Here is a 57,671-nt window from a genome sequence, read left to right as displayed (position 1 = left end):
GGGTCGGGCGCGGGTTTGCCGACGGCGACCTCGTCGCCGCAGACCGTGGCGGCGAAGCGGTGGCGGCCGATGGTCTCGAGTGCGACCTCGGTCAGTTCCCGGACCGTGTTGGTGACCAGCACCATCGGGATACCGGCGTCGGCGACGAGTTCGAGGGCCTCGCGGGCACCGGGACGCCACGGCAGGTCCTCGGCGAACAGTTCGTTGACCCGGTCGAGAGTCCAGCGGCCATCCGCGTCGGGATCGCGCTCGTCGGCCGACAGCCCGGCGGCGTCGTGCACCTTGGCGAGCGCGTCGGGCAGGGAGTTACCGAGCGTCGATTCGCGGAGTTCGCGGGTCATGACGATCCCGTGCCGGGTGGCCAGATCGGCCATCGCGATGTCCCAGATCGGCTCGGAGTCGAGCAGGGTGCCGTCCATGTCCCAGAGAACAGCGGCGGGCAGTCGGGAGGCAGGATCAGCGGTGTCGGTCACCCCTGCATCATCGCAACCCACCGTTCCGTCGGCTCATCGGCCGGGTAGAACATCTCGATCGTCAACTCCTCGAGCGTGACGTCGCGGGGGGATCCGAAGGTGGTCAGGGTGCTGAAGAAGGACAGGATCTCGTCGCCGAGTTCGAGTTCGAACGGCACCAGCAGCGAACCCACCTCGCGCGACCTGCCCGACACCGGTCCGCCGTTCAAACCGGACACGGTCGGATACGACGACACCTCGCGTTCGAGCTCGGCGAGTCGTCCGTCACCGGTGATGCGCACCATCCGCCGGAGCAGGTCGAGCAGGTAGGACGCCCACTCGTCGAGGTTGTGCGTCATCTTCGCGAAGCCGTCGGGGTGCAGCGACACCCGGAACAGGTTGACCGGTCTGGCCTGGAGCTCGTCCGGGAGCAGGGCCAACAGCCGCATCGCGGTGTCGTTGGCCAGCACGACGTTCCACGCGCGGTCGAGGGCCATCCCGATGTTCGGGTTGTGCGCGTCGAGCAGTCTCTTGACCTCCCCGCGGACGCGGGTCATGGTCGCCGAGTCGAGGGGCTCTTCGCTGTAGCGAGGTGCGTGACCGGCCGCGAGGAGGAGCGAATTGCGATCTCGCAGAGGGATGTCGAGTCGTTCGGCCAGCGCGTGCAGCAGCGCCGGACTCGGGCGTGACTTGCCGGTCTCGACGAAGCTCAGGTGCTTCGGTGAGACCCCGACCTCGTAGGCGAGATCGAGCTGGCTGATGGACCGGCGAGACCGCCACTGCTGCAGCAGGGTTCCCACCTCGACGGTCATGGGGTCATCGTAGACAGCTCTCGATCAGTTCGAGTGAGTACGCGATGGTCTGGGCGAGAACGTCTTCGGGCTCGCCGTCGAACTCCTTGCGGGTCGCCGAGACCTTGCCACGATGGTCGAATCCGAACCAGACGGTTCCCGGTGCGGCCTCGTCGGGTTCGGGTCCCGCCTCGCCGGTGACCGCGACGACGATCTCGGCGTCGAAGAGTCGAGCGGTGGTCGCCGCCATGGCGCGTGCGGCGGTCTCGCTGACGACCGGCCCCTCGGGCACCTCGAGCAGACCGAACTTCACGTCCTCGTGGTAAGCGATGACGCCACCGCGGAACCAGTCACCGGCCTGCGGGGCCTTGCTCAACTCGCTCGCCAGGTTGCCGCCGGTCAGCGACTCCGCCACCGCGACGTGCACTCCCTGCTCCACGATCGCGTCGGCCAGACGCGCACAGGTCTCGGAGAAATCGGTCACGTCGGACATCGGTCACTTGCCTCTCGGTCGGTGTGGGGTTCACAGCAGCATCCGGGACGGTATCCGGAACGGGCCCGCCTCAAACCACTCCCTGGTCAGACCACTACCTGGAAGGTAGTAGTGTCCGCGCCCGAATGCGGCCACTGTTGGATTCATGACCCAGACCAACACAGACCGGCCCACCACCGTCCTGATCTCCCCGGCAATGGCAGTGCCGGCGCGTGTCTACCGACGGTTGGCAGAGGCATTGACGGGATACGGCCACGAGGTGCGTGTCGTTCCACGCCGCGGCGTGGAAGAGGGTTCGACGCCGCCGTCACGTACCGCGGACTGGTCCTACGAGGACGAGGCCGCCGACCTCGCCGATGCGATCGCCGCCGCTCGCGCCGAGATCCCGGGCACGCGGGTCGTGGTGGTCGGGCACAGCCTCGGCGCACAACTGGTCGCGATGGTGGCGCAGACGTCCGATCACACGCCCGACGGCATCGTCGCGATCGGTGCGTCGGTGCCGGCGTTCCGGCACTACGGCGCTCGCGGTGTGGCCCTCGGCGCGATCGGCGCGGCCGTCGCCCCGGTGTCGGGCATCGTCGGTCACTGGCCCCGACAGGGTTTCGGCGGGCCGACGCCCCGCACGCTGATGAGGCAGTGGGCGCGGATGGTCCTGACCGGACGGGCGCCGTTCGCGCTCGACCGGTCCATCACCACGCCGGCCCTGGCGATCCGGCTCGACGGCGACGAGATCGTGACCGACGGTGCGGCAGCGGCATTCGATGCCGCCTTCGCACCCGAGTCGATCACCCATTGGCGCTACGACGACGCGCAATGCCCGGAGGGCGGGAACACCACGCACATCGGTTGGGTGCGCACGCCCGACCCCGTCGCGCAGCGGATCACGGAGTGGTGTGACGTGCACACGACGGTCGAGTCGGCGGTCACCGAGTCCGGGACGCGCTGACCGGAACGGTCACGGGATCCAGGTCCCCGACGTGGCCTCGATCCGCTCACGGGTGCGAGCAGCCGTTCCGCGTGCCCACGCCCCGGTCGAGACGAACGCGAGGACGAGGACCGCAGCGCCGCACAGCGCCATGCTGATCCATACCGGGCGGGCGGCCGAGGCGAGCCCGTCGGCGACCGATCCCTCCATCCCGGCAAAGGCCACCGCGCCGAACACCGCGACCCCGAGCGCGGTGCCGACCTGACGGCCCGTCGAGGCCATCGCCGACGCCAGACCCGCTTGCGTGCGGGGCATCCCGGACACCGCCCCGTTCGTGATGGGCGCGTTGAGGAATCCGAAACCGAGCCCGAAGACGAGGTAGGCGGCGCCGACGTAGACGAGGGAGGTGTCGTTGCCGAGGCCGGTGAGCAACAGGGCGCCCGCCACCATCCCGACTCCCCCGATCACCATCGGCGTCCGGGCTCCCCGGTCGCCCACGAGCCGACCGGCGATGGGCGCGCAGACCACGGACGCGGCCGCCATCGGCAAGGTCATCAGTCCGGCGTTCAGCGGCGACATCCCGCGCACCTCCTGCAGGTACAGGGTGTTGAGGAAGAGGAAGCCACCGGTGGCGGCGAAGGCGATGACGGCACACGCCACCGAGCTCGAGAACGGCGCGCTCCGGAAGAAGCGCGGGTCGAGAAGGGGCTCCTCGCGGCGACTCTCGTAGGTGATCATCGCGATGAGCGCGCACGCCGAGACGGCGAAACACGCCAGCACTCCCGGCGACGTCCAACCCTGCGGACGCCCCTCGATGATCGCGAAGGTGAGGGTCGCGAGGAGGGTCAGGATCAGCACCTGCCCGACCGGATCGGCGCGACGTGCGTGCTCGGCTCTCGACTCCGGGACGAAACGCATCGTCAGCCCGAGGGCGAACAGGCAGACCGGGACGTTGAGCCAGAAGATCGCCTCCCACCCGATGCCGGAGACGAGCGCCCCGCCGACCACCGGTCCGAACGCGAGGCTCATGCCGAACGCCGTGCCCCACAAGCCGATCGCCTGGGCGCGTTCACGTGGGTCCACGAAGACGTTGGTGACGATCGACAGCGCGACCGGGTTGAGCATCGCCCCGCCGACGGCCTGCAGCATGCGTGCGCCGATCAGCGCCTCCGGTGTGGGCGCGAGCGAACACAGCACCGACGCGACACCGAAAGTCAGCAAGCCGACCTGGAAGATCCGCTTGCGGCCGAAGCGATCTCCGAGCGAGCCGCCGAAGATCAGCAGGCTCGCGATCACCAGCGCATACGAGTCGAGGACCCACTGCAGTTGCGCCGGCGTCGCGCCGAGGTCCGAACTGATGGACGGCAGAGCGACGTTCACCGCAGAGACGTCGAGACCGACGATGAACAGGCTCAGGCAGCAGGTGGCGAGGATCACGAGGCGGTCCCGCCGGGTCAGAGTGCCGTCGGCCGACCGTGCGCGCAGCGCCGCGCGTGCGGCGTTCACGACTCGGCCGCCGTGCGGAGAAGGTCGAGCAGTTCGGCGAGCTGCCCGAGCTGTACCTCGTCGAGGGCGGCGAACATCTCCGGTGCGGTGGCGGGGTTCGTGGTCACCTCGTCCACCACCCGGCGTCCCGCGTCGGTGATGGTCACGCGTTTACATCGCCCGTCATCGGCGTCGGCCTCCCTGGTCACGAGTCCACGGTCGACGAGGTCGTTGACGATGCCGCTCATCGCCGAGGCGTCCACGCCCATGCGCTCCGCGAGGTCGCGTTGCGTCATCGGTCGTACCGCCACTCGACGGAGCGCGCGGAACCGGCTGAAGGGGATGTCGATGACCTCGCTGATGCGGGTGCGGGATTCCCTGGCCTGGTCGCGCACGAGGCTGTTCATGGTGAACCACACCTCGGTGGCGGTTTGCGAGCGCGGGCCCGTGCCGGCATCGGTTGTAGACATACAACGATTGTAGATTTACAACTGTTCTCTCGGGCAGTCGCCGTAGGCTGGGTTTCAGCATCGTCGAGCGAAAGCTGAGTCGCCATGTCGAAGGTCCTCGTCATCGGACACCGCAACCCCGACACGGACGCGATCGGTTCCGCGATCGGACTCGCTCGTCTCGAACAGGCCCTCGGCGTCGACGCCGAGGCCGTCGCACTCGGCAAGCCCGGTCGCGAGACGACCTTCGCCCTCGACCACTTCGGGCTGACAGCGCCGCGCGTCATCGAGCATGCGAGTCCCCACGACGTGATGCTCGTGGACCACAACGAACGCCAGCAGAGTGTCGCCGACATCGCCGACGTGACTATCCGCAAGGTGATCGACCACCACCGCATCGCGAACTTCGAGACCGCCGCGCCGCTGTACATGCGAGTCGAGCCGGTGGGCTGCACGTGTTCGATCCTGACGCGCATGTATGCCGAGAGCGAGGTCGAGATCCCCGCCGACACCGCCGGGATCATGTTGTCGGCGATCATCTCCGACACCCTCCTGCTGAACTCACCCACGACCACCGACTCCGACCGCATCGCCGCGGAGGAACTCGCGACCATCGCGGGCGTCGACCTCGAGGACTACGGGAACCAATTACTGCGTGCCGGAACGGAACTCGGTGACCAGCCGGCGTCTTCGATCATCGGCCTCGACGCCAAGACCTTCACGATGGGCTCGGTGAGCGTGCGCGTCGCGCAGCTGACCACCGTCGACGCCGACGCCGTCCTCGCCCGCCGCGACGAGTTATTCGAGGCCATGGCCACGGAGAAGGAGACCGCCGGCCACGACCTGTTCCTCCTGCTGATCACCGATGTGATCGCCTGCGACTCCGACCTTCTGGTGGTCGGCGAACCCGTGGACGCCGTCGAACGCGCACTCGGGGTCACGGTTGCCGACGGGCACGCCTTCGGCAAGGGCATCGTGTCGCGGAAGAAGCAGATCGTGCCGCAGTTGACGGAGCAGCTAGCTGGTTGAGTCCGTCCGAGCGCCAGCCCGGACGGATAGCCGCGATACCATGCCACACCGACAATTTCGGGGATCGATTGGGTTTCGATAGTCGTTGCACAGCAACGGAATTGCGAGTACTATCGAACATATATTCGACCAATGTCTCCGGGGGGTGGCAGTCTTGACCGAGATCTCGCAGTCCGGCGCCCCGGTTTCGCGCGCTTATGAACTCGTGCAGGAATTGCACCGGATCACCGCCGAACTGCAGACCGCCGATCTGACGCAGTGCTCCGATTCCGAACTCGTCGACGTCGCTGCCGAAACCGAACGTGCCATCGCGCGACTGAGTTTCGCCGGTGACCGCCAGATCGTCGAAGCCACCGAACGAGACCTCCCCCACAAGACCGGCCACCGCAGCGTCATCCAGTTCATGACTCACCGTTTGCGCGTCGCCGAACCGATCCGACGCCGCAACCAGATGTCCGCCACCGCAACCTTTCCCAGCCACACCGGCGAGCAGCTGCCGCCGCAGCATCCCGCCCTGGCCGAGGCGTTCGCCGGTGGCCGTGTCGGGCCTGCGCACGTGCGAGCGGTCGTCGAGGTGCTCGAGCAGATCCCGCACGCCGTCGACCACGACATCAAAGTCGCCGCCGAACGACAGATGGCCGAGATCGCCGTCGACCACACCCCAGCCGACATCGCTGCCCTCGGTGCGCGGCTACTGGCTCACCTCGATCCTGACGGCGCACTCGCCGACGACACCGACCGCACACGTCGCCGCAACCTGTCGGTCCACCGCCAGCGTGTCGACGGCACCGCCAAGATGATCGCCAACCTGACCCCCGAACTGCTCGCCCGGGTCACGATGCTGCTCGCCGTGTGGGCCAAACCGGGCATGAACAACCCCGACGACCCCGATTCCCCACACGGGTCGATCGAAGACGCCGACCCCGAGGTTGTGGCTGCTGCGGCCGAACGCGATGATCGCACCCCGGCCCAGCTCAACCACGACGCGTTCAATGCACTGCTCAAAGCCGTCTTCGACGACGGACTCCTGGGTAAGAGTCACCGCGGGTTACCGACCCAGCTGATCATCAAAGCCGACCTCACCGACCTCAGACGCGAAGCCGGGTTTGCCACCACCGCGACCGGCACGCTGATCCCCATCCCCGAGCTCATCAACATGGTCGCCGACGCCCAGCCTTGGTTGGCGGTGTTCAAAGGCGCCACCGCGGTCCCGCTGTACTTCGGCCGCGGCAAACGCCTGGCCACCCGTGAACAGCGACTCGTGTCCTTCGCCCGACCCGACGGCGAAAGCTGCTCCACCCCCGGCTGCGACCTCGCCGCCGCACACGTCGAGATGCATCACGCCCAACTCGATTGGGCAGCAGGTGGCCTCACCGACATCACCGACCTCGCCCCGGCGTGCCCGAAACACAACCGCATGGTCAGTAACCAACCCGGCGGCTACACCACCCGCATGGTGCGCGAAGGACCCGACGAAGGCCGCTGCGCCTGGCGGCTCAACGCCGAACCCGGCGCACCCCCGAATCCTGAACGCATCAACCGGCGCCCCGACATACCCCGCCGATTCGCCGAACACCTCCAACAAGTGCGCACCGAAATCCACGGACCCGACACCGAGTCCGGCAATGAAACACGCCTCCACCTGCGTGAGGTCATCGACCTCCGCAACGCCTCCGACGCCGAAGCCACCCTCGCCTCACTACTCCTCGCCGCGGCATACCCGCGTGCGTGACGAGTCCCGAGGGATAGTCACCAGCCCTTCGTGGCTCGTCGACTTCGATACGCTCCTTCGTCGCCACTCAGCCCAACGGCCACGCTCCTCGCACCTCAGGGAGCGAGGACTGCACTCCCGCGTTGGTACTCGGCCAAGCGGCTTGCGCTCCTCGCACATCAGGGAGCGGAGGCGACGCCCTGACCGTGGCGGCCAGCGCCACCGGCGAAACGGGTGGCTCCCGCGACGGTGTCGGAGGCCAACGACTCCATCCCGTGGCGCAGTTCGTTGCTCATCGCGGCGTCGAGGTCCTGGCCGTGTTGCTCGAGAACAGACATCCGGTCCTGGCGCAGGCAGGTTTGCGGGAACTGCGCGATCTGAGTCGCGAGTTCGACGGCGGCGTCGAGCGCGGTCCCCGACGGCACAACGCGATTCGCGAGTCCGATCTGCAACGCCTCGTCGGCCGCGACCGCACGACCGGTGAGGATCAGGTCCATCGCGCGACTCTCCCCGATCAAACGCGGAAGCCGCACCGTCCCACCGTCGATCAGCGGGACGCCCCACCGCCGGCAGAAGACGCCGAACACGGCATCCTCCTCGACGACGCGCATGTCCGCCCAGAGGGCGAGTTCGAGTCCGCCGGCAACGGCGTGACCGGAGATCGCCGCGATCACCGGCTTGGACAGTCGCATCCGGCTCGGGCCCATCGGGCCGTCACCGTCGGCCTCCACCCGATTCGGGGTGCCGTCGGCGATGGCCTTGAGATCGGCTCCGGCGCAGAACGTCCCACCCTTGCCGTAGAGCACCGCCACCGACGCCGACTCGTCGGCCTCGAACCGACGGAACGCATCGGCCAGGGCGTCGGCGGTCGCGCGGTCGACGGCGTTGCGGCGGTCGGGACGATCGATCCCGATGATCCGGACCGGTCCCTGCGACCGTTCGATCACTCCCGACACGCCCATCGCCCCCGATCAGTCGTCGAACACCTACGTGTTGAAGTACTTGGCTTCCGGATGGTGCAGCACGAACGCATCGGTGGACTGCTCCGGATGGAGCTGCAGCTCCTCCGACAGCTGGACACCGATCCGCTCCGGCTCGAGCAGCTCGATCATCTTCGCGCGGTCCTCGAGATCCGGGCAGGCGCCGTAACCGAAGGAGAAACGCGCACCACGGTATTCGAGGTCGAAGAATCCCTGGGCATGCTCGGGATCCTCGCTGTCCATCGACCGGTCGCCGAACTTCAGCTCGCTGCGCACACGCTGATGCCAGTACTCGGCGAGTGCCTCGGTCAGCTGCACACCGATGCCGTGCACCTCGAGGTAGTCGCGGTAGGCGTCCTCGGCGAACAGCTTGTTCGCGAAGTCGGCGATCGGCTGTCCCATCGTGACGAGCTGGAACGGCATGACGTCGACCCGGCCGGCGGCCTTCGCTGCCTCACGCGACTGGATGAAGTCGGCGATGCACAGGAACCTCGAGCGCTGCTGGCGCGGGAACGAGAAGCTGAACCGCACCGGCGCATCGGGATCCGGCTCGGTGAGCACGTGGACGGTGTCACCCTCGCTGACCGCCGGATAGTAGCCGTAGACCACCGCGGCGTGCTGCAGGATGTTCTCGGTCGCGAGCCGATCGATCCAGTAGCGCAGCCGCGGCCGGCCCTCGGACTCCACGAGCTCCTCGTACGACGGGCCGTCGCCGCCACGGGCGCCACGCAGGCCCCACTGGCCGAGGAACAGCGCACGCTCGTCGAGCAGCTGCAGGTAATCGGCGATCGGCACACCCTTGACGATGCGCGAACCCCAGAACGGTGGGGTCGGGATCTCGTTGTCGGCGGCCACATCCGAACGCGCCGGCACCTCGACGGGCTCCTCGGCGGCCTTGCGCTTCGCGGCGATGCGCTTGGACCGCTCGTGGCGTGCCTTGCGCTCGGCCGTCTTGGCCGCCTCGGCCTTGGCCTCGTCGCTGTCCGGGTCGGGTCCGCCGCCGCGCTTGCGGGCCATGATGTCGTCCATCAGTCGCAGTCCCTCGAAAGCGTCACGCGCATAGTGCACGTGGCCCTCGTAGACCTCCGACAGGTCGTTCTCGACGTACGAACGCGTCAGCGCCGCACCGCCGAGCAGGACCGGGTACTCCTCGGCGAGACCACGCGTGTTGATCTCCTCGAGGTTCTCCTTCATGACGACGGTCGACTTCACGAGCAGACCGGACATGCCGATGACGTCGGCCTTCTTGTCGGCGGCGACGTCGAGGATGGTCGTGATCGGCTGCTTGATGCCGATGTTGACGACCTCGTATCCGTTGTTGGACAGGATGATGTCGACGAGGTTCTTGCCGATGTCGTGCACGTCGCCCTTGACGGTCGCCAGCACGATACGGCCCTTACCGTCCTCGCCGGTCGCCTCCATGTGCGGTTCGAGGTGCGCCACAGCGGCCTTCATGACCTCGGCGGACTGCAGCACGAACGGCAGCTGCATCTGGCCCGAACCGAAGAGCTCGCCGACGGTCTTCATGCCCGACAGCAGGGTGTCGTTGATGATCGACAGCGGCGGGACCTGCGTCATCGCCTCGTCGAGATCGTCGGTCAGACCGTTGCGCTCACCGTCGACGATGCGTCGTTCCAACCGTTCGAACAGTGGCAGCTTGGCCAGTTCCTGGGCGCGCGACTCGCGAGCCGAGGCGGCCGAGACACCCTCGAACAGCTGCATCAACTTCTGCAGCGGGTCGTAACCCTCACTCCGGCGGTCGTAGACCAGGTCCAGCGCGACCTGCCGATGCTCCTCCGGGATGCGCGCCATCGGCAGGATCTTCGACGCGTGCACGATCGCGGTGTCGAGACCGGCCTGTACGCACTCGTGCAGGAACACCGAGTTCAGCACCTGCCGGGCGGCCGGGTTCAGGCCGAACGAGATGTTCGAGATGCCGAGCGTGAAGTGCACATCGGGATGCGACTCGTGCAGCCGGCGGATGGCCTCGATCGTCTCGATGCCGTCGCGGCGGACCTCCTCCTGACCCGTCGAGATCGGGAAGGTCAGGGTGTCGAGGATGATGTCCTCTTCGGCGAGACCCCAGTTGCCGGTGATGTCGTCGATCAGACGCTCGGCGACCCGGACCTTCCAGTCCGCAGTACGCGCCTGCCCCTCCTCGTCGATGGTCAGGGCGACAACGGCCGCACCGTGTTCGACGACGAGACGCATGATCTTGTTGAACCGCGAGTCCGGCCCGTCGCCGTCCTCGTAGTTCACCGAGTTGACCGCGCACCGACCGCCGAGCGCCTCGAGACCCGCGCGGATGACCTCCGGCTCGGTCGAGTCGAGCATGATCGGCAGCGTCGACGACGTCGCGAAGCGGCTCGCGAGCGCAGTCATGTCTGCGGCGCCGTCACGACCGACGTAGTCGACGTTCAGGTCGAGCATGTGCGCACCGTCGCGGGTCTGGTCCTTGGCGATGTCGAGGCACCTCTGGTAGTCCTCGGCGATCATCGCCTCACGGAATGCCTTGGAGCCGTTGGTGTTCGTGCGCTCACCGATGACCAGGAAGCTCGCATCCTGATCGAAGGGCACCGCGGTGTAGAGCGACGACGTCTCCGGCTCGTGCTGGGGCGCGCGCGTCGCGGGGGTGACCTGCGCGACGGCCTCGGCGACCTGGCGGATGTGCTCCGGCGTGGTACCGCAGCAACCGCCGACGAAGGAGAGCCCGAACTCGCCGACGAACTGGGCCATCGACTCGGCCAGTTCCTCCGGCGTCAGCGGGTACTCGGCACCCTTCGCGCCGAGAACGGGCAGACCGGCGTTCGGCATGACCGACACCGGGATGCGCGCATGCTTCGACAGGTAGCGCAGGTGCTCGCTCATCTCCGCCGGGCCGGTGGCGCAGTTCAGGCCGATGAGGTCGACACCCAGCGGCTCGATGGCGGCCAGCGCAGCACCGATCTCCGAACCGAGCAGCATCGTGCCGGTCGTCTCGACCGTGACGTGGCTGATGATCGGGATGCGGCGGCCCACCTGGTCCATGGCGCGCTGTGCCGCGATGACCGCAGCCTTCACCTGCAGCAGGTCCTGCGAGGTCTCGATGAGCACCGCGTCGGCGCCGCCCTCGAGCATGCCGATGACGCATTCCTGGTAGGCGTCGCGGATCGCGGCGAACGTCGTGTGTCCGAGGCTGGGCAGCTTGGTGCCGGGACCCATCGAGCCGAGGACGTACCGGTCGGTGCCGTCGGCGGACGGACCCATCTCATCGGCCACACCGCGTGCGATCGCGGTGCCCTTGTAGGCCAGCTCACGGATGCGGTCGGCGATGTCGTAGTCGCCGAGGTTCGACAGGTTGCAGCCGAAGGTGTTGGTCTCGACGGCGTCGGCGCCGGCCTCGAAGTAGGCACGATGGATGCCCTCGAGGACGTCGGGGCGGGTGTCGTTGAGGATCTCGTTGCAGCCCTCGAGCTGGTTGAAGTCGTCGAGGGTCAGGTCCGCGGCCTGGAGCATCGTGCCCATCGCCCCGTCGCCGATCAGGACGCGTCGCGACATCGACGACATGAAGGTCGTGTCGAAGTCGCTCGGTCGATGGCCGGAGTTTTCGAAGGACATGGTTGACAGCGTAGTTCGCCCTCTCTAGGTGTTCGGTCGTAGGCTGGTTCGGTGAACGCTGAGCAGATGTCGAACCTTCCCCAGCTGCGCAGACCCATTCTGCTCGCGGCCTTCGAGGGATGGAACGACGCCGGGGACGCCGCCAGCAGCGCCGTCGAGCACCTCGCCCTCGAATGGGACGCTCGTCCGCTCGCCGACATCGACTCTGACGAATACTACGACTTCCAGGTCAACCGGCCCACTGTCAAGCAGGTCGACGGCGTCACCCGGCGTATCGAGTGGCCCACGACGTCGATCTCGTACTGCAGTCCGCGCGGCGCCGACCGCGACATCGTGCTGGTCCGCGGCATCGAACCGAACATGCGGTGGCGTGCGTTCTGCGCCGAGATCGTCGAACTGGCCCAGGAGCTCGAGGTCGAGACCACCGTCATGCTCGGCGCACTGCTCGCCGACACCCCGCACACCCGGCCGGTGCCGGTCACCGGGACGGCCTACAGCAGTGAGTCGGCAGCCCGGTACAACCTGGCGGAGAGCCGCTACGAGGGCCCCACGGGCATCACCGGCGTGCTGCAGGACCTCTTCGTGCAGGCGGGCCTGCCCGCGGTGTCCTTCTGGGCCGCGGTGCCGCACTACGTATCGACCCCGCCCAACCCGAAGGCCACCGTCGCGCTGCTGACGCGCGTCGAGGAAGTGCTCGACATCGAGGTCCCGCTCGGCACCCTGCCCGAACAGGCCGAGGAATGGGAACGAGCGGTCACCGAGATGACCGAGGACGACGAGGAGATCGCCGACTACGTCCGCGGGCTCGAGGAGCGCGGCGACGCCGAGTTGGATCCCGACGAGGTGATGGCGAAGATCGACGGCGATGCCCTCGCCGCCGAGTTCGAGCGTTATCTCAAGCGTCGCGGCCAGGGGCCGTTCGGCGGGTGAGCAGCCACCGATCGACGTTGGCGCGACGTGCCGGCGCCGGGATCGCGGCGAGTGTCGCCGCGGTGGGGGCCGGTACGGCGGCGTACGCCGCGCGCAATCTCACCTACGACACCCGCGAGGCTGCCCGGCTCGCGTCAAGCGGGATGCGCCCGCGGGCGGTCACGACCCCCGACGGTGCCGTCATCACCTACGGCGAGGGACCCCGACACGGCCCTCCCCTGCTGCTGATCCCCGGCCAGCAGGTCTCGTGGACGGATTACGCAGCCGTGCTGGGCGCACTCACCCGTGACTGGCACGTCTTCGCCGTCGATGCCTTCGGACACGGGGGTTCGGCCAAGACGCCGTCGCTGTACCCGGCCCTGCCGCAGACCGAGGCCCTCGCCTGGTTCGTCGAGGACGTCGTCGGCGCCCCCGTCGTCGTGGCGGGACATTCCTCCGGCGGCCTCCTGGCCGTGCGGCTGGCCGCCGACTTCGGAGACCGGGTGCGGGCCGTGCTCATCGAGGACGCACCGTTCTTCGGCACGGAACCCGACCGCGCACACGCGACCTACGCCTGGCTCGACACGTTCCGGAACATCCACCGCTACCTCGAGGCCGGCGCATCGGCGGATGCGGACAACTGGACCCGGTTCTGGGTCCGGCACAGTCACCTGCGGACGATGTTCGGCGACCGCGCGTGGGAGGCGCTGGTCCGGGGTCCGCTCGAGCGCCGGCTCGACCGGGATCCGCACGTGATCCCGAAGCTGTGGTGGCTGCCGCCGACCCTCAACCGTGCGATCGCACTCACGGCGTGCCTGCAGGACGGGACCGGCGACTACGACCTGCGCTACGGGGAGATGTTCTACGACGGCTCGTGGCTGGCCGGCTTCGACCAGGCCGAGACCCTCGGCCGGGTCCTCGTACCCACGACGCTGTTGCACACGACGACCCATGAGCAGGACGGCGTCCTGTTGGGCGCGATGACCTCCGACGACGCGGTCCGGGCGCACACGCTCATGCCGGACTGCCTGCTGATCGACCGCATCCCGTCGGGACACGACATCCACCGGCAGCGGCCGCCCCTGTATGTCGACGCCCTGAACGCGCTACGGGATCGGATTCGCGGCTAGCTCAGCCGATCTTCTCGATCGACACGACCGGTGTGGTGATCCGCCACGTGCGGACGTCGGGATCGTCGGCGGCCCGTACCCAGAACTGCGCGGATTCGCCGAGCCTGCAGGACTTGACCCCGAGCAGGGGGATGTCCTCGGAATCACGGCGCAGCCGACTGACGGTCCAGTCCTCGCTGTCCGTGCCGCCGACACCGGGGGCGCGCAGCAGCGTCATCTCCCCGAAGTCGAGCAGGTAGGTGGATGTCCGGGTGACCACGGTGAACACCCCGGAGTCGGTGTCTGGTCTGATCTCTTGCACGCGCGCCACGAGAGCACTGTACCCAGAGCGGTCACTCACCGTTCGTCCCGCACAACCCGGAGGGATCAGTTCTGCCGGGTCGCCGGGATACCGAGCAGCGCGTCCACCGCGGCCGCGAGTGCCGCGGGTGCCTCCGCCGACGAGCCGATCCCGCTGCGGACGTCGGCGCACCAGGCGTCCACTGCGGCAAGTGCTTTCGGGGTGTCGAGATCGTCGGCGAGATGCTGCCGGACGCGCGCGATCACATCTGTCGCGTCGGGACCGGTGGATGCGGCGAAGGCGGTGCGCCAGCGGTCGAGGCGTTCGACGGCGGTGTCGAGCACCGACTGGGTCCACATGCGGTCCCCGCGGTAGTGGTCGGCGAGCAGGGCGAGACGGATCGCGGCCGGGTCGACGCCCTCGCGACGCAGCACCGACACGAACACCAGGTTGCCGCGGCTCTTCGACATCTTCTCGCCGTCGAGGCCGACCATGCCGGTGTGCACGTAGTGTCGGGCGAAGCGCCGCGAATCCGTGAGCGCCTCGCCGTGGGCGGCCGAGAACTCGTGGTGCGGGAAGATCAGGTCGTTGCCGCCGCCCTGGATGTCGAACTCGATGCCGAGCCGGTTCAGTGCGATGGCCGAACACTCGATGTGCCAGCCCGGACGTCCGGGACCGAAGGGCGAGTCCCACGACGGCTCGCCGTCTCGCTTCGCGCGCCACAGCAGGGCGTCGAGGGGGTCACGCTTGCCCGCACGGTCGGGGTCGCCGCCGCGTTCGGCGAAGAACCGGGCCATGGTCTCGCGGTCGTAGCCGGACTCGTAGCCGAACTGCTCGGTGGCGTCGGTCCGGAAGTAGACATCCGGGTACTCGGCGTCGTCGACGGTGTAAGCGGCGCCCGAGGCGAGCAGCTTCTCGACGACCTCGATGACCTCACCGATCGACTCGACGGCACCGATGTAGTCGCGCGGCGGCAGCACGCGCAGGGCCGTCATGTCGTCGCGGAAGAGCTGCGTCTCGCGCGCACCGAGGTCGCGCCAGTCGACCCCGTCGCGGTCGGCGCGCTCGAACAGCGGGTCGTCGACGTCGGTCACGTTCTGCACGTAGTGGACGTCGTGTCCCTGGTCCCGCAGGACGCGGTTGACCTGATCGAAGGTCAGATACGTGGCGGCGTGGCCGAGATGTGTCGCGTCGTACGGGGTGATCCCGCAGACGTACATGGTGGCGGTCTGTCCGGGGGTCACCGGACGGACCGCACGGTCGGCGGTGTCATAGAGGCGAAGGGCAGGTCCCTCGCCGGGTACCTCCGGAAGTTCCACATCGGGCCACGACTGCATGGCGTCCACTGTATTGCCCACGGACCGCGAGGTGTTCACGGCCCGGTCGGAGCGGCGTCGTCCGGCGACGCGGATCACAGTGGGGCGTCAGAAGGGGGGCCACGGGATGGGCCGGTGGCCCGGCGGGAGCGGCATGGTCTCGCTCTCGGCGACCACGATCGCCCGGACCGTGAGTGCGTCGACCTCGTCGGCGGTGATGTGACGCAGCAGTTCGTCCCGCAGCGCACACCCGTCGGTCTCCAACTTCTCGGCCAGTTCGGCGACGTCGGCGACCAGGTGGCCGGGCACCTGCTCCCCCGCCCAACCCCACAGGACGGTGCGGAGTTTGTCTTCGGAGTGCAGGCAGATGCCGTGGTCGATGCCGTAGACCCCGCCGTCGAGGCCCTCGAGCACGTGGCCGCCCTTCCGGTCGGCGTTGTTCAGGACGACGTCGAGCACGGAGAGTCGCTGGAGTCGTGGGTCGTCGGCGTGGACGAGCACGACGGGTTCGCCGTACGGGTCGTAGGCCTGCAGGACGGCGAAGAAGCCGGTCGGCACCCGGTCGACCGGGCACAGGTCGACGAGGTCGACGCGGGGCTGGTTCTCGACGGGCGGGTGTTCGGTGTTGTCGGGCGTCTCGATCCAGCGCTGGACCATCCCCGGGCCGACCGGGCCGTCGCGGTGGATCGTCGTCGGGATGGCACCCCAGCCGAGTGCCTCCGAGATCAGGTACGACGCGACCTCGCGGCCGGCCAGCGTGCCGTCCGGGAAGTCCCACAGGGGGACCTCGCCGCGGACCGGCTTGTACACGCAGCGGACCGTCTGTTCGTCGAGCACTGCGTCGCACACGAGGGTGGCGTTGCTCGCCGACGGAATCCGACCGAGGATCGTCAGCTCACCGTCGCGGAGGATCTCGAGCGTCGACACCTCAGTCGGCACCGGGTCCGAGGGCTCGGGTTGCGGGCTCGCGGCCTCCGATGTCAACGACCGTGCCCCTGTCTCACGCCTGGGAGGGTCCGGACGCGCCCGGATCCTCGTCATCGGGTCCCTCCGGGTCGTCGTCGTCCTCGTCGACGAGGAAGCTCGGATCGGTCTGCGCCGCAAGGCTGTTGAAGACCTCAGGGTCGATGAAGTCGATCGACTTGCTCAACTCCGCATCGCGCTTGTAGCCGTTGGTGCGCACGCACAGGTGACCTTCGGGGTCGAGCGGTTCGCTGCACAGCGGGCACGGCTGGCGGCCGGCGGAGATGACCTTCGACGAGCGGGCGGCGAATTCCCGTGCGGCCGCGGTGGTCAGGAACACCCGCACCGCATCGGGTCCCTCGTCGGTGTCGTCGAGCACGACGCTCTCGTCGAACTCTCCCTCGGTGATGGCGAGGAGTTCCACGACGACGGCCTCGGACTCGGCGTCCCAGCCCAATCCCATGGTGCCGACCCGGAACTCGGCGTCGACGGGCATGACGAGCGGGCTCAGGTCGCCGACCCGATCGGTGGCCGGCGGGATCGGGGTCCCGAAGCGGCGATGGATCTCGTCGAGGAGCGCACCGATCCGGTCCGCGAGGATCTGGACCTGCTGCTTCTCGAGCATCACGCTGATGATGCGGGTCTCGTGGACGGCCTGGAGGTAGAACGTGCGGTCACCGGGTTGCCCGATCGTGCCGGCGACGAACCGGTCCGGGCTGCGGAACACGTGGATCGCTCGGGACATCACACCTCCTTGATTGTTGTGTTCATTATCCCGATGTCGCCGGGACCGTCGCAGCGGCACCGGTGTCCCCGCCCACGACCGCGTCGTCGGAGGCCTGCTGGTCGTCTCCGGCGGGCGGGCGCGGGGTCGGTATCGAGAGCTTCTGCGTGTTGTTGACGGTGTGCACATACGGGCGCGACGAGGCGTAGCGGATGACGCTGATCGACGCCGGCTCGACGACGATGCGCTGGAAGGCGTCGAGATGGCTGCCCATGGCGTCGGCGACGATCGACTTGATGACGTCGCCGTGCGAACACGCGACCCACACCCCGGAACCGTCCGGTCCGCCGTAGATGCGGTCGAGGTCGCGGATGGCGCGCACCGCCCGGGCCTGGACGTCGGCGAGCCCCTCGCCGTCGGGGAAGACCGCCGCCGAGGGCTGTTGCTGCACGACCTTCCACAGCGGCTCCTTGAGCAGCTCGGAGATCGATCGTCCGGTCCAGCCGCCGTAGTCGACCTCGGCGAGATCGTCGACGACGACCTCCGGCGGGCGGTCGCCGTTGGTGCCGAGTGCGGCGAGCAACGGTGCGACGGTCTCCGCGCAGCGGTCGAGCGGCGATCGCACCACCGCCTTGATCTCGGCGAGGTGGTCGCCCAGGCGGCTCACGAGGTCGTCGGCCTGTTCGCGGCCCCGGTCGTCGAGGTGGACTCCGGGGCTACGACCGGCGAGCACACCCGAGGTGTTCGCCGTCGAACGGCCGTGCCGGAGAAGGATCACGGTCATGCCACAACCATAGGCATGAGCGCGGGCGACCCGCACACGACGAGGACCGTCGGGATCGTCAGGTCGCGGAGATGGCGCCGGTCGACAGCAGGATGATCAGCAGGACGCCGAGGATCACCCGGTAGGCGCCGAACCAGTTCATCGAGTGGTTGCTGACGAACTTCAGCAGCCAGGCGATGGCCGCATATCCGACGATGAAGGCGACGATCGTCGCGACCAGCAGCTGGGGCCCGGTGGCCTCCATGCCATCGCCGCTCGGATTGAACGCATCCGGCAGGCTGAACAGGCCGGAGGCCGTCACCGCCGGGATGGCCAGCAGGAACGAGAACCGGAAGGCGGCCTCGCGTTCGAGGCCGAGGAACAGGCCCGCACTGGCGGTCGCACCCGACCGGGAGACGCCGGGGACCAGCGCCAGGCACTGGGCGCCGCCCATCACCAGGCCATCGCGCAGCGTCAGCTCCTCCAGCGGACGCTGCTTCTTTCCGTAGCGCTCGGCCAGCCAGAACACACCCGCGAAGACGATCAGCATGATCGCCACCAGCCACAGATTCCGGCCGGTCGTGCGAATCTGGTCCTTGAGGACGAAGCCGATGATGCCGATCGGGATGGTCGCGAAGATCACATACCATCCGATCCGGTAGTCGAGGCTCCGCTCCTCTGCGTGGAACAGGCCACGGAACCACGCCGCGATGATGCGGACGATGTCCTTGGCGAAGAACAGCAGCACGGCCGCCTCGGTACCGAGCTGGGTGACCGCGGTGAACGACGCGCCGGCGTCCTCCCCGAACATGAGTTCCGAGGCGATACGGAGATGCCCGGACGACGAGATCGGCAGGAACTCGGTGAGACCCTGCAGCGCCCCGAGGACGATCGACTGGGTCCAGCTCATGGTGTCGGTCACGGCGCCCGATGCTACGCGGAGCCCCGACCGCCGACCCGGCTCGGTGACACGCGTCGACCCGCCTGAGCGTCGCACGCGAGCGGTCACGCAAGATGGGTCCATGCACTCGTCTCGACGACCGCGCCCCCGTCACCAGCCCCCGAGAGGTCTCGCACGGTTGCGGCGGCCGGTTGCCGCGGCGGCGACTCTCGCCGTGGGTGTGGCGATGATCACGGCGTGCGGGTCCGACGACTCGGGCACCCCTGACGTCGCGACCGTCGCCCCGGCGACCGCGGTCGAGGCACCCGCGACCTCCGAGCCCGCCGGTCTCACCGTCCCCACACCCACCGGCTCGCGGGCACTCGCCTCCTCCGGCCGCACGGTCGCCGTCGTCTCGCCGGACGGCAACCAACTGCTCCGCTTCGACGCCGCCACGATGACCGCGCCGCCCACCCCCGTCCCGGTGCCGGGCCTGACCGCGCTCGCCCCGGACACCGACGGCGGCTACCTCGGCGTCGGACCGGGATCGCTGGTCGTCGTCGACGCCGAGGGCCGCACCCGTACCGCCGAACTCGACACCGACGAACCGACCGCGGTCGTGCGTGCCGCGTCCGGCCGGATCGTCGTGGGAACCGCCGACGGTCGGGTCCTGATCTACGAAGCCCGGTCCGAGAACGGGGAGTTCGAGAAGAAGCACGACCTGCGCGAGTTCGTCCGCGTGGACTCCCTCACCGCGGCCCCGACCTCCGCCGAGGACCTCGACGGCCAGGTCGTCGTCCTCGACCGCGCGCAGTCGTCGGTGACCCCGATCGACCCGGAGTCCGGCGAGCCCGGTCCCGCGCTGCGGGCCGGCAACGGCGCCACGAACTCGACGGTCGACCGTTTCGGGCGCATCCTGGTCGCGAACACCCGCGACGGCGAGATCCTCGGATTCTTCGGGTCGCCGCTGGTCATGCGATTCCGCTACCCGGTGGCCGACGGCCCGTACGCCGTAGACTACGACGACACCCGCAACCTGCTCTGGGTGTCGACAACCGGGAACAACGAGGTGGTTGCGTATGACCTGGCCGACGGTGAACCCACCGAGGAGCAGCGGTTCGCGTCTGTCGTCCAGCCCGACACCATCACCGTCGACGACGCGGGCACCGTCTACGTCCTGTCTGCGCGCGACGGCAAGCTCCAGGTGGTCCCGCCGCCCGGCACTCCTCTGGGTGTCACGGCGGTCGAGCCGGGTCGGTGATCGATGAGCACTGACCGACGACCCCACACGCGGCATTCGCGGACCTTCGCCCGCGTCGGCGCCAAGTACCCCGCCGGCTGGGAGGTCACCTCGGAGGACGTCGAGTACATCCTGCTGAAGCTGCCGCCGGACGTCACCCGGGTGACCGCGTCGATGCGCCTCGCACTCGAGGCCGAGTTCGGCGGCTGGGAGCTGTCGCGGGTCCGCCTCTACTCCGACGGCACACGCAAGGTCCTGCTGAAGCGCAAGCGTCCGCCCCGCGGGGCCCGCGCACTCGACGAGAACCGTTCCACCGACCACGATCCCCGGAGCGCCCAGGCATGCTGACCGCACGAACCGCCACGAAGGTGCTGATCGCACTCAACCGGCGGTGCTATCCCCTGCTGCTCAAATTGATGTTCCTGCTGCCGCCGGAACGCATCCATCACATCGTCTTCGTGCTGCTGCGTGCGGTGAGCCGGTTCTCGGTGATCTCGTTCCCGGTGGCGAAACTGCTGGCCCACCACGATCCGGTCCTGCGCAGCCGGGTGTTCGGTGTGGATTTCCCGGCGCCCATCGGCCTGGCGGCCGGTTTCGACAAGACCGCCGGAGCCGTGAACGCGTGGGGGCAGATCGGTTTCGGCTTCGCCGAGATCGGCACCATCACCGGCCAGGGGCAACCCGGCAACCCGCAGCCGCGCCTGTTCCGCCTGCCCGCCGACCGTGCCCTGATCAACCGGATGGGCTTCAACAACCCGGGCGCGCACGTCGCCGCCGAACATCTCACAGAGGTTCGTCACGGGCCGGTGTCCGCACCGGTCGGAGCCAACATCGGCAAGACCAAGGTGGTCCCGCTCGACGAGGCCATCGACGACTACCGGCTCTCGGCAGGCCTTCTCGGGCCGCTCGCCGACTTCGTCGTGGTCAACGTGAGCTCACCCAACACCCCCGGCCTGCGTGACCTGCAAGCCGTCGACTCGCTGCGGCCGATCCTCGCCGCGGTGCAGGCCGAGGTCCACGTCCCGGTCCTGGTGAAGATCGCACCCGATCTCGTCGACGACGACATTGACGCGGTCGCCGACCTCGCCGTCGAGCTCGGTCTGGCCGGCATCGTCGCCACCAACACCACCATCGGCCGGGAAGGCCTGCGCACACCGGACGCCGAGGTGCGCGAGATCGGCGCGGGCGGACTGTCCGGTGCCCCGCTCGCCGACCGGTCGCTGGCCGTCCTCAAACGGCTCTACAACCGCGTGGGCGGGAAGATCGCCATCGTCAGCGTCGGCGGCATCGAGACCGTCGATCAGGCCTGGGAGCGCATCTGTGCCGGCGCCGATCTGCTGCAGGTCTACACCGGCTTCATCTACGGCGGACCGCTGTGGCTGTACGAGCTGCACTCCGGTCTCGCCGAACGGGTGCGTGCCGGCGGGTTCGCGTCGATCTCCGACGCGGTCGGCTGCGCCGCCACCCGGCAGCCCTAGCGAATCGCCCTGACGACAAAGGCGTCCCGACCTCCAGGGGTCGGGACGCCTTTGTCGGCGTGGGCTGCGTCAGACGTTCTCGCCGGGCTGCTCGTAGGTGCCCACCAGGGTCGCGCGGGCGATCGCGTGGGAGAACAGGTTGAAGCCGAGGTAGGCCGGGGTGGCCGCCTCGGGCAGGTTCAGCGACTCGGTGTCGACGGCGTGCACGACGACGAAGTAGCGGTGCGGTCCGTGGCCGGGAGGCGGCGCGGCGCCGATGTAGCGCCGCAGCGAGGCGTCGTTGGTGAGGGTCATGGCGCCGTCGGGCAGACCGGTGCCGTCCTCGTCACCGGCGCCCTCGGGCAGGCTCGTGACCGACACCGGGATGTCGGCGACGGCCCAGTGCCAGAAGCCGGACGCGGTGGGTGCATCGGGGTCGTACACGGTGACCGCGAAAGACTTGGTCTCCGCGGGGAATCCGGACCAGCTCAGCTGGGGTGACAGGTCTTCTCCACCCGCACCCATGATCCCGCTCACCTGACCGTTGGCCAGCGGCGAACCGTCCGTGAGGCTTTCCGAGGTCAGCGTGAAACCGGGCAGGCTCGGTAGCGGGGAGTACGGGTCGAAGGACGACATGTGTTCACCTTTCTGACGTTTCGCGCATCGGGACGATCTGGTTGTCACTCTATGTGAGCGTTCAGCTGTGGAGCAGGAAGTGTTCGAACACCTTGGTGCCGAACAGAACCGCGTCGACCGGGACGCGCTCGTCGACGCCGTGGAAGAGCGCCGCGAAGTCCAGGTCGGGCGGCAACTGCAGCGGTGCGAAGCCGAAGCAGCGGATGCCCAGTTTGGCGAACGCCTTGGCGTCGGTGCCCGCGGAGAGCATGTACGGCACGGTCTTTCCGTGCTCGTCGTGCGCGAGGATGGCGTCGTTCATGGCGTCGACGAGGTGGCCGTCGAAGCTCGTCTCGTAGGAGTCGAGGTGGGTGATCCACTCGCGGGTCACGTTGGGCCCGATGAGTTCGTCGATCTCCTTCTCGAACGCCTTCTGCCGTCCGGGCAGCACCCGGCAGTCGATGACGGCCTCGGCCTTCTGCGGGATGACGTTGGCCTTGTATCCGGCCTTGAGCATGGTCGGGTTGGCGGTGTCGCGCAGTGTCGCACCGATGATCCGGGCGAGGTTGCCCAGCTTGAACAGCGAGGTCTCCAAGTCCGGCGCCTCGGGATTGAAGTCCAGACCGGTCTCGGCGCTGACCTCGGCGAGGAACTGGCTGACCGAGTCGGTCATCACGAGCGGGAAGGTGTGCCGGCCGATGCGGGCCACCGCCTCGGCGACCTCGGTGACGGCGTTGTCCGAGTGCAGGAACGACCCGTGACCGGCCTGCGCGTCGGCGGTGAGCCGCATCCAGCCCAGGCCCTTCTCCGCCGTCTCGACGAGGTACAGGCGCTTCTGGGTGCCGTCGGGCCGGTCGACGGTCAGGGAGAACCCGCCGACCTCGCCGACCGCCTCGGTGATCCCCTCGAAGAGGTCCGGCCGGTGCTCGACGAGCCAGTGGGCACCCCAGGCGCCGCCGGCCTCCTCGTCGGCGAGGAAGGCGAAGACGATCTCGCGAGGCGGAACGGTGCCGTCGCGCTTGAACTGGCGCGCCAGCGCGAGCGCCATCCCGGCCATGTCCTTCATGTCGACCGCGCCGCGTCCCCAGATGTAGCCGTCCTTGACGGCACCGGAGAAGGGGTGGACGCTCCAGTCCGCCGGTTCGGCGGGCACCACGTCGAGATGGGCGTGGATCAGAAGGGCGCCGCGGTCGGAATCGGGCGGTCCGGCGAGCCGTGCGAAGACGTTCCCGCGGCCCGGACGACCCGATTCGACGTACTGTGTGGTGTATCCCACTTCTTCGAGTTGCTGCGCCACCCATTTGGCGCACTCTTCCTCGCCTTTCGTGGTTTCCGGCTCCCCCGTGTTAGAGGTGTCGAACCGGATCAACTGGCTGACGAGATCGACTACTTCAGTGGTCGCAGACTGTGAAGACACCCCTCACTCCTACGGGATTTGGGATACACGGGCAACCTCGGTTAGTGTTATCCCGCTGCCGCGAGATGGCGAGGAGAAATCCCCGCCGGAGCAACGCAGCAGAGTAAGTCCGAGTGGCGGAATGGCAGACGCGCTAGCTTGAGGTGCTAGTGTCCTATTAACGGACGTGGGGGTTCAAGTCCCCCCTCGGACACCGCAGAACGACGAGAAAACCCCCGGCTCCAGCCGGGGGTTTTCTCGTTGTCGGACCTCGATACCCCGGGCTCAGGTACCGGCGGTCTCCAGCAGTGATCCCCAGCGCGAGTACGGCAGAGCGATGTTGTTCTCCACGAAGGCCTGAAGGATCGCGCGTCGCAGCCGGCGCTGCACGGCCCACTGCCCGTTCGGCTTCGTCTTGACCGTCAGGCGCAGGACCACCTGCTCCGAGGACACCTCCTGGACCCCGAGCATCTCGATCGCTCCGAGGATGTCGGTGTCGTCCTCTTCGACGGCCCGACGTGCCGCCTCGGCCGCGACCTTCTGCGCCTTGTCGATGTCGGCGCCCGGTGCGACCGGGGTGTCGACGCGGGCGACCGCGAACTCCTGGCTCATGTTGCCGACGCGGGCGATCTCACCGTTGCGGACGTACCAGAGGGTGCCGTCGATGTCGCGGAGCGTGGTGACCCGCAAGCCCACGGTCTCGACCTCACCGATGGCCTCGCCGAGGTCGACGATGTCGCCGACCCCGTATTGGTCCTCGAGCAGCATGAAGACGCCGGTGACGAAGTCGCGCACCAGGTTCTGTGCACCGAAGCCGATCGCCAGACCGACGATGCCTGCGGAGGCGATGAACGGCGCGATGTTCACACCGAGAACGCTCAGCACCGACAGCACCACCCACACGAGCAGCACGATCGACACTGTCGACTTCAGCACCGAACCGATCGTCGCCGCCCGCTGGGCGCGCCTGGCGGCGATCTGGGCGCTGCGCTCGGTGGTCACCGTCTTGGGCCGCAGACCGCGCATGAGGGTCGCTCCGCGCGACTTCTCGCCGTCTCGGGACCGCGGACGGGTCGCCCGGTCGATGGTGCGGTGAATGGCGAAACGCACGATGAGCGCGACCAGGATGTAGGCCACGATCCGGATCGGATTCTCGATGATCCATTCGCGATTCGTCTCGGTCCATTCGAAGGCCAGGTTCTGAATGGTCATGACCCCGACCGTACCGACGATGAGATCGTTGTCCAGTCGTGATCGCCCCGAGATCGGGGCGGTCTACGCCGAAAACCGTTGTCAGCCTGCGCGGAACGTGACGACGTTCTGATCGAGGATCATCCGGTCCTGCTGTGTGGAGACGGTCACACCGGGCGCCATCTCGAGCGGGACGCCGGTGCTCTCCGAGGCGTCGAACGCCTCCGTGTCGTCGACCCGGCCGGTGATCGTGAACAGGTCGGTGACACTCGGCACACCTTGGGACATCAGGAACGAGGGCCCGTTCATGACGTGGACATGGAGATGGGGCGCGACCGAGTTGCCGGTGTTGCCGACCTTGCCGATGACCTCGCCGCGTCGTACCCGGTCCCCCGGCTCGAACCGCACCGAACCGGGTTGCATGTGGGCATAGTTCACGAAGAACCCGTCGCCGATGTCGAGGACGAGGTTGTTGCCGTCGGCGTCGGCGATCGGCAGATTCGCGGGGAACTCCCCCGGCACCTGCTCGGGCAGGTCGTTGCGACTGGCGACGACGGTGCCGTCGGCGACGGCGAGCACGTCGTCGCCGTAGATCCGGTAGCTCGCCGGGTTCTTGGCGTCGCCGACGAAGATCTTCCCGTCCGGTCCGGCCTGTTCCCAGTCGACCGCGTACCGCTGGGCGACGACGGGGGTGCCGTCCAGCGGCAGGATCGCGCGCGTGTGACGAACCGCGTCGCAGCAGGCGTCGGCAGCAATGTAGTCCTCACCGATCAGGGGCGGACCGAGGACCGGGACGACGGCGTCGTTCACCTCGACCTCGGCGATCCGCTCGGTGGTCTCCCGCATCTGCGGCGGGGCCCCGTCGGCACGGACCGAGATCTCGTGGACGAGCTTCTTCGGGGCCTCCCCCTCGAACTGCAGATGCAGGAACAGCACCCCGTTCTGTCCCGGTGCTAGGACCTCGGAATAGCCCTCGGGCACATCGGGTCTCGGCGGGGCGGAGACCGCACCGGTGGGCTTGAGCCGTCCCGCGACCCCGGCCTGGTCGAGGCCGCTCAGCTCGGGCGTGCCCGCAGCCCCGGCGTCGAGGGTCTTGACCCCGGTGATCGTGACCGGGGTACGCATGAAGTTGGTCAGCGACACCTCGTAGACGAGGTGCTCGGACCCGTCCGAACCGGCGAACGGCGTCGGCGCGAACAACACCGACCCCACCACCGGGGTCAGGACCGGGTCGGGCGGCACCGGTACGGACGTACCACGTCGATCGTCCTCGCCGCCACACGCCGACAGCAGGAGCGCCGCGCACACACCGAGGACCGCCAGCGGACGTCGTGGTCTGTGCATTGCTTCCTCCGCGGACGCGCCGACGGCGATCCGCTCGGCTTTCTGCGTCGGGTTTTTAGGGATTCCAGGGGCAACGCGCGGGCCCTCGCCGCACACCGGGCACAATTGTGACGTGACCCAGCGCCTGTTCTTCGACTGCGACACCGGCATCGACGACTCGGTCGCACTCCTCTACCTGCTGGCACGCACCGACGTCGACCTCGTCGGCATCGCCTCGACCGCCGGCAACGTCCCGGTCGACGTGGTCACCACCAACAATCTCGCCTGGCTCGAACTCTGCGGCCGTGCGGAGATCCCTGTGCACGTCGGGCCGATCGCTCCACTCGTCGCCGAACTCATGACCACAGAGGACACGCACGGGCCGCTGGGCGTCGGTCACGCCGAGCTGCCCACGCCGACCATCACGCCGAGCAACCTGGACGCGCCGGATGCGTGGATCGAGGCGTCGCGAACGCACGACGGAGAACTGGTCGGGTTGGTCACCGGGCCGCTCACGACGCTGGCCACCGCAGTCCGCCGTGACCCGGCCCTGCCCTCCCGTCTCCGACGCCTGGTGATCATGGGCGGGGCCTTCCACACCCACGGCAACACGACGCCGACCTCGGAATGGAACGTCGCCGTCGACCCGGAGGCCGCCGCAGAGGTCTTCGCCGCATTCGGAACCGCCGGCGCGCCGGAACCCATCGTGTGCGCACTGGACCTCACCGAGCAGGTCGTGCTGACCCCCGACCACGTGGTGCGCTTGGCAGCCGCATCGGGGAGCTCACCGCTGGAGTGCCCGGACCCGGGCGACGAACGGGGTCTGCGTTCGGTCGCCGACAACGAGATCATCCGACACCTCACCGATGCCCTGCGCTTCTACTTCGAGTTCCACCACGACCACGACGAGGGCTACATCGCCCACCTCCACGACCCGTTCGCGGCGATGGTGGCCCTGAACCCCGATCTCGTCACGAACATCCCGGCACGGGTCGACGTCGAGCTCGTCGGCACGCTCACCCGCGGGATGACGGTCGCCGACGAACGCTGGATGTCGCCGCTGGGCCCCAACGCCCGGATCGCCACCGCCACCGACCTCGACGTCGTGTTCGACGACCTGATCGACACGATCGGCGCCTTCGCCCGTACCTTCGTCCGGATCTGAGGCGCGTGCCCGCCTAGGGTTGAACCGTGACCCGACTCGGATACCAGATCGCCAACTTCACATACCCGGACGTTCCCGCGGATCAGTTGTTCCCCACCGTCGTCGCGCAGGCGCAGGAGGCGGAGAACTCCGGTTTCGACACGGTTTTCGCGATGGACCACTTCTATCAGCTGCCGATGCTCGGCGAGCCGCACGATCCGATGTTCGAGTGCTACACGCTGCTATCGGCCCTCGCCCAGCACACCTCGACCGTGCGACTCTCGTCGCTCGTCACCGGCAACACCTACCGGAACCCCACCCTGCTCGCCAAGACGGTCACCGCACTGGACATCGTGTCCGGCGGACGGGGCCAGCTCGGGATCGGCGCGGGATGGTACGAGCTCGAACATGATTCGCTCGGCTTCGAGTTCGGCACCTTCACCGACCGGTTCGAGCGTCTCGAAGAGGCACTGCAGATCATCCGCGGCATGCTCGCGGGCGAGCGACCGAGCCTCGACGGCAAGCGCTACCAGGTGTCCGAGGCGCTGAATGTGCCTGCGCCGCTGTCGAGGATCCCGGTGATGATCGGCGGGGCCGGCGAACAGAAGACCCTGCGGATGGTCGCACAGTATGCCGACGAGTCGAACCTGTTGTGCCCGCCGAGCCACATCGCGCGCAAGCTCGACGTCCTCGCCGAACACTGCGACCGGCTCGGTCGGGACCGCTCGGAGATCACCGTGAGCATCCAGACCTACGTCTGCATGGCGCCCACGCACGACCAGGCGGCTGCCGAGTACGAGGCGTATGTCGAGCGAACGCCGGCAGCCGAGGCGCGGCGCCGGATGACCATCATCGGCGACCCCGACGAGGTCGCGGCGCGCTACGCGGACATGCTGGCGACAGGTGTCGACGGTTTCACCGTCAACGCCGCGGCCAACGGCCATGTGCCGGGACGGGTCTCACTGCTCGGCGAGACACTCGCCCCACTGATCGGCTGAGGGGGACGCCTCAGCGGTTGTCGAAGGCGTCGACGATGCGCTGTGCGGCGAGGGCCGGCGTCAGCACACCCTCGCGCAGCTCGTCCTCGACCTCGTCGCGGATGTCGCGGACGCCGGGCGACTCCGCGAGCCGGCTGAGCACGATGTCGTGAACCATCGACCACGTCCAGTCGATCTGCTGCTGGTTGCGGCGGGCGGTGAACTCGCCTGCCTCCCTGAGGGTCTGGTTGTGCTTGACGACCGTGTTCCAGAACTCGTCGACGCCGGTCTGCTCGATCGCGCTCATCGTCAGGACCGGTGGGGTCCACAGGGCGTCGTGCGGATAGATCAACCCGAGTGCGTTGCGCAGCTCGCGCGCCGCGCCCTTCGCCTCGTTGAGGTGCTTGCCGTCGGCCTTGTTCACCACGACCACGTCGGCGAGTTCCAGGACACCCTTCTTGATGCCCTGCAACGAATCCCCGGTACGGGCCAGCGTCAGGAAGGTGAAGGTGTCGACCATGTTGGCGACGGTCACCTCGGACTGCCCGACGCCGACGGTCTCCACGAGCACGACGTCGAAACCGGCGGCCTCGACCAGCACGATCGATTCACGGGTGGCCTTGGCCACCCCGCCGAGCGTGCCGGAGGTCGGCGAGGGACGGATGTAGGCGTTCTTCTCCGTCGACAACCGGCCCATGCGGGTCTTGTCGCCCAGGATGGAGCCGCGGGTGCGCGTCGAACTGGGGTCGACGGCGAGGACCGCCACCTTGTGCCCGAGTTCGACCAGGTGCATGCCGAGCGCCTCGATGGTCGTCGACTTGCCCACACCCGGGACGCCGGTGATGCCGACTCGGAACGAGTTGCCCGCGTGCGGGGTCAGCTTCAGCAGCAGTTCCTGCGCCGCGGCCCGGTGATCGGGACGCTTGGACTCCACCAGGGTGATCGCACGCGCCAGGTCGGCGCGGCGATCGGCGAGAACCGCATCGGCCAGCGCGTCGACGTCGACCCGACGCCGAGTACCGTCCGCCATCAGTTCGCGGCCACCCCGGGCAGTTCCAGGCCGAGGGTGCCTGCCAGCTTGCCGATGAGCTCCACGGCCGAGTCGGCGATGACCGATCCGGGCGGGAAGATCGCGGCGGCGCCGGCCTCGTACAGCTCGGGGAAGTCACCCGGCGGGATGACGCCGCCGACGACGATCATGATGTCCTCGCGCCCGACCTCCTTGAGCGCCTCCCGCAGCGCGGGAACCAGGGTGAGGTGACCGGCGGCCAGCGAGGACACACCCACCACGTGCACGTCGTTGTCGGCGGCCTGCGCGGCCACCTCCTCCGGCGTGGCGAACAGCGGGCCCACGTCGACGTCGAAGCCGAGGTCGGCGAAGGCGGTTGCGATGACCTTCTGGCCGCGGTCGTGGCCGTCCTGGCCCATCTTGGCGACCAGCACACGCGGCTGGCGGCCCTCGGCCTCGGCGAACTGGCGCACTGCCTCGAGCGCCGCGTCGATGTTGGTCACCTCGCCCGCCTCATTTCGGTAGACGCCGCTGATCGTCTTGATCTCGGCCTGGTGACGACCGTAGACCTTCTCGAGCGCCTCGGAGATCTCCCCGACCGTCGCCTGATGACGCGCGGCCTCGATGGCCAGGGCCATCAGGTTGTTCTCCAGGCCACCCTCCGACGACGCCGCGGCGCGGGTCAGGTCGGCCAGGGCCGCCTCGACTGCAGCGGAATCACGCTGCGCCCGAAGGGTTTTGAGCTTCTCCAGCTGCTCGGCGCGCACCTTGGAGTTCTCGACCTTGAGGACCTCGATCTCCTCGTCGTCGGCCACCTGGTACTTGTTGACGCCGATCAGCGGCTGCTGCCCCGAGTCGATGCGGGCCTGCGTGCGGGCCGCGGCCTCCTCGATGCGCAGCTTCGGCAGGCCCTCGTTGATGGCCTGCGTCATGCCGCCGGCCTCTTCGACCTCGCGGATGTGCTTGCGCGCCTTCTGCGCCAGCTGGTGGGTCAGCGTCTCGACGTAGTTCGATCCGGCCCATGGGTCGATCGGGCGGGTGGTGCCCGACTCCTGCTGCAGTAGCAGCTGCGTGTTGCGGGCGATGCGGGCCGAGAAGTCGGTCGGCAGGGCGATCGCCTCGTCGAGCGCGTTGGTGTGCAGCGACTGGGTGTGGCCCTGGGTCGCCGCCATCGCCTCGACACAGGTGCGCGCCACGTTGTTGAACACGTCCTGCGCGGTCAGCGACCAGCCCGAGGTCTGCGAATGTGTGCGCAGCGACAGCGATTTGGCGTTCTTCGGAGCGAACTCGGCGACGAGCTCGCTCCACAGGAGACGCGCCGCGCGCAGCTTGGCGACCTCCATGAAGAAGTTCATGCCGATGCCCCAGAAGAAGGACAGACGCGGCGCGAACTTGTCGATGTCCAGGCCGGCCTCGAGGCCCGCGCGGATGTACTCGACACCGTCGGCGAGGGTGTACGCCAGCTCCAGGTCGGCGGTCGCGCCCGCTTCCTGGATGTGGTAGCCGGAGATCGAGATCGAGTTGAACTTCGGCATCTTCTGGCTGGTGTACTCGAAGATGTTCGAGATGATCCGCATCGACGGCTTCGGCGGATAGATGTAGGTGTTGCGGACCATGAACTCTTTGAGGATGTCGTTCTGGATGGTCCCCGCCAGCTTCTCCGGCGGCACACCCTGCTCCTCGGCCGCCACGACGTAGAGCGCCAGGATCGGCAGCACCGCGCCGTTCATCGTCATCGACACCGAGACGTTGCCCAGGTCGATGCCGTCGAAGAGCTGACGCATGTCGAGGATCGAGTCGATCGCCACACCGGCCATGCCGACGTCGCCGGCGACGCGCGGGTGGTCGGAGTCGTAGCCGCGGTGGGTCGCGAGGTCGAAGGCCACCGACAGACCCTTCTGACCGGCCGCGAGGTTGCGGCGGTAGAAGGCGTTGGACTCGGCGGCGGTCGAGAAGCCCGCGTACTGGCGGATCGTCCACGGCTGGTTCACGTACATCGTGGGGTACGGGCCGCGGATGAACGGCGCAGCACCCGGGACCGAGTCGAGCGGGTACGGGTGCTCGGCGTCGTCGAGGATCGTGTTGCGGTCGGTGCGGGTGTACACCGGGGCCACGTCGATCTGCTCGGGGGTGTTCCAGGTGACCTGGTCGACCGAGTAGCCGTGCGCCGACGCCAGTTCCTCGGTGACGGGCGCGCCGGGACCGGCGGCCGCAGCGGTCGTCCCGTCGGTGAGCTCGACCCCGGCGAAGCTCGGGATCGACTGTGTCGGATTGGGTTCGGTCTGGGTCATGCCGTCGCTCCCGAGGTTGAGAGAAGCTGATCGAGGAGTTCGGAGAGCGTGCTCACCGCGTCGATGCCGACCCGCAGGGAACCGTCCGGACGATCGTCGGACTCGGGCCATTCCTTGTCGGGACCGGCGAGCAGGACCTTCGACAGACCGGCCGCACGGGCCGCGGCGAGGGCTGCCGGACCTTCCTCCGCGTAGCGGGCCTTGGTACCGCAGATGACCGCGATCGGGGTGTTCGCACCGGCAACCGCGTCGCCGATCTCGTCCGCGGTCAGCGGGCCGGGGTTGACCACGGTGATGCCGCCGGCACCCAGCAGGTTGGCCACGAAGGTGGTGCGCCCGTTGTGTTCGGCGACGCTGCCCAGCGGGATGAGCAGGATCGACGGGCGCGCACCCTTCTCGGACAGCGCCACGTCGGAGCGATCGCGCAGCCCCTCGAAGGCACGGCCGACACGGGCCAGCTTCGGGGTTCCGGTGACCACGTCGGTCACGCCGGACGCCGAGGCACCCTGAGCGTCGGACAGGGCCCGCTCGTCGATGTTCGGGAACTCGTTGACACCGGTGACCGAGATGCGACGGTGCGCGACCTCGGCATCGCGGCGGGCCAGCGAGGCGTCGACCTTCTCGGCGATCCAGCCGCTGCCGAGGGCGGCGCGGTAGCCACCGGCGGCCTCGACCTCGGTGAAGACGGTCCAGGCGTTGGCGGCGAGGTCGTCGGTCAGCGACTCGACGAACCACGAACCGCCGGCCGGGTCGAGGACGCGCCCGATGTTGGACTCCTCGAGCAGCAGCAGCTGGGTGTTGCGGGCGATGCGGCGCGAGAAGGACGCACTCGAAGTGCGTTTGTCGGCCGGGATCGTCGCGTCGTAGGACAGAACCGTCAGCTGGTCGGCGCCGCCGACACCCGCACCGAAGGCGGCGATGGTGCTGCGCAGCATGTTGACCCACGGGTCGCGCTGCGAGTACATCGACAGGTCGGTCACACCGTGGGTCAGTGCGCCACCGGCGTCGGGTGCACCGACGACCTCGGCCACGCGGGCCCAGATCTTGCGCAGCGCACGGAACTTGGCGATCGTCGCGAACTGGTCGTCGTCGGCGGACACCCCGAAGGTGATCTGGCCCAGGGCCGCCTCGGCGGACAGACCGGCGGCGGTCAGGTCACGCAGGTGTGCGACGGCCGCGGCCACCACGAGGGCGAGCTCGAGGCCGTTGTCGGCGCCGGCGGTCGCGAAGTCGCTGCCGTCGACGCGGAAGGTGCGGACCCCTGCGGGCAGGTTCGATGCGGCGAGGCCGGTGGCCTCGTCGGCGTCGACGGTGGCCCGTCCGGAGAACGCCGCGGTCAGCGGCGAGAGACCGAAGGAATGGGTGGTCGCGGCGGTGGGCGGCGCGGCGACCGGTGCGGCCTGCGCCTTCTCCTTGAGCGACAGCAGTTCCCGGGCGGCGGCGATGCCCTCGGTACCGGCGTCGAGCGTCACCGGCACGAGGTCGAGGTAGACGCCGCGCAGGACGGTGGCGAGGTCGGCGACACCGAGACCGCCACCGCGCTTGCCGACGGACAGCCAGAGCCCGCTGGTGCCGTTGGCCATCGCCTCGAGAACGAGTTCGTTGACGTCCTCGGCCGGGGTCTCGTCGTCGCCGAACCGCTCGGTGACGCGCCACCCGGTGGTGACGTCACGGGCGGGGTCGGCACCGCGGACGAACGGGAACCGGCCGGGCAGGCCGGGTTCGGTCGTCTCGTCGCGACGTGTGTACAGCGGCCGGATGGTCAGCCCGTCGGCGGTGTCGGTCGAGAGCAGGGCCTCCGGTGTATCCGGGAGCTCGTCGACGTCGACCCGACGTGATTTCGCCAGAACGGCCGCGGCGGCCTTCGACCACGCCTGGTAGGCCTGATCGAGTTCTGTACGGCCGAGATCTGACTCGGGTTTGGGCTGGTCAGTTTGCTGTGGCATGTGGGGAAGCACACCTCCGTGAATGCTCTGTGCGAGCGCGTACACGACCTTAGCCGATCGCTCGCTCGGCCCATCAACGAGGTCGGGGTGAGCTGCGCCACCCGACGGGGTGCGTGCTGGTCGCGACGTGGAGGGGTCCGGTGAACTCCAGAGTAGAGTGTCCGGGTGCCCGAGCCAGCCCCCGTCACCGAGGTGACACCAGCCGTGACGGGCAGTCGACGCCGGGTCACCTTCGATCGCCGGGTCGTCCGCCGCGCGCTCATCGCCGCCGCGGTCGTGGCAGTGGTCCTGCTCGGTTCCTATTTCATCCCGCTCCCCTCGATCGGCAGCGTTCGAGCATGGGGCGACGACCTCGGCCCGGCCTTCCCGTGGCTGTTCTTCGCGGCGTATGCCGTCGTCACGATCGCACCGATCCCCCGCTCGACCTTCACGGTGATGTCCGGGATCTTCTTCGGCCCCCTCGTCGGGTTCGTCGGCGCGATGGTCGCCTCGTCGATCGCCGCGGTCGCCGCCTTCGGACTCGTGCGGGTCCTCGGCCGCGATCGGGTGCGACCATTCCTCAAGAAGCCGGTCGTCAAGGCCGTCGAGTACCGCCTGGAACGGCGCGGCTGGCTGGCCGTCGGCTCGCTCCGCCTGATCGCGGCCTGCCCGTTCTCGGTCGCGAACTACTGCTCGGCCTTGTCCTCGGTACGGCCGTTGCCGTTCACGGTCGCGAGCATCATCGGCATGGCTCCCGGAACCGCGGCCGTGGTGATGCTCGGCGATTCGCTGACCGGCGGCGCCAACCCCGCCCAGCTACTGGTCAGCGGAGCACTCTTCGCGGTCGGGATCGCCGGGTTGATCCTCGACGCCCGGTTGCCGGTGACCACCGAAAGCCCTCAAACCTCCGGACTTGATCACGGCGAATCAAGTTCAGAAGGTTGATCAATCCAGCCACAAGACTTGATCGAGGTCGATCAAGCCCGTAGGCTTGTGTGATGTTCGTCATGACCGTCGACCAACGCGGCAGCCGCACCGACGTCGACCGCGTCGAAGCAGTCCTGGAGCGACTCCGCGACATCGACACGGTCCGACCCTTCGAGCGCACCGCAGGCGACGAGATCCAAGGCGTCCTCGATGATCCGCATACCCTGGCACGCCTCGCCGTCGAACTGACCGCCGACGGACACTGGAGCGTCGGCATCGGCACCGGCGATGTCGAGCAGCCTCTCCCCTCGTCCACCCGCGCAGGCCGTGGAGCCGCCTTCGTCCACGCCCGGGACGCGGTGGAGGCGGCCAAGCGCCAGCGCATACCGCTGTGCGTACGCGGTCCCGATGCCCGATGGTGCCGCCACGCTCAAACCGCCGGCCGCCTGATCAGCGACATCGTCGCCACCCGAAGTGCGGCCGGGATCGAGGCGGTGGCCCTCATGCGACGCGGACTCACCCAGGCGGACGCGGCGGGCGTCCTCGACATCACACCCCAGGCGATGAGCCAACGACTCCGCGCCGCCGGCTGGGACCTGGAACCCGATTCCCTGGAGCTGCTCGCCGATGCACTCGCCGAGGCCAACCGCCGGCATGTCGGCGAGCAGGCCCCGGATGCGACGGTGGTGCGATGACCGGGATCGCGCTCGCCCTCCTCGTGCTGACCGCCGTCGCACCCGTGCTGTGGCTGGGGGTGGAGCAGCTCCTACCTGACCGCACAGTCGACGACCCGACCGTGCCGCGGTCGGCGACCATCGTGCACGCGATCGGCCTGACGGTCCTGCTCGGACTCGCCACTGCTACCGCGATCGTCGCCGCCACCGCCGGACCCGCAACCGGGTTCCCCGCCGCGTCGGCGACCGTGATCGCAGCGGTCGCGGCAGTCACCGGTGGCGGCCCGGTGGTGCGCGCAGTACTGAAACTGGGCGGCGTCCGAAGGGAACCGTCGCCGACGCCCGCCCCGGAGAACCCCTCTGACACCGAAACCCCCGACGACACCGAGACCCCCGACGACGCGGACACCGCACCGTCCGACCCGAACGAGGTCGGGCCGCTCCGCGGCGGTCGCGTCATCGGTTATCTCGAGCGCCTGGCCGTCGTCACGGCGCTGATGGCCGGGTGGCCGGAAGGCCTCGCGATCATCCTGGCGGTGAAGAGCCTCGCGCGTTATCCCGAACTACGTGCGCCGCAGGCGTCCGAGCAGTTCATCATGGGCACCTTCGCCTCGGTGCTGTGGGCGATCGGCCTCGCCGGCATCGAACACCTCATCACCACCTGAGGTCGGCCTAACCGGGCGTGGTGCCGGTCTCCTCGACCGCGGCGTCAAGCGACGCGGGACGTGACGACCGGCCCACGCCGGTGCCGATCTCGGGGGCGACGGGCTTGCGGGCCACCGCCTCGGCCTCGGCGACGGCCTGCGCCACCTTCGGATCGGACGCCAGCGAGAACCAGTCCTCGGTCTCCGACTCGTCGATCTGCGAGGGCGGCGAGTCGGTCGGCTCGTACCGGAACACGCCGTCGTCGCCCTGGATGCCGAAGGACTTCGCGAAACCCTGGAGCGCCGAACCGAAGTCGGACGGCACCACCCAGACCTTGCTGCCCTCGCCCTTCGCCATCTCCGGCAACTGCTGGAGGTATTGGTAGGCAAGCAGTTCCGGAGTCGGCTTGGCCGCCTTGATCGCCGCGAACGTCTTCTCGATGGCCTTCGCCTCGCCCTGTGCGTTCAGGTAGGCCGCCGCGCGATCACCCTGGGCACGCAGGATGCGAGACTGCCGCTCCGCCTCGGCGGCCAGAATCGCGGCCTGCTTGGCACCCTCGGCCGCGAGGATCTGCGACTGCTTGTTGCCCTCGGCGGTCTTGATCGCGGACTCGCGCTGACCCTCTGCGGTGAGAATCGTCGCGCGCTTCTCACGATCGGCCTTCATCTGCTTCTCCATCGACTCCTGGATCGACGGCGGCGGCATGATCGACTTGAGTTCGACGCGGGCGACGCGCAGGCCCCAGCGGCCGGTCGCCTCGTCGAGCACGCCGCGCAGCTGCCCGTTGATGGAGTCACGGGAGGTCAGCGTTTCTTCAAGGGTCATACCGCCGACCACGTTGCGCAGCGTGGTGATGGTGAGTTGCTCGACGCCGGCGATGTAGTTGTCGATCTCGTAGACGGCCGAACGCGGATTCGTCACCTGGAAGTAGACGACGGTGTCGATGGACAGCGTGAGGTTGTCCTCGGTGATCACCGGCTGCGGCGGGAAGGACACAACCCGCTCGCGGATGTCGACCCGCGCACGGATCCGGTCGATGAACGGCAGCAGCAGCGTCAGCTGGCCGGACACGGTGCGGGTGTAGCGGCCGAGACGTTCGATGACCGCGGCCTCCGCCTGCGGGATGAGCGCCACCGATTTGGCCAGCACCACCGCCACGAACACGACCAGCAGTACCACCACCACCAAGCCGAAGATCTGTAAGTCGTCCACAATTCACCTTTCTCGCGGAATGTCGAGCAGGTCGGGTCGAGCGATCAGGCGCGCCACACCACTGCGGTCGCACCGTCGATCTCGACGACGGTCACATGGGTTCCGGGTTCGAGCACCACTGCGGGGTCGACCGACCGCGCCGACCAGATGTCGCCGCCGATCTTCACGCGACCGTCGTCTCCGTCGACCGTCTCGGTGACGACCGCCGGCTGCCCCTCCAGGGCCTCGGTGTTCATGAGCACGGCGGGGCGATTGAGCATGTGGCGCTTGGCAACCGGACGAACGGCGACGAGCAGCAGAACCGACACCGCCGCGAACACCAGGCCATCCACCCAGAGGGGCGGCTCCCACACGAAATCCACACCGGCCGCGGCGAAGGCACCACCGGCCAGCATGAGCAGCACCAATTCGCCACCGAACATCTCCGCGACCGCCAAGACGATCGCGGCCGCCAACCACAGCAGGGCGCTCATGTGTCCAGTCTGCCAGAGATGTCCGAGCACCCGCGGTTCGTCGACGGCGCGGGCGAGCGGGCCGTCGCTATCCGGCCTCTTCGGCAGCGGTGACGAAGTCGATGAGTTCCTCCACCGACCGGAGGAGGGGCACCTCGAGATCGCGGAAGCTGCTGACCCCGCTCAGCACCCGGCGCCAGCCGTCCCGCGGGTCACCCCATCCCAGCTGGGCGCACACCCCGGTCTTCCAGTCGGTGCCGCGTGGAATCCTCGGCCAGGCCGAGATCTTGACCGAGGCGGGCTTCACCGCCTCCCAGACGTCGATGTAGGGGTGGCCGCACACCAGCACGTGCTCTCCGACCTCGGCGGTGAGGTGGGCCTCCTTCGAACCGGCCACGAGATGGTCGACGAGAACACCCGCACGCCGATGCGGCGCGGGCTGGAACTCGGCGAGCGCCGCATCGAGGTTGTCGAGACCGTCGAGACTGACCACGACAACCCCCTCGGCCCGTAGGTCGTCACCCCACACCCGTTCGAGCAATGTCGCATCGTGCACGCCCTCGACGAAGATCCGGCTGGCCCGTGCGGTGCGCGCGCGGGTGCGCGGCGCGGCCCGCGAACCCGATGCCGTCGTCGCCGGTTTCTGGGGTCCGCGCGTGCGCGGCCTGACGAGGGTCACGGTGCGACCGTCGATCAGGAAGGCGCCGGGGTTCATCAGGAAGACGCGGGTCTGGCCGTGCCGGTCCTCGAGTCGGACCAGGTCACCGGCGTAGCTCTTCTCGAGCCCGACGACGGCACCGCAGAAACCGGTGGCGGCGTCCTCCACGACCAGGTCACGTTCGGCCGCGACCTCCACCGGACGCGGCTTGGCCCGGCGTGGCTGAGACAGCACATCGCGCCCGTACCGGTCATCCATCGCGTTCCACCTCTTCGTCCCTGGACATCTGCGCCCAACACCGTAAGCGCCCGTGCCCCCGGCGGCGGGTTGCCACGCCCGGCGACCGTTCCGGGGCCGGCGGTATCCTTGTTCCTTGATGAATCGCAGCGACATCCTCCCCTCCATCGTCGCGTGGCCGACCTGCGCCCTGGGCGCGTGGTCGGCCGCGTGGCTCACCGGGCGCTGCTCCCCCGACGACGTGATCGAGGCGCTCGCCGAATCCGCCGACCGGCATGAGGTGTCGACCGAACAGCCCACGACCCCAACGGGATCCGGGAACGGCGTACTGGACCTGCTGGGTTTGCTGAAACCGGCGCGTCGCCTGGCGGTGCGCCTGCCGTCCACCGGCGACCCGCAGGGTCTGCCGCCGAACCCCGCGACGTCGAGGGCCCTCACCGCCGGCGAGGTTCTCCTGGTCGACGATTCGGACACGGCGGGCACCCTTGCACTCGTCCCCGAGTTCTCCACTCTCGGTGTCGATCCCCCGTACGTGACCTGCCGGTGGACCACCTTCCGGTATGCGGACCGGCTCGACCTCGACCATCTGGTGTCGTCCGGCCCGTCCGCGGGTGACCTGGAATACGACCTGCGCCAGGCGGTCCGCGATGCGGCGGCGATCATCGGCGGTCTCGGCGGACGCCGGTCGGTCGACGCGGGCGATCTGCGCAAGGAGCTCGCGGGCCTCACCGCCCGGCATCGCGTTGCACTGCCCCCGCATGCGCTCGACGCCCGCTCCACGCGGCTCATCGACACCGCCGCCCAGGTGGAGGCCATCGTCGATCTGGCCGGGGCCCGTCGGGTCGAGATCGGCGACACCGCGGGGCAATGGGATTCGGGGGACTCCGCCCTACGCGGGCTGCAGACGCTCACCCGGACCGCACGCGCGGCCGCGGTCAACGCCACGATCGGTGAGCTGCTCCGCCGCTGATTCAGGTGCGACTCGGGAACGCGTCAGGCCGGACCGGACTCCGTTCGGCGTCGTGGCGGCCGGTCGGAGACGAGGCCGTACATCGTGATGCCGTTCCAGCACTCGACTGCGAACTCGCTGGCGCCCCAGACCTCCGCGTAGTAGCGACGCAGAGTCTCCGAACCCGTCCATGCGTAGTACGGACGCGATGCTGCCGTGCAGAACTGTTCGATCTCGCACATCATGCCGATGAGCGCTCGACCGCCGCGCTCTTCGGGCGAGACCAACGCGAGCCGGAGACTCACCGCGTCGTCAACGGGCGGCTCGAGCTGCGAACTGGTCAGGAGTTCGGCGAACCGCTCACGCAGGCCCGGTATCGACGCCACACGCGTCACGTCGACCGGCACCAGCGGCGGTTCACCGTCGTGCGACAGGTCGGCATCGTGTGGCTGAAAGATCAGGACACCGACCAGACGACCGTCTCGCCGCGAACCGAGGACACATCCCGCTTTCAGTAGCGGCCGGACGAGAATCTCGGCCAACCATTTCCGTAGGTCGATATCGGAAATATGCTCGCCGAGCAGCCACCGGTACAGGGGAATCTCGTCGACGTGACGGGTCAACAATTCGATCGCGCACCCGAGATCATCGTAGGTGAGCGTCGACGTCTCCACTTCCCCGAATTGTCGTGGTCGCGTTTCCATCTCACACCCGTCCTCAGCAGCGAAAATACTTCACCTTTTCCATAAACCGCGGGTGGGCCGCGTCATCACGACGCGGCCCACCCGGAATGACTGCCTACGAAGACGACCCTGCGTCGTCGCTACCGCTGGTGGAACCGGTGAAGATCGCTTCGAGGAGAGGGCCGAGCACGTCGATCTCGAGCCGGATGGGTCCTTCAGCCATTGGAAAATCCTCTCTGAACATTCGCTGCCCGGTCGGGCCGCGCAATGGACAGAATCACACCACAATTCGGCAATCCCACTCAGATTCGAATTCTTCGTTACTCATTTGTTATATCAAATAAACGGATCGCTGATATGGACAAACGACCAGAAATTCACGGAAGAAAATAAACTACAGGCGATAGGTTGAATTGGTCATCCGACCCATTGCGCCAACCGCAGAATGGTCAAGCGTCCAGGTCGCCCTTTCAGCAGCGCAGCGTTCCCCTAAAGCGCACGCCGGGATCGCGGCGCCCCGTCGGAAACGAGTCCGTACATCGTGATGCCGTTCCAGTTCTCGCTCGAGAACTCGGTGGCACCCCAGACCTCTGTGTAGTAGCGACGCAGGGTCTCCGAACCTGTCCACGCATAGAACGGGCGAGCTGCGGCCGCACAGAACCGCTCCAGCTCGCGCATCATGGCAACCGTTGCCAGGCCGCCGCGTTCGGTGTGCGCCACGACTCCGATCCGGAGGTTGATCGCGTCGTCCGCCGGAGGTGGCAGCTTCGAACCCGTCAGCAGATCTGCGACGCGTTCCCGCATTCCGGGTACGGTCGCGACCGCGGCGAAGTCGGCCGGGGCCAGCGGTGGCTTGCCACCGACCGAGAGATCGGCGTCGTGCGGCTGGAAGACCAGCAAACCGACGAGACGATCGCCCCGTCGGGCGCCGATGACGTATCCCGCGTTCAACAATGGTCGTACGAGGATTTCCGCCAACCATTTTCGCAGCGAGCGATCAGCGATGTGTTCGCCGAGCAACCAGGAGTACAGCGGTATCTCGTCCAAGCGGTCTGCGAGCAATTCGATGGCCAGATCGAGGTCGGCACCGCCGAGGGTGACCGTTTCGATCGATTCGTACTGTTCAACAGTCATCGCAGTTCACATTTCGGTGCAGACATGAAAACAGACCCCAAAAAAGACAGGTGGGCCGCGTCGTCGACGCGGCCCACCTGTAAAGACTTCTCACGCAGGCGGCGTGTCTTCGTCCAGCGATCCGGTGAGAATGGTGTCCATGATCGACCCGAGAACCGAGTCGTCCAGATCGATAAGCTTATCTGCCATTACAGATTCCTCTCTGAGATCGCCACCCGGGGGGAGGTAGCGTATCCACAGAATGTCACCTGACAAAGAACAAGGCCACACGTGCCCTCTCCTGTTATTCGATTGTTATCTACGCAAACGATCAGGGCGCCCGCGCAGAAACGATCGTTAACAATGGGCGTGCGATCGACCGCCGCTAGGTGGCATCGGCCGCGGGGGCCGATGGCCGCGATGGCCGTGCGGCGGGCACGCAGCACCGGTCCCGGCACACGCGACCGTTGTCCCCGCAACCCATCGCGGTGAGATCTCCGAGGCCACCGGCGTAGGTCTCCACGTACTCCCCGATCATTTCGACAAATCGAGGATCGGTGCCGACGGTGTCGGCCCGAACGTAATCCATCCCGAGTCGCTGCGCCGTCTCGGCCGCTTCGTTGTCGAGGTCCCAGATCACCTCGAGGTGATCGGAGATGAAACCGACGGGATAGACCACTACCCGGCGAACACCTTGCGCCGCAAGACCTTCGAGATGATCACAGATGTCCGGTTCGAGCCACGGGATCTGCGGGGGTCCCGACCTCGACTGCCAGACCTGGTCGAAGTCGTCGACGCCGAGGGCGTCGGCAACGGCCTGCGACGCGGCCATCACCTGGCGCGAGTAGAGACCCCCGCCCTCGGCGGCCGGTCCGGACGCGGCATCGGCCGAGCTCGGCACGGAATGTGCGGTGAACACCAGGCGGACCGGGTCCTCGGACTCACCGAGCTTCTCGATCCCGCGACGGACGGCGTCTGCGCCGGCCGCGGTGAATGCCGGATGCGACCAGTACTGCGGTAGTTTGCGGAGCACCACGGCACCCTCTGGTGTCGTGGACGCGGGTTCACGCTCGGCCAGCGCCTTCAACGACCGGTCGATGTCCTCGTGGTACTGACGGCACCCCGAATACCCACCCCAGGCGGAGGTCGGGAAGACCAGAATGCGGCGATGCCCGGCCCGGTACATCTCGGCCAGGGTGTCCTCGGCCATCGGGTGCCAGTTGCGGTTGCCGAAGTACACCGGAATGTCGACGCCCCGCCGTGCCAGGTCTGCGCGGAGGCCGTCGATCATGTCAAGGTTCAGCCTGTTGATCGGCGACACCCCACCGAAGTGCAGATAGTGCTCCGCCACCGATTCCAGGCGTTCCCGCGGGATACCACGGCCCCGGGTCACGTTCTCCAGGAACGGCATGACCTCGTCGGGGCCCTCGGGACCACCGAAGGACAGGAACAGGACGGAATCGAAGGCGGTCTCCACGGCGTCTCTTCCCGGGCTCACGACCCGGAGGTCATGCCCTCCGGGAACCAGGTGTTGTGGCTGGCGCCGCCGTCGACGTAGACGATCGAGCCGGTGGTGCCGGGCAGCCAGTCGCTCAGCAGCGCACAGACCGACTTGGCGACCACGGTCGGGTCGTCGACGTCCCAGCCGATGGGCGACGCGCCGTCCCAGTACTCGTTGAGCATGTTCAGCTGCTTGGCGTCGTCGGTTGCGGTGCCGGCGATGGCCTTGGCCGCGAGCGTCTTGATGGGACCGGCGGCGACCAGGTTGGAGCGGATCTTCTTGGCGTTGCCCACTTCTCGCGCCACGTAGCGGTTCACCGACTCGAGCGCCGCCTTGGCGACGCCCATCCAGTTGTAGTACGGCATGGCGGTGCGGGGGTCGAAGTCCATACCCACGATGGACCCGCCCTCGTTCATGACGGGCAGTACGGCGCGGGCCAGCGACGCGTAGCTCCAGGCCGAGATCTCGAACGCCTTGGCGGCGTCGGGGCCGGGGCCCTCGAGGAACGGCTTGGCCTCCGGGCCCATCAGGGTGCGCGGTGCGAACGCGATCGAATGCATGACACCGTCGATGCCCTGCGGGGCGATCTCACGGATCTTGCCGGCGAGCGACTCGAGGTCCTCCTCGTTGGTGACGTCGAGACCGATGGCCGGCGGCACCTCCTTCGGCAGACGCTTGGCGATCCGGTCGATCAGCCGCAGCCGCTCCGGGATGCCGGTGATGATCACCGTCGCGCCCTGCTCCTGCGCCATGGCGGCCGCGTGGAAGGCAATCGACGCATCGGTGATGATGCCCGTGATGAGGACGGTCTTCCCGTCCAGGATTCCGCTCACGAAAGTGTGCTCCTGATATCGACGTTGATTGAGATGTGGTGTGGCCGTCGGCCGGTGGTGACCCGCAGGGTCAGTGACCCATGCCCATGCCGCCGTCGACCGGGATGACCGCGCCGGAGATGTAACCGCCCTCGTCGGAGGCGAGGAAGCTGATCGCGGCGGCGACGTCCTCCGGCTTGCCGGTACGACCCAGCGGGATGGCCTGCTTGGCCATCTCGATGTAGCGATCCTCCATGGCCGCGGTCATGTCGGTCTCGATGAAGCCGGGCGCGACGACGTTCGAGGTGATGTTGCGCGATCCGATCTCACGGGCGATGGAACGCGACATGCCGATGAGGCCGGCCTTGGACGCCGCGTAGTTGACCTGGCCGGGGATACCCGACATCGCGACGACCGAGCCGAGGAAGATCATGCGGCCCCACTTGGCGCGCTGCATTCCCTTGGTGGCCCGCTTCGCGCAGCGGAAGGCGCCGGTGAGGTTGGCGTCGAGGACCTTTTCGAAGGACTCCTCGGACAGACGCATGAGCAGCATGTTGTCGGTGATGCCCGCGTTGGCCACAAGGATCTCCACCGGACCCTGGTGGGCCTCGACCTCGGCGAAGGCCGCGTCGACCGACTCGGAGTCGGTGACGTCGCACTTCACGCCGAACAGACCCTCGGGGGCACCGGAGCCGCGGTGAGTGACCGCGACCTTGTGGCCGTCGGCCGCGAGGCGCTGGGCCACGGCAAGGCCGATCCCGCGGTTGCCGCCGGTCACCAGGACCGAACGGGAGGGGTTCTGCGCTTCGTTGCTGGATGCCGTCATGGGTGTCTAACCTATCCGTTCTGTTTGGGTCGGCGTCGCGGTGGTCGTCGGACGTGGCTAGCCGGCCGGCCGGGCCCGGGGTCGGGTCAGGGCAGCCTGCGATTGATCGCGAGCGCTGCGAACGCCGAGACCAGCGCGAACAACGTACCCGCGATCAGCCACGGCTTCGAGTTGTCCCCGCGTCGTGTCTCGTAACCGATCTCGTTCTGCAGTTTCTCGTAGACCTTGTTGAGCTCGTCGAGGCTCGCGGCGGTGAAGAAGTCGCCGCCGGAGAGGTTCGCGATCTTGCGCAGCGAATCGTCGTCGACGGGGACCGGGACGCGATCACCCTCGAGTTCGACGGTGCCCGTCCGGGTGCCGAAAGAGATCGTCGAGACCGGGATCTTCTCCTCCTTGGCCTTCCGGGCCGCGGTGAAGGCACCGCGCGGGTCGTCGGGGTCGTCGGGCACGGTCTCCTTGCCGTCCGACAGCAGCACGATCCGCGCCGGCGGGGCCGCCTCGCCCCCGCCGAGAACGGCGTTGAGTGTGCTGATCTGCTGCAACGCCGCGAAGATGCCCTCGCCGGTCGCCGTCTTGTCGTCGAGCCTCAGTTTGTCCACGGCAACCTTGGTCGCGTTGTGGTCCGGGGTCGGCGAGACCAGGCTCGCCGCGGTGCCGGCGAAGGAGATCAGGCCGAGGTTGATGCCCTCGGTCAGCTCGTCGGCGAACTTCTTCGCAGCCTCCTGTGCGGCCTTGATGCGCGACGGCGAGACGTCGGTCGCGTTCATCGACCGCGAAACGTCCATCACGAGGATCACCGTCGCCTTGTTGCGGGGGACCTTGCGGTCGGCCTGCGGGCCGGACAAGGCGACCGTCAGCAGGATCAGCGAGATGATCAGCAACGCGATCGGCACGTGGCGCAGCCGGTTGCGGTCGGCGGGTGCGACGGACTTCAGGAGATCGAGGTTCGCGAACGTCAGCGCCCGTTGCTTGCGGCGACGCAGCATGTACACGTACGCGGCACCGAGCAGGGCCACGACGAGCAGCAGCAACAACCAGAAGGGACTGGACAGCATCGGCTACCCCACCCCGGCGGCCAGGCCGCGTCGTCGCTGGGCGATGAACTTGACGGTGTCGGTGATCCACTCGCGGTCGGTGCGGAGGGAGAGGGTGGCTCCCCCGCAGCTGCGCAGCGTCCGGTGCACGCGCTGCTGATGGGCGCGGGCGGCGGCGGCGAAGTCGCGCTGCAGCTCCTCGGTGACGGTGACGTCGTGGATCTCCCCCGACTCGGCGTCGGCCAGGGTGACCTCGCCGATCGCGGGCAGTTCCAGGTCGCGAGGGTCGAGGACCTCGACCGCGAGCAGTTCGTGATGGGCGCCGATGGCACGCAACGAGCGCTCCCAGTCGATCGGTCCGAGGAAGTCGCTGATGACGACAGCGAGCCCGCGGCGGCGCTGCGGCCGGCGCAGTGCCTCGATACCGGCCTTGAGGTCGCCGCGGACACCGGGGGCGCTGCGCCGGGTCGTCGCGATGGCCTTGAGGAGGTTCTGGGCATGGGCGCGGCCGGCTCGCGCGGGCACCCGTACGACGTCGTCGCCGGTCACCACGAGGGCGCCGTGCCGGTTGCCGCCACCGGTGGTGAGATGCACGATCGCGGCGGCCGCGGCCACCGCCAGGTCGCGCTTGGTGCACCCGACCGTGCCGAAGTCGAGGCTCGCCGACGCATCGACGACGAGCCAGGTCTCGAGCTCGCGGTCGGCGATCATCTGGCGCACATGCGGCTGGGTGGTGCGGGCGGTGACCGACCACTCCATCCGACGGACGTCGTCACCGGGCTGGTAGGCACGTGCCTCCCCCGGTTCCGAACCCGGGCCGGGGATGAGTCCGAGATGCTCGCCCTGCAACACGCCGTCGAGCTTGCGACGGACGGTGAGCTCCAACATCTTCAGAGCCGCCGTCAGCTGGGGCTCCTCGAGCAGCCCGGCACCGAGGCTGGGTAGGTCGCGATTAGCCGCCATACCGCGCATTCGGGTTCACCGGACCGGAGCCCTGCGGAACCTGCTGTCCGGCATAGCCGTTGGCGCCCTGCTGAGGCTGGGGCGCGCCGGCCTGGCCCTGTCCCTGGGGTGCCGCCGGGTACGACGGCGACTGCACCGGCTGCGCACCGACCTGCGGGAGTCCCACGGTCTGCAGCACCCGGGTGATGACCTGATCGGCGTCGATCTCGTCGGCCAGCGCGTCGTAGGACAGCACCAGGCGGTGCCGGAGGACGTCGGGCATGATCTCGACGATGTCCTGCGGGATGACGTAGTCGCGTCCCCGGACCAGTGCGAGGGCTCGGGCCGCGGCCACGATGCCGAGCGTCGCTCGCGGCGAGGCGCCGTAGGACAGCCACGACGCGACGTCGTTGAGACCGAGCTCGGCCGGACGACGCGTCGCGTTGATGACACGGACGACGTAGTCGACGAGCGCGTGGTGGACGAAGACGTTCGCGGCGGTCTTCTGCAGACGCAGCATCGCCGCGGGGTCGAGGACCTGCGAGGCCGTCGGCGGGACGTTGCCCATCCGGTAGACGATCTCGCGCTCCTCCTCCACCGACGGGTAGTCGACGAGAACCTTGAACAGGAAGCGGTCTCGCTGGGCCTCCGGCAGCGGGTAGACACCCTCGTTCTCGATGGGGTTCTGGGTCGCCATCACGAGGAACGGGTCGGGCATCGGGTAGGTCTTGCCGCCGATCGACACATGCCGTTCGGCCATGACCTCGAGGAGCGCGGACTGCACCTTGGCCGGCGCACGGTTGATCTCGTCGGCGAGCAGGAAGTTCGCGACGACCGGGCCGAGCTCGGTGTCGAATTCCTCGCGGCCCTGGCGGTAGATACGCGTACCGATGAGGTCGGTGGGCACCAGGTCGGGGGTGAACTGCACGCGGGAGAAGGATCCGCCGACGACCTTGGCGAAGGTCTCCACCGCGAGCGTCTTGGCGACGCCCGGCACACCTTCGAGGAGGATGTGGCCGCGGGCGAGCAGACCTACGAGAATCCGTTCGACGAGCTGGTCCTGACCGACGATGACGCGCTTGACCTCGTAGATGGCCCGCTCGAGCAGGGCGACGTCGGCGTCGCTCAGCACCGACGAGTCGGCGCCTGCCGCGGCCGGGTCCCCCGTGGCCGCCTTGTCGAGGGAGTGCGATTCGGTCAACCCGTGCTCCTGTTCGTCTGAACTCTGCTGCTCACTGGTGTGGCCACGTCGGGGCCGAAGACACCCCCGCGTGTTTGTGCCAGCCTAGCCGTGCGAACTGAAAAGGCGCCAAGAAGATGTGCGGCCCGTCGTTCGGACGTTCTCAGAGGAGGCGGACCACGTTGGGCATCGCACCGCTGGTGCGCAGCGGCGACACCTTGACGACGGAGCCGGACTGCGGGGCCTCGACCATCTTGTTGTCGCCCAGGTACAGCGCGACGTGCTGGCTCGCGTTCGGGCCGTAGAAGATCATGTCGCCGCGACGCATCTGCGACAGCGGGAAGTGCGGACCCGACGTGTACTGGTAGCCCGTGTAGTGCGGCAGTTCGATGCCGACACCGGCGAAGGCGTAGATCATCAGACCGGAGCAGTCGAAGCCGACCTTGCGGTAGTCGCCGTAGCTGTCGGCGACGCCGCCGTCGCGGATGCCCTGCGTCGGACCGTTGACGTCGCCGCCGCCCCATGCGTAGGTGACACCCAGCTGCGACAGTGCCCGGTTGACGACGATCTCGACCGCCTGCGGGCCGCGCAGACCCGGCCGCATGATGCCACCCGATCCGCCGCCGCCGCCGGAGCCGCCGAACAGGGAACCGAGGCTTCCCGATCCGAGGCGGGAGCTCAGGCTGTCGTTGCCACTGCTGCCGGTGAGGTCCATGCCGCCGAGACCGAGCTCGTTGAGGAGTTCGGACTGCGGCAGTCGCTGCTCGCCGATGATGCCCTTGAGCATCTGCGAACCGACGTCGAGGCCCATGCCGAGGGCCGCGGAACCCACGTCGACGGCGATCTGGGCAGCGGCACGCGCGGCGATCGAGAGCAGTTCGTTGTCGGAGACGTTGGTCGTCGGCAGGTCCGGGAGGGTCGGGGCCGCCGGGAAGATGTTCTTGAGCAGGTCGCGGGTCGACGGTCCGGCGGCCTGCTTCTTGGGCACATATCCGCGGATCGAGTCGATCTTCTTCTGCACGCGGTCACGCTTGGCGACCAGCGAGGCCTTGCGCTCCGACTGTTCGGCGATGGCGGTCTTGGCCTCGGACACCGCGGCCAGGGCGTCCCGCTTGCGCTGGTCGGCGCTCTTCGCGGCGAACGCCGCCTGCCGGCGGGTCGCCTCGACGGCGGCCAGACGGTTGGCCTTCTGGTTACGGGCGACCTGGAGACGTCGGATGGTCTCCTGCTGCTTCTTGCCGACCTGGTCGAGCAGCTTCATCCGGTCGAGGACCGCCTGGGGGTCCGGGGACGCGACATAGTTCGACATCGAACCCTGTTCGGCGCCCTGCTGGTACGCGAGTCGCACGAAGTTGTCGAACGTCTTCTGCGCCTCGGTGACGGCCTGACCGGCGCGGTCGAGTTCGGTGCGCGCGCCGCGGGCGGCGACGGTCGCCAGACGCCGCTGGGCGAGCGAGTTCTGGAAGTCGACGATCGCGCGGTTGACGTTCTCCTGCCGGACCGCGAGGGCCTCGTCGAGGTCGGCGATGTCCTGGTTCACCGAGGCGATCTCGTTGATCAGTCCGGTCACCGGCGACTCGGGCGCCTTCTTCGGGGTCGCGACGGCATGACCGGCGCCGACCGCACAGATGAGAACGGCGGCCATGGCCGCCGTGACGCGCGCCGGCCAGGACGCACCTGTTCTAACTCGCCTCACCTGAACTCCTCGCGGTTCCTTCCGGGGACCTGTCCGATCCCCGGATCTCGATCGAACGGCCACTGTGGGCCGCCCCGACCACACACTGCACATTCGTCGCATCCGCCCCTGCAGGGAACACAAGTCACACATGCGACATCAGAACCGTACGTCACATCAACCACACGAGAAAACCGAAAGTTGTGAATTACAAAGGCGTGATTACCTGGGAAAATGCTGTGAACTGCAGATAGTTCACCACCGTGGCTCAGGTCTCGAATTCGCAACAAACCGGTACACGAACCGGATCGGGCGCGCGCACGACGACGCCGGCGCCACCGGACCGCGGGAAACGGTCGTCAGGAACGCCGGCGAGAGACGTGGTGTGGGGTCAGGAAGAGGCCGACGACTCGGCCCGGGTCCCGTCGCGAGGGGTGTCCACATCATCGGACGACGCAGCATCTGCCCCGACTGGGGCCACGGGGCCCAGCGGACCGTTCGCCGCCTTCGCACGCGCCCGCCGGGTGCGGAATCGCGCGCCGACCGCACCGAGGACGACGACGAGGATGAGGAGCAGACCGACCACGGTCCAGTCGATGTGCGAATCCGTCATCGAGTCGACCATCTGCCGGGCCGCGCCGGGCGGGTCGGTGAGGGTCAGGTTCTGTGTCGCCTGCTCCTGGATGACCCGGCTGAACTCCGGGGAGGAACTGCCCACCGAGTTGGGACCGAGGACGATCACGGTGCCGCCGACCTGCTCCTGCAGCTGGTTGGCGATGTCCCGGTAGAGGCTGAACCGCGGCTGCACCTGGTCGACGACCACGAAGCTGAAGTCCTGGCCTTTGCTCTTGGCGTACTCGATGACCTCGAGCATCGCCGGGACCTGTTCGGGGCTGGCGCCGGCGACCCCGTCGTCGGCGATGTCGCGCGACAGTTCGGCCATGTCGACGCCGACGAGCCCGGTGAGTTCGGTGTTCTCCTCCGGCGCGGCCAGCATCAGCATCGTCGGCTCGGGACCCATCTGTCCTCACCCCTGTCTGTCGGTACAACCCCGCGACGAGCAAAGGTGACGCTCGCCGGACTTCGACCTGCACGGTACGACACAATGGACTCGTCCGGGTATTCGCCCACGGCGTGAGTCGTCGGCGGCGTGTCGCCGATACCCCGCTTGGTAACAGTACGCTCGTACTGTTAGACTGGACGATGTTGTCGCGGGTTGTCTCGCGGACATCCGATGGCACCGGTGCAGCCCCGCCGGGTTTCAGAATTTCATCGAGCATCGCCGACGCAGCCCGTCGGTAAACGAGGAGAGTGGATTTAGACGTGAGTATCAATTCCTTCGGCGCCCGCGGCACGCTGGACGTCGGCGACAACAGCTACGAGATCTACCGCCTGAACGCCGTCAAGGGCGCCGAGAAGCTCCCCTACGCCCTCAAGGTGCTGACCGAGAACCTCCTCCGCACCGAGGACGGCGCGAACATCACGAAGGAGCACATCGAGGCCCTGGCCAACTGGGACCCGAGTGCCGAGCCGAGCATCGAGATCCAGTTCACCCCGGCCCGCGTGATCATGCAGGACTTCACCGGTGTGCCGTGCATCGTCGACCTCACCACCATGCGTGACGCCGTCAAGGAACTCGGCGGCGACCCGGACAAGGTCAACCCCCTCGCCCCCGCCGAGATGGTCATCGACCACTCCGTCATCATCGAGGCCTTCGGCAACGCCCAGGCCTTCGAGCGCAACGTCGAGATCGAGTACCAGCGCAACGAAGAGCGCTACAAGTTCCTCCGCTGGGGCCAAGGCGCCTTCGACGACTTCCGCGTCGTCCCGCCGGGCACCGGCATCGTCCACCAGGTCAACATCGAGCACCTCGCGCGTTCGGTCATGGTCCGTGACGGCGTCGCCTACCCCGACACCTGCATCGGCACCGACTCGCACACCACGATGGAGAACGGCCTCGGCGTCCTGGGCTGGGGCGTCGGCGGTATCGAGGCCGAGGCCGCGATGCTCGGCCAGCCGGTCTCGATGCTCATCCCCCGCGTCGTCGGCTTCAAGCTGACCGGTTCCACCAAGCCGGGCGTGACCGCCACCGACGTCGTGCTCACCATCACCGAGATGCTGCGCAAGCACGGCGTGGTCGGCAAGTTCGTCGAGTTCTACGGCAACGGCGTCGCCGAGGTGCCGCTGGCCAACCGCGCCACCATCGGCAACATGAGCCCCGAGTTCGGTTCGACCTGTGCGATGTTCCCCATCGACGAGGAGACCGTGAAGTACCTGCGGCTCACCGGTCGCAGCGAAGAGACGCTCGCCCTCGTCGAGGCCTACGCCAAGGAACAGGGCATGTGGCTGGAGAAGGACGCCGAGGAGGCCGTGTACTCGGAGTACCTCGAGCTCGATCTCGCCGACGTCGTCCCGTCGATCGCCGGCCCGAAGCGTCCGCAGGACCGCATCGAGCTGTGGGACGCCAAAAATGCGTTCCGCAAGGACATCCACAACTACGTCGAGAACGGCAACAGCCCGGCTCACACCAAGCTCGACGAGGCCGTCGAGGAGACCTTCCCGGCTTCCGACCCGGCCACGCTGACCTTCGCCGACGATGACGCGGAGCCCCTGCACTCGGCCGCCAACGGCGCCGAGGGCCGCCCGACCAACCCGGTGCGCGTGGACTCCGAGGAGCGCGGCTCGATGATCCTCGACCACGGCATCGTGACCATCGCGTCGATCACCAGCTGCACCAACACCTCCAACCCGTCGGTCATGCTCGGCGCAGCGCTGCTCGCCAAGAAGGCGGTCGAGAAGGGCCTGACCTCCAAGCCGTGGGTCAAGACCTCGATGGCTCCCGGTTCGCAGGTCGTCACCGGCTACTACGAGAAGGCCGGCCTGTGGCCCTACCTGGAGAAGCTCGGCTTCTACCTCGTCGGTTACGGCTGCACCACCTGCATCGGCAACTCGGGCCCGCTGCCCGAGGAGATCTCGAAGGCGATCAACGACAACGATCTGACCGCCACCGCGGTGCTCTCGGGCAACCGTAACTTCGAGGGTCGTATCAACCCCGACGTGAAGATGAACTACCTGGCCTCGCCGCCGCTGGTCATCGCCTACGCCCTCGCCGGCACCATGGACTTCGACTTCGAGTCCGACCCGCTGGGCAAGGACACCGACGGAAACGACGTCTTCCTCAAGGACATCTGGCCGACCAACGAGGAGATCGAGGCGACCATCGCCTCGTCGATCTCCCCGGAGCAGTACGCCGCCGACTACGCCGATGTCTTCAAGGGCGACGAGCGTTGGCAGAACCTGCCCACCCCGTCGGGCAAGACCTTCGAGTGGGACGAGAAGTCCACCTACGTGCGGAAGCCTCCGTACTTCGAGGGCATGCAGCTCGAGCCGGCACCCGTCTCCGACATCAAGGGCGCCCGCGTCCTCGCGAAGCTCGGCGACTCGGTGACCACCGACCACATCTCCCCCGCGTCGACGATCAAGCCCGGCACCCCCGCCGCGCAGTACCTCGACGCCAACGGTGTGGCCCGCAAGGACTACAACTCGCTGGGCGCCCGCCGTGGCAACCACGAGGTGATGATCCGCTCGACCTTCGGCAACATCCGCCTGCAGAACCAGCTGCTCGACGGTGTCACCGGTGGTTACACGCGCGACTTCACCCAGGAAGGTGCGCCGCAGTCGTTCATCTACGACGCCGCGCAGAACTACGCCGAGCAGAACATCCCGCTCGTCGTCCTCGGCGGCAAGGAGTACGGCACCGGTTCGTCGCGTGACTGGGCGGCCAAGGGCACCAGCCTGCTGGGTGTCAAGGCAGTCATCACCGAGAGCTTCGAACGCATCCACCGCTCGAACCTGATCGGCATGGGCGTCATCCCGCTGCAGTTCCCCGAGGGTGAGTCGCACAAGTCGCTGGGCCTCGACGGCACGGAGACCTTCGACATCTCCGGTATCGAGGAGCTCAACGAGGGCAAGACCCCGAAGACCGTGCACGTCACCGCCACCAAGGAGGACGGCTCGAAGGTGGAGTTCGATGCCAAGGTTCGCATCGACACCCCCGGCGAAGCCGATTACTACCGCAACGGAGGCATCCTGCAGTACGTGCTGCGGAACATGATCAACGGCTGACAAGGAGCACGCGACGTGCCCAAGGTCAGTGATGACCGCCTTGCCGCGCGTCGTCGGGAGATTCTCGACGGCGCGCGGCATTGCTTCGCGGAGTACGGATACGACGGTGCGACCGTCAAGAGGATCGAGGAGTCCACGGGCCTGTCCCGGGGCGCGATCTTCCACCATTACCGGGACAAGGAAGCGCTCTTCCTCGCGCTCGCGCACGAGGATGCCGAGCGCATGGCCGATGTCGCCGCCGAAGAGGGCCTCGTGCAGGTCATGCGCGACATGCTCACGCGACCGGAGGACTTCGACTGGCTCGGCACCCGGCTCGAGATCGCACGAAAGCTACGGACCGACAGCAGCTTTCGTGCGGAGTGGATGGCCCGCTCGGCCGAGCTCGAACAAGCCACTCTCCGCCGTCTCGAACGCGGCCGCCAGGCCGGCCGGCTCCGTGACGACGTCCCCACCGAGGTCCTGGTGAAGTACCTCGACCTCGTTCTCGACGGCCTGATCACCCGGTTGGCGTCGGGCCAGCCCACCGACGATCTGCACGCGGTCCTCGACCTCGTCGAGGAATCGGTGCGGGCCCGGGACTGACCACCAGCACCACCGCTCGACCACACCCGGCGAGTCGTCCGAACGGTCGTTCGGCGGCTCGCCGGTGGTGTTTTGTGGGCCGTCCTGACAGCAGGCGGTGAGGTCGGCCGCGGAGGCTAGGGTACTGTGACACACGACACCCCGAACGATCGTTAGATAACGGACGTTCCGGGTGAACGTCCCCCTTCGTCAGAGGAGAGCACCCTTGTTCCCTGGAGTCTTCGCCAAGTCCACTCCGGACAAGCCCGCCGTCATCCGTGCCGCCACCGGCGAGCAGTTGACCTACCGTCAGCTCGACGAGAACTCGACCCGGCTCGCCAACTATCTGGAGTCGCTGGGCCTGAAGCGCGGAGACAGCATCGCGGTGGTGTCCGCCAACGATCTCCACGTCTTCGAGGTGTACTGGGCGGCACTGCGCAGCGGACTGTACGTGACCGCGGTCAATCACCACCTGACGGCGGCCGAGACCAACTACATCCTCACCGACTGCAACGCCCGGGTGCTGTTCGCCGGCGCGTCGGTCGCCGACGCCGTGTCGCGGTCCGGCGAGATCGAGGCCCTCACCGGCACCGGCCGCCGGGTGGTGTGGGGCGGGGACCTCGAGGGCTTCGACAGCTACGACAAGGTGCTCGCCAACGCCTCGGCCGAACCACGCACCGACCAGCCGCGCGGTACCGACATGCTCTACTCGTCGGGCACCACCGGCCGTCCGAAGGGCATCAAGACCCCCATGCCCGACGGCCAGGTCGACCAGATCCCCGACGCCTACACCGCGATCTTCGCACCCATGTACGGCTTCGACGAGAACGCCGTCTACCTCTCCCCCGCGCCGCTGTATCACGCTGCGCCGCTGCGCTACTGCGGCGTGACCAATTCGGTCGGCGGCACCGTGATCATGCTCGACCGGTTCGAGCCCGAGGCCGCCCTGGCAGCGATCCAGAACCACAAGGTGACGCACAGCCAGTGGGTGCCCACCATGTTCATCCGGATGCTCAAACTGCCCGAGGAGGTTCGCAACTCCTACGACGTCAGCAGTCTGAAGATCGCCATCCACGCCGCGGCACCGTGCCCGGTCGAGGTGAAGCGGGCGATGATCGAGTGGTGGGGACCGGTCATCCACGAGTACTACGCGTCCACCGAGGCGGCGGGTGCGACGTTCATCGGTCCGCAGGAGGCGCTCGACCACCCCGGGTCGGTCGGCAGGCCGCTGCTCGGAGTCGTCCACATCTGCGACGAGGACGGCAAGGAACTCCCGGTGGGCGAGGTCGGTCAGGTCTTCTTCGAGCGCGAGGACGTTGCCTTCCAGTACCACAACGATCCGGAGAAGACCCGCAAGGCCCAGCACCCGGAACACGAGAACTGGTCCACGACAGGTGATGTCGGCTACGTCGACGAGGAGGGATACCTCTACCTCACCGACCGCAAGGCCTTCATGATCATCTCCGGCGGCGTGAACATCTACCCGCAGGAGGCGGAGAACGTCCTGATCAACCATCCGGCGGTCTTCGACGTCGCCGTGATCGGTGTTCCCGATTCGGATCTCGGTGAGGTCGTCAAGGCCTGTGTCCAGCTCGCCGACGGTCGTGAGCCCTCCGACGAACTGGCCGATGAACTCATCGCATTCACCAAGGAGAGCATCGCCGCCTACAAGGCACCGCGGTCGGTGGACTTCGTCGACGAGCTACCGCGCACACCCACCGGCAAGCTGGTCAAGGGTGAACTGCGCAAGAAGTACTGGCCCGCGAGTTAGCATCTCGCTCCCTGAGGTGCGGGCGCGGCAGCCCGCCCTCGCTCCCTGAGGTGCGAGCGCAGCAGCCCGCCCTCGCCCCCTGAGGTGCGAGCGCAGCAGCCCACCCTCGATCCCTGAGGTGCGAGCGCAGCGAGCCTCGAAGGGTTGGCGACTCACTCACCAGGCCTTCGAGGCTCGTCGCTTGCGCTCCTCGCACCTCAGGCAGCGGGAGGTGTCGGCACGCTGGACCCCACCAAAACCCAAGGAGGTCAGGCGAGCTCGATGATCTCCTGGTACTCGTCGCTCCAGTGGTCCTCGGTGCCGTCGGGCAGGAGAATCACCCGCTGCGGGTCGAGTGCGGCAGCGGCGCCGGGATCGTGGGTCACGAGGACCACGGCCCCGGTGTAGCTGCGCAGGGCGTCGAGGACCTGTTCGCGTGACACGGGGTCGAGGTTGTTGGTCGGCTCGTCGAGGAGCAGGACGTTGGCGGCCGACGACACCAGACCGGCCAGGGTGAGACGGGTCTTCTCACCACCGGAGAGGGTGCCGGCGGGCTGGTCGAGTTGCGCGCCGCTGAACATGAAGGCGCCCAACAGTCCTCGCAGGTCCTGTTCACCCGCGTCCGGCGCGGCGTGGCGGATGTTCTCCCACACCGAGGCCTGATCGTCGAGGGTGTCGTGCTCCTGCGCGAAGTAACCGATCTTGAGGCCGTAGCCCGGCTCGAGCTGTCCCGTGTCCGGCTTCTCCACGCCTGCAAGCATTTTCAGAAGGGTGGTCTTGCCGGCACCGTTGAGTCCGAGGACGACGACGCGGCTGCCCTTGTCGATGGCGAGGTCGACGCCGGTGAAGATCTCCAGGGAGCCGTAGCTCTTCGACAGCCCCGAGGCCATGAGCGGTGTCTTGCCGCAGGTCGCCGGTTCCGGGAACCGGATCCGGGCGGTGCGGTCGGCCACCCGCTCCTCATCGAGCGAGTCGATCATGCGCTCGGCGCGCTTGAGCATGTTCTGGGCGGCCGTCGCCTTGGTGGCCTTGGCGCCGAGTTTCGCGGCCTGGGCGCGCAGCGCGGACGCCTTCTTCTCGGCGTTGGCACGCTCACGGCGACGACGCTGCTCGTCGGTGGCGCGCGCGTCGAGGTAGCGCTTCCAGCTCATGTTGTAGATGTCGGCCTCGCCGCGCACCGCATCGAGGAACCACACACGGTTCACGACGTCGGCGAGCAGGTCGACGTCGTGGCTGATCACGACGAGCCCGCCCTCGTGGTTCATCAGGAAGCTGCGCAACCACGCGATGGAGTCGGCGTCGAGGTGGTTGGTCGGCTCGTCGAGCAGCAGTGTCGTGTCGGACTTCCCGGAGCCGTCAGAGGCGGCGAACAGGATGCGCGCGAGCTCGATACGGCGACGCTGACCACCGGAGAGGGTGCGCAGCGGCTGGTTCAGGACGCGATCCGGCAGACCCAGGCTGTTGCAGATGCGGGCGGCCTCGGACTCGGCGACGTAACCGCCGAGGGCGGCGAAACGCTCTTCGAGACGCCCGTAACGGGCGACGGCCTTGTCGCGCAGCTTGTCGTCGGCGGCCTCGGCCATCCGCGCCTGCTGCTTCTCCATGTCGCGCAGGATCTCGTCGAGTCCGCGAGCGGAGAGCACCCGATCCTTGGCGAGGACGTCGAGGTCGCCCTCCTTGGGGTCCTGGGGCAGGTAGCCGAGTTCGCCCGAACGGCGGACGGTGCCGGCGTAGGGCTCGGTCTCACCCGCCAGGATGCGCAGGGTGGTGGTCTTTCCGGCGCCGTTGCGGCCCACGAGGCCGATCCGGTCGCCGGGCTGGATACGGAGGGCGTCGCCGGGCGCCGACAACAGGGTCCGAGCGCCCGCTCGTACCTCCAGGTCGGTCGCGGTGATCACGACAGACCAGTCTACCGGGGCGCGTCCAGTGGTTTGTCCACGAAACCGTCGCGGACCTCCTCGTGGAGTCGCCCCGCGGCGACACGGTGGACCGATACGGTGTGGGACGTGACGCAATCCACAACGTTTCCCCAGTCTTCCTTCCCCCAGACGTCCGACCTGACCGGGCGTTCCGCTCTGGTCACCGGCGCCAGCCGGGGCATCGGTGAGGCCATCGCCACCGAGCTCGCCCGACGCGGCGCCTCGGTCGTCATCACCAGCCGCAAGGCCGAGCCCCTCGAGGAGGCCGCCGAGCGCATGATCGACTCGCTCGATGAGGAGCGGGTGGCCGACCGCACCGCCCGGATCCGGTTCCCGGAACCGGCGACCTGC

The 57,671-nt window shown here is 68.1% G+C and carries 52 protein-coding genes and 1 tRNA gene (1 of these 53 running past the window's edge); 19 read left to right on the top strand and 34 right to left on the bottom strand.

Translation table 11 applies throughout. The annotated features are described in order from the left end of the window. The 3 genes in view from LQD00_RS00400 to LQD00_RS00390 are tightly spaced (at most 4 nt apart) and all read right to left on the bottom strand, a layout consistent with a single transcriptional unit that may run on beyond the window. Positions 1–473, bottom strand: partial view of an HAD family hydrolase gene (locus LQD00_RS00400; RefSeq protein ID WP_308195908.1) — the 5' portion only. The gene continues 253 nt to the left of window position 1, outside the view; only the first 473 of its 726 coding nucleotides appear in the window; the start codon lies at positions 471–473; its stop codon lies off the left edge, out of view. Then, positions 470–1,264 carry a helix-turn-helix transcriptional regulator gene (locus tag LQD00_RS00395; protein WP_232715152.1) on the bottom strand — a complete coding sequence of 265 codons (795 nt, stop codon included), beginning with the start codon at positions 1,262–1,264 and terminating at the stop codon, positions 470–472. The genes LQD00_RS00400 and LQD00_RS00395 overlap by 4 nt, the downstream gene beginning before the upstream one ends. 4 nt (positions 1,265–1,268) lie before the next feature. Next, entirely contained in the window at positions 1,269–1,736 is a 468-nt protein-coding gene (locus tag LQD00_RS00390; RefSeq protein ID WP_232715151.1) for a CinA family protein, read from the bottom strand. Positions 1,737–1,881: 145 nt separating this feature from the next. On the opposite strand from LQD00_RS00390, the gene LQD00_RS00385 reads away from it, so the two are divergent. Next, positions 1,882–2,682, top strand: coding sequence for an alpha/beta fold hydrolase (locus LQD00_RS00385; protein ID WP_232715150.1), 801 nt, complete (start codon positions 1,882–1,884; stop codon positions 2,680–2,682). 9 nt (positions 2,683–2,691) lie between these two features. Here LQD00_RS00385 and LQD00_RS00380 read toward each other — a convergent pair whose 3' ends face one another. Both LQD00_RS00380 and LQD00_RS00375 read right to left on the bottom strand, forming a co-directional pair. Further along, on the bottom strand, positions 2,692–4,167 hold the full coding sequence (locus tag LQD00_RS00380) for an MFS transporter (RefSeq protein WP_232715149.1): 1,476 nt from the start codon (positions 4,165–4,167) through the stop codon (positions 2,692–2,694). Further along, positions 4,164–4,616 carry a MarR family winged helix-turn-helix transcriptional regulator gene (locus tag LQD00_RS00375; protein WP_232715148.1) on the bottom strand — a complete coding sequence of 151 codons (453 nt, stop codon included), beginning with the start codon at positions 4,614–4,616 and terminating at the stop codon, positions 4,164–4,166. Before LQD00_RS00375 ends, LQD00_RS00380 begins: the two co-directional genes overlap by 4 nt. Positions 4,617–4,700: 84 nt before the next feature. Between LQD00_RS00375 and LQD00_RS00370 the strand changes: the two genes are divergently transcribed. Both LQD00_RS00370 and LQD00_RS00365 read left to right on the top strand, forming a co-directional pair. Continuing rightward, positions 4,701–5,624: a manganese-dependent inorganic pyrophosphatase gene (locus LQD00_RS00370; RefSeq protein WP_232715147.1), complete on the top strand. Its 924-nt coding sequence runs from the start codon at positions 4,701–4,703 to the stop codon at positions 5,622–5,624. A gap of 154 nt (positions 5,625–5,778) precedes the next feature. After that, the gene (locus tag LQD00_RS00365; protein ID WP_232715412.1) at positions 5,779–7,356 is read left to right on the top strand and encodes an HNH endonuclease signature motif containing protein; all 1,578 of its coding nucleotides are present in this window, start codon (positions 5,779–5,781) and stop codon (positions 7,354–7,356) included. Positions 7,357–7,514: 158 nt separating this feature from the next. On the opposite strand, the gene LQD00_RS00360 is transcribed toward LQD00_RS00365, so the two are convergent. Together LQD00_RS00360 and metH are read right to left on the bottom strand one after the other, a co-directional pair. Further along, positions 7,515–8,297 (bottom strand): crotonase/enoyl-CoA hydratase family protein, encoded by a 783-nt coding sequence (locus tag LQD00_RS00360; RefSeq protein WP_232715146.1) that lies wholly within the window; start codon positions 8,295–8,297, stop codon positions 7,515–7,517. Positions 8,298–8,321: 24 nt separating this feature from the next. After that, complete coding sequence (gene metH, locus LQD00_RS00355) at positions 8,322–11,912, bottom strand: methionine synthase (RefSeq protein ID WP_232715145.1); 3,591 nt, start codon at positions 11,910–11,912, stop codon at positions 8,322–8,324. A gap of 51 nt (positions 11,913–11,963) precedes the next feature. Between metH and LQD00_RS00350 the strand changes: the two genes are divergently transcribed. After that, positions 11,964–12,842, top strand: coding sequence for a PAC2 family protein (locus tag LQD00_RS00350; RefSeq protein WP_232715144.1), 879 nt, complete (start codon positions 11,964–11,966; stop codon positions 12,840–12,842). Beyond that, the gene (locus tag LQD00_RS00345) at positions 12,839–13,951 is read left to right on the top strand and encodes an alpha/beta fold hydrolase (protein WP_232715143.1); all 1,113 of its coding nucleotides are present in this window, start codon (positions 12,839–12,841) and stop codon (positions 13,949–13,951) included. The genes LQD00_RS00350 and LQD00_RS00345 overlap by 4 nt, the downstream gene beginning before the upstream one ends. 1 nt (position 13,952) lies before the next feature. Here LQD00_RS00345 and LQD00_RS00340 read toward each other — a convergent pair whose 3' ends face one another. The 6 genes from LQD00_RS00340 to LQD00_RS00315 all read right to left on the bottom strand — a co-directional run bounded on the left by LQD00_RS00340 (position 13,953) and on the right by LQD00_RS00315 (position 18,919). Then, complete coding sequence (locus LQD00_RS00340; protein WP_006360419.1) at positions 13,953–14,261, bottom strand: hypothetical protein; 309 nt, start codon at positions 14,259–14,261, stop codon at positions 13,953–13,955. 56 nt (positions 14,262–14,317) lie between these two features. Continuing rightward, positions 14,318–15,568, bottom strand: a complete 1,251-nt coding sequence (gene mshC / locus LQD00_RS00335; RefSeq protein WP_232715142.1) for a cysteine--1-D-myo-inosityl 2-amino-2-deoxy-alpha-D-glucopyranoside ligase — start codon at positions 15,566–15,568, stop codon at positions 14,318–14,320. A gap of 87 nt (positions 15,569–15,655) precedes the next feature. Beyond that, positions 15,656–16,531 carry an SCO1664 family protein gene (locus LQD00_RS00330; RefSeq protein WP_232715141.1) on the bottom strand — a complete coding sequence of 292 codons (876 nt, stop codon included), beginning with the start codon at positions 16,529–16,531 and terminating at the stop codon, positions 15,656–15,658. 16 nt (positions 16,532–16,547) lie between these two features. After that, complete coding sequence (locus LQD00_RS00325) at positions 16,548–17,255, bottom strand: DUF3090 domain-containing protein (protein WP_232715140.1); 708 nt, start codon at positions 17,253–17,255, stop codon at positions 16,548–16,550. A gap of 25 nt (positions 17,256–17,280) precedes the next feature. Beyond that, positions 17,281–18,018: an MSMEG_4193 family putative phosphomutase gene (locus tag LQD00_RS00320; RefSeq protein WP_232715139.1), complete on the bottom strand. Its 738-nt coding sequence runs from the start codon at positions 18,016–18,018 to the stop codon at positions 17,281–17,283. Between the two features lie 58 nt (positions 18,019–18,076). Further along, complete coding sequence (locus LQD00_RS00315) at positions 18,077–18,919, bottom strand: undecaprenyl-diphosphate phosphatase (RefSeq protein ID WP_232715138.1); 843 nt, start codon at positions 18,917–18,919, stop codon at positions 18,077–18,079. Between the two features lie 157 nt (positions 18,920–19,076). On the opposite strand from LQD00_RS00315, the gene LQD00_RS00310 reads away from it, so the two are divergent. The 3 genes from LQD00_RS00310 to LQD00_RS00300 are packed head-to-tail and all read left to right on the top strand — an operon-like array spanning position 19,077 to position 21,595. Beyond that, positions 19,077–20,138 (top strand): hypothetical protein, encoded by a 1,062-nt coding sequence (locus LQD00_RS00310; RefSeq protein ID WP_232715137.1) that lies wholly within the window; start codon positions 19,077–19,079, stop codon positions 20,136–20,138. 3 nt (positions 20,139–20,141) lie between these two features. Beyond that, positions 20,142–20,465, top strand: a complete 324-nt coding sequence (locus LQD00_RS00305) for a DUF5703 family protein (RefSeq protein ID WP_232715136.1) — start codon at positions 20,142–20,144, stop codon at positions 20,463–20,465. Continuing rightward, positions 20,459–21,595, top strand: coding sequence for a quinone-dependent dihydroorotate dehydrogenase (locus tag LQD00_RS00300; RefSeq protein WP_232715135.1), 1,137 nt, complete (start codon positions 20,459–20,461; stop codon positions 21,593–21,595). The genes LQD00_RS00305 and LQD00_RS00300 overlap by 7 nt, the downstream gene beginning before the upstream one ends. A gap of 69 nt (positions 21,596–21,664) precedes the next feature. Here the strand turns inward: LQD00_RS00300 and LQD00_RS00295 are convergent, their stop codons facing one another. Beyond that, the gene (locus tag LQD00_RS00295) at positions 21,665–22,210 is read right to left on the bottom strand and encodes a YbhB/YbcL family Raf kinase inhibitor-like protein (RefSeq protein ID WP_232715134.1); all 546 of its coding nucleotides are present in this window, start codon (positions 22,208–22,210) and stop codon (positions 21,665–21,667) included. Between the two features lie 61 nt (positions 22,211–22,271). After that, complete coding sequence (locus LQD00_RS00290; protein ID WP_232715133.1) at positions 22,272–23,606, bottom strand: M20/M25/M40 family metallo-hydrolase; 1,335 nt, start codon at positions 23,604–23,606, stop codon at positions 22,272–22,274. A 107-nt stretch (positions 23,607–23,713) separates the two neighbouring features. Between LQD00_RS00290 and LQD00_RS00285 the strand changes: the two genes are divergently transcribed. Then, positions 23,714–23,799 (top strand) — tRNA-Leu (locus tag LQD00_RS00285). Between the two features lie 71 nt (positions 23,800–23,870). Here LQD00_RS00285 and LQD00_RS00280 read toward each other — a convergent pair. Further along, complete coding sequence (locus tag LQD00_RS00280; protein ID WP_232715132.1) at positions 23,871–24,797, bottom strand: mechanosensitive ion channel family protein; 927 nt, start codon at positions 24,795–24,797, stop codon at positions 23,871–23,873. 81 nt (positions 24,798–24,878) lie between these two features. Next, positions 24,879–26,120 (bottom strand): M23 family metallopeptidase, encoded by a 1,242-nt coding sequence (locus tag LQD00_RS00275; protein WP_232715131.1) that lies wholly within the window; start codon positions 26,118–26,120, stop codon positions 24,879–24,881. A gap of 112 nt (positions 26,121–26,232) precedes the next feature. Between LQD00_RS00275 and LQD00_RS00270 the strand changes: the two genes are divergently transcribed. Next, positions 26,233–27,264: a nucleoside hydrolase gene (locus tag LQD00_RS00270; protein ID WP_232715130.1), complete on the top strand. Its 1,032-nt coding sequence runs from the start codon at positions 26,233–26,235 to the stop codon at positions 27,262–27,264. 26 nt (positions 27,265–27,290) lie between these two features. Further along, complete coding sequence (locus tag LQD00_RS00265) at positions 27,291–28,241, top strand: LLM class F420-dependent oxidoreductase (RefSeq protein ID WP_232715129.1); 951 nt, start codon at positions 27,291–27,293, stop codon at positions 28,239–28,241. 10 nt (positions 28,242–28,251) lie between these two features. Here LQD00_RS00265 and meaB read toward each other — a convergent pair whose 3' ends face one another. Genes meaB through LQD00_RS00250 form a run of 3 tightly spaced genes read right to left on the bottom strand, consistent with a single transcriptional unit; the run spans position 28,252 to position 33,466 of the window. Beyond that, positions 28,252–29,250, bottom strand: a complete 999-nt coding sequence (gene meaB, locus LQD00_RS00260; protein WP_232715128.1) for a methylmalonyl Co-A mutase-associated GTPase MeaB — start codon at positions 29,248–29,250, stop codon at positions 28,252–28,254. Continuing rightward, on the bottom strand, positions 29,250–31,520 hold the full coding sequence (gene scpA / locus LQD00_RS00255) for a methylmalonyl-CoA mutase (protein WP_232715127.1): 2,271 nt from the start codon (positions 31,518–31,520) through the stop codon (positions 29,250–29,252). The genes meaB and scpA overlap by 1 nt, the downstream gene beginning before the upstream one ends. Next, complete coding sequence (locus tag LQD00_RS00250) at positions 31,517–33,466, bottom strand: methylmalonyl-CoA mutase family protein (RefSeq protein ID WP_232715126.1); 1,950 nt, start codon at positions 33,464–33,466, stop codon at positions 31,517–31,519. The genes scpA and LQD00_RS00250 overlap by 4 nt, the downstream gene beginning before the upstream one ends. 165 nt (positions 33,467–33,631) lie before the next feature. On the opposite strand from LQD00_RS00250, the gene LQD00_RS00245 reads away from it, so the two are divergent. Genes LQD00_RS00245 through LQD00_RS00235 form a run of 3 tightly spaced genes read left to right on the top strand, consistent with a single transcriptional unit; the run spans position 33,632 to position 35,711 of the window. After that, positions 33,632–34,390, top strand: coding sequence for a TVP38/TMEM64 family protein (locus tag LQD00_RS00245; RefSeq protein WP_232715125.1), 759 nt, complete (start codon positions 33,632–33,634; stop codon positions 34,388–34,390). Between the two features lie 53 nt (positions 34,391–34,443). Further along, a complete protein-coding gene (locus LQD00_RS00240; protein WP_232715124.1) occupies positions 34,444–35,067 on the top strand; it encodes a hypothetical protein in 624 nt (207 codons plus the stop codon). Further along, positions 35,064–35,711: a hypothetical protein gene (locus LQD00_RS00235; RefSeq protein WP_232715123.1), complete on the top strand. Its 648-nt coding sequence runs from the start codon at positions 35,064–35,066 to the stop codon at positions 35,709–35,711. Before LQD00_RS00240 ends, LQD00_RS00235 begins: the two co-directional genes overlap by 4 nt. 7 nt (positions 35,712–35,718) lie before the next feature. On the opposite strand, the gene LQD00_RS00230 is transcribed toward LQD00_RS00235, so the two are convergent. The 3 genes from LQD00_RS00230 to LQD00_RS00220 form a co-directional block, all read right to left on the bottom strand. After that, a complete protein-coding gene (locus LQD00_RS00230; RefSeq protein WP_232715122.1) occupies positions 35,719–36,903 on the bottom strand; it encodes an SPFH domain-containing protein in 1,185 nt (394 codons plus the stop codon). 44 nt (positions 36,904–36,947) lie between these two features. Beyond that, a complete protein-coding gene (locus tag LQD00_RS00225) occupies positions 36,948–37,376 on the bottom strand; it encodes an NfeD family protein (RefSeq protein WP_232715121.1) in 429 nt (142 codons plus the stop codon). Positions 37,377–37,443: 67 nt separating this feature from the next. Further along, a complete protein-coding gene (locus tag LQD00_RS00220) occupies positions 37,444–38,271 on the bottom strand; it encodes a DUF3097 domain-containing protein (RefSeq protein ID WP_232715120.1) in 828 nt (275 codons plus the stop codon). A 118-nt stretch (positions 38,272–38,389) separates the two neighbouring features. On the opposite strand from LQD00_RS00220, the gene LQD00_RS00215 reads away from it, so the two are divergent. Continuing rightward, complete coding sequence (locus LQD00_RS00215; RefSeq protein ID WP_232715411.1) at positions 38,390–39,220, top strand: serine/threonine protein kinase; 831 nt, start codon at positions 38,390–38,392, stop codon at positions 39,218–39,220. A gap of 23 nt (positions 39,221–39,243) precedes the next feature. Here the strand turns inward: LQD00_RS00215 and LQD00_RS00210 are convergent, their stop codons facing one another. From LQD00_RS00210 to LQD00_RS00165, 10 genes are all read right to left on the bottom strand, one after another. Then, the gene (locus LQD00_RS00210) at positions 39,244–39,903 is read right to left on the bottom strand and encodes a hypothetical protein (RefSeq protein WP_232715119.1); all 660 of its coding nucleotides are present in this window, start codon (positions 39,901–39,903) and stop codon (positions 39,244–39,246) included. A 468-nt stretch (positions 39,904–40,371) separates the two neighbouring features. Then, positions 40,372–41,016: a hypothetical protein gene (locus tag LQD00_RS00205; RefSeq protein WP_232715118.1), complete on the bottom strand. Its 645-nt coding sequence runs from the start codon at positions 41,014–41,016 to the stop codon at positions 40,372–40,374. Between the two features lie 364 nt (positions 41,017–41,380). After that, the gene (locus LQD00_RS00200) at positions 41,381–42,472 is read right to left on the bottom strand and encodes a ferrochelatase (RefSeq protein ID WP_232715410.1); all 1,092 of its coding nucleotides are present in this window, start codon (positions 42,470–42,472) and stop codon (positions 41,381–41,383) included. Positions 42,473–42,489: 17 nt separating this feature from the next. Beyond that, positions 42,490–43,329 (bottom strand): NADH-dependent enoyl-ACP reductase InhA, encoded by an 840-nt coding sequence (inhA, locus tag LQD00_RS00195; protein ID WP_232715117.1) that lies wholly within the window; start codon positions 43,327–43,329, stop codon positions 42,490–42,492. A gap of 70 nt (positions 43,330–43,399) precedes the next feature. Further along, complete coding sequence (gene fabG1, locus LQD00_RS00190; RefSeq protein ID WP_232715115.1) at positions 43,400–44,134, bottom strand: 3-oxoacyl-ACP reductase FabG1; 735 nt, start codon at positions 44,132–44,134, stop codon at positions 43,400–43,402. 86 nt (positions 44,135–44,220) lie between these two features. Next, positions 44,221–45,189, bottom strand: coding sequence for a VWA domain-containing protein (locus LQD00_RS00185; protein ID WP_006868235.1), 969 nt, complete (start codon positions 45,187–45,189; stop codon positions 44,221–44,223). A gap of 3 nt (positions 45,190–45,192) precedes the next feature. After that, the gene (locus LQD00_RS00180) at positions 45,193–46,131 is read right to left on the bottom strand and encodes a DUF58 domain-containing protein (protein ID WP_154883834.1); all 939 of its coding nucleotides are present in this window, start codon (positions 46,129–46,131) and stop codon (positions 45,193–45,195) included. Continuing rightward, positions 46,121–47,311 carry an AAA family ATPase gene (locus LQD00_RS00175; protein WP_232715113.1) on the bottom strand — a complete coding sequence of 397 codons (1,191 nt, stop codon included), beginning with the start codon at positions 47,309–47,311 and terminating at the stop codon, positions 46,121–46,123. Before LQD00_RS00175 ends, LQD00_RS00180 begins: the two co-directional genes overlap by 11 nt. A gap of 142 nt (positions 47,312–47,453) precedes the next feature. After that, positions 47,454–48,986 (bottom strand): NlpC/P60 family protein, encoded by a 1,533-nt coding sequence (locus LQD00_RS00170; RefSeq protein WP_040536897.1) that lies wholly within the window; start codon positions 48,984–48,986, stop codon positions 47,454–47,456. A 370-nt stretch (positions 48,987–49,356) separates the two neighbouring features. After that, positions 49,357–49,986 (bottom strand): Rv1476 family membrane protein, encoded by a 630-nt coding sequence (locus LQD00_RS00165; RefSeq protein WP_232715111.1) that lies wholly within the window; start codon positions 49,984–49,986, stop codon positions 49,357–49,359. Positions 49,987–50,288: 302 nt separating this feature from the next. Here LQD00_RS00165 and LQD00_RS00160 point away from each other — a divergent pair, with 302 nt between their 5' ends. The 3 genes from LQD00_RS00160 (at position 50,289) to LQD00_RS00150 (ending at position 55,422) form a co-directional block, all read left to right on the top strand. Further along, on the top strand, positions 50,289–53,090 hold the full coding sequence (locus LQD00_RS00160) for an aconitate hydratase (protein ID WP_232715109.1): 2,802 nt from the start codon (positions 50,289–50,291) through the stop codon (positions 53,088–53,090). 15 nt (positions 53,091–53,105) lie between these two features. Then, positions 53,106–53,672, top strand: coding sequence for a TetR/AcrR family transcriptional regulator (locus LQD00_RS00155; protein WP_232715107.1), 567 nt, complete (start codon positions 53,106–53,108; stop codon positions 53,670–53,672). A gap of 205 nt (positions 53,673–53,877) precedes the next feature. Continuing rightward, positions 53,878–55,422 carry an AMP-binding protein gene (locus tag LQD00_RS00150; RefSeq protein ID WP_232715105.1) on the top strand — a complete coding sequence of 515 codons (1,545 nt, stop codon included), beginning with the start codon at positions 53,878–53,880 and terminating at the stop codon, positions 55,420–55,422. Positions 55,423–55,670: 248 nt separating this feature from the next. Here the strand turns inward: LQD00_RS00150 and LQD00_RS00145 are convergent, their stop codons facing one another. Further along, a complete protein-coding gene (locus tag LQD00_RS00145; protein WP_232715104.1) occupies positions 55,671–57,299 on the bottom strand; it encodes an ABC-F family ATP-binding cassette domain-containing protein in 1,629 nt (542 codons plus the stop codon). Positions 57,300–57,398: 99 nt separating this feature from the next. On the opposite strand from LQD00_RS00145, the gene LQD00_RS00140 reads away from it, so the two are divergent. After that, positions 57,399–57,671: SDR family NAD(P)-dependent oxidoreductase (locus tag LQD00_RS00140; protein WP_232715102.1), on the top strand; the 273-nt coding region annotated here is incomplete at its 3' end.

It is taken from the genome of Gordonia metallireducens (genome assembly GCF_021245825.1).
Classification (GTDB): domain Bacteria; phylum Actinomycetota; class Actinomycetes; order Mycobacteriales; family Mycobacteriaceae; genus Gordonia; species Gordonia namibiensis.
This window is presented reverse-complemented; position numbering and strand designations above follow the sequence as displayed.

Bases quoted from the DNA above. Each gene is read 5' to 3' on its own strand.
- LQD00_RS00360 (WP_232715146.1), bottom strand. From the start codon at position 8,297: ATGGGCGTGTCGGGAGTGATCGAACGGTCGCAGGGACCGGTCCGGATC.
- LQD00_RS00320 (WP_232715139.1), bottom strand. From the start codon at position 18,018: ATGACCGTGATCCTTCTCCGGCACGGCCGTTCGACGGCGAACACCTCG.
- LQD00_RS00395 (WP_232715152.1), bottom strand. From the start codon at position 1,264: ATGACCGTCGAGGTGGGAACCCTGCTGCAGCAGTGGCGGTCTCGCCGG.
- LQD00_RS00210 (WP_232715119.1), bottom strand. From the start codon at position 39,903: ATGGAAACGCGACCACGACAATTCGGGGAAGTGGAGACGTCGACGCTC.
- LQD00_RS00385 (WP_232715150.1), top strand. From the start codon at position 1,882: ATGACCCAGACCAACACAGACCGGCCCACCACCGTCCTGATCTCCCCG.
- LQD00_RS00225 (WP_232715121.1), bottom strand. From the start codon at position 37,376: ATGAGCGCCCTGCTGTGGTTGGCGGCCGCGATCGTCTTGGCGGTCGCG.
- LQD00_RS00235 (WP_232715123.1), top strand. From the start codon at position 35,064: ATGACCGGGATCGCGCTCGCCCTCCTCGTGCTGACCGCCGTCGCACCC.
- LQD00_RS00220 (WP_232715120.1), bottom strand. From the start codon at position 38,271: ATGGATGACCGGTACGGGCGCGATGTGCTGTCTCAGCCACGCCGGGCC.
- LQD00_RS00250 (WP_232715126.1), bottom strand. From the start codon at position 33,466: ATGCCACAGCAAACTGACCAGCCCAAACCCGAGTCAGATCTCGGCCGT.
- LQD00_RS00185 (WP_006868235.1), bottom strand. From the start codon at position 45,189: ATGCTGTCCAGTCCCTTCTGGTTGTTGCTGCTGCTCGTCGTGGCCCTG.
- LQD00_RS00275 (WP_232715131.1), bottom strand. From the start codon at position 26,120: ATGCACAGACCACGACGTCCGCTGGCGGTCCTCGGTGTGTGCGCGGCG.
- scpA (WP_232715127.1), bottom strand. From the start codon at position 31,520: ATGACCCAGACCGAACCCAATCCGACACAGTCGATCCCGAGCTTCGCC.
- LQD00_RS00240 (WP_232715124.1), top strand. From the start codon at position 34,444: ATGTTCGTCATGACCGTCGACCAACGCGGCAGCCGCACCGACGTCGAC.
- LQD00_RS00165 (WP_232715111.1), bottom strand. From the start codon at position 49,986: ATGGGTCCCGAGCCGACGATGCTGATGCTGGCCGCGCCGGAGGAGAAC.
- meaB (WP_232715128.1), bottom strand. From the start codon at position 29,250: ATGGCGGACGGTACTCGGCGTCGGGTCGACGTCGACGCGCTGGCCGAT.
- LQD00_RS00325 (WP_232715140.1), bottom strand. From the start codon at position 17,255: ATGTCCCGAGCGATCCACGTGTTCCGCAGCCCGGACCGGTTCGTCGCC.
- LQD00_RS00305 (WP_232715136.1), top strand. From the start codon at position 20,142: ATGAGCACTGACCGACGACCCCACACGCGGCATTCGCGGACCTTCGCC.
- LQD00_RS00215 (WP_232715411.1), top strand. From the start codon at position 38,390: ATGAATCGCAGCGACATCCTCCCCTCCATCGTCGCGTGGCCGACCTGC.
- LQD00_RS00375 (WP_232715148.1), bottom strand. From the start codon at position 4,616: ATGTCTACAACCGATGCCGGCACGGGCCCGCGCTCGCAAACCGCCACC.
- LQD00_RS00205 (WP_232715118.1), bottom strand. From the start codon at position 41,016: ATGACTGTTGAACAGTACGAATCGATCGAAACGGTCACCCTCGGCGGT.
- LQD00_RS00370 (WP_232715147.1), top strand. From the start codon at position 4,701: ATGTCGAAGGTCCTCGTCATCGGACACCGCAACCCCGACACGGACGCG.
- LQD00_RS00390 (WP_232715151.1), bottom strand. From the start codon at position 1,736: ATGTCCGACGTGACCGATTTCTCCGAGACCTGTGCGCGTCTGGCCGAC.
- LQD00_RS00295 (WP_232715134.1), bottom strand. From the start codon at position 22,210: ATGTCGTCCTTCGACCCGTACTCCCCGCTACCGAGCCTGCCCGGTTTC.
- fabG1 (WP_232715115.1), bottom strand. From the start codon at position 44,134: ATGACGGCATCCAGCAACGAAGCGCAGAACCCCTCCCGTTCGGTCCTG.
- LQD00_RS00180 (WP_154883834.1), bottom strand. From the start codon at position 46,131: ATGGCGGCTAATCGCGACCTACCCAGCCTCGGTGCCGGGCTGCTCGAG.
- metH (WP_232715145.1), bottom strand. From the start codon at position 11,912: ATGTCCTTCGAAAACTCCGGCCATCGACCGAGCGACTTCGACACGACC.
- LQD00_RS00280 (WP_232715132.1), bottom strand. From the start codon at position 24,797: ATGACCATTCAGAACCTGGCCTTCGAATGGACCGAGACGAATCGCGAA.
- mshC (WP_232715142.1), bottom strand. From the start codon at position 15,568: ATGCAGTCGTGGCCCGATGTGGAACTTCCGGAGGTACCCGGCGAGGGA.
- LQD00_RS00300 (WP_232715135.1), top strand. From the start codon at position 20,459: ATGCTGACCGCACGAACCGCCACGAAGGTGCTGATCGCACTCAACCGG.